The organism is Thiomonas islandica, from assembly GCF_055383445.1.
Genome location: NZ_AP042391.1, coordinates 1,465,307 through 1,518,855 on the forward strand (window position 1 = coordinate 1,465,307; position 53,549 = coordinate 1,518,855).

General features: G+C 65.3%; 62 protein-coding genes (2 of these 62 running past the window's edge). 42 read left to right on the forward strand and 20 right to left on the reverse strand.

Features of this window, described 5'->3' with window-relative positions; all coding sequences use genetic code 11:
• Both ACZ47F_RS07090 and ACZ47F_RS07095 read right to left on the reverse strand, forming a co-directional pair.
• Positions 1 to 1,275: the 5' portion of a THUMP domain-containing class I SAM-dependent RNA methyltransferase gene (locus ACZ47F_RS07090; RefSeq protein ID WP_464924050.1), read on the reverse strand. Its footprint begins 24 nt before the window's first position; the window shows 1,275 of its 1,299 coding nt (coding positions 1-1,275); the start codon lies at positions 1,273 to 1,275; its stop codon lies beyond the left edge, outside the window.
• A 65-nt stretch (positions 1,276 to 1,340) separates the two neighbouring features.
• Positions 1,341 to 1,511, reverse strand: a complete 171-nt coding sequence (locus tag ACZ47F_RS07095; protein ID WP_464924051.1) for a hypothetical protein — start codon at positions 1,509 to 1,511, stop codon at positions 1,341 to 1,343.
• 274 nt (positions 1,512 to 1,785) lie between these two features.
• Here ACZ47F_RS07095 and ACZ47F_RS07100 point away from each other — a divergent pair, with 274 nt between their 5' ends.
• A complete protein-coding gene (locus ACZ47F_RS07100; RefSeq protein WP_464924052.1) occupies positions 1,786 to 3,060 on the forward strand; it encodes a M20 aminoacylase family protein in 1,275 nt (424 codons plus the stop codon).
• Positions 3,061 to 3,106: 46 nt separating this feature from the next.
• Here ACZ47F_RS07100 and ACZ47F_RS07105 read toward each other — a convergent pair whose 3' ends face one another.
• Genes ACZ47F_RS07105 through ACZ47F_RS07115 form a run of 3 tightly spaced genes read right to left on the reverse strand, consistent with a single transcriptional unit; the run spans position 3,107 to position 5,351 of the window.
• Entirely contained in the window at positions 3,107 to 3,871 is a 765-nt protein-coding gene (locus ACZ47F_RS07105) for an SPOR domain-containing protein (RefSeq protein WP_464924053.1), read from the reverse strand.
• A 29-nt stretch (positions 3,872 to 3,900) separates the two neighbouring features.
• Positions 3,901 to 4,860, reverse strand: coding sequence for a biotin--[acetyl-CoA-carboxylase] ligase (locus ACZ47F_RS07110; protein ID WP_464924054.1), 960 nt, complete (start codon positions 4,858 to 4,860; stop codon positions 3,901 to 3,903).
• Positions 4,857 to 5,351 (reverse strand): SET domain-containing protein, encoded by a 495-nt coding sequence (locus ACZ47F_RS07115; RefSeq protein ID WP_464924055.1) that lies wholly within the window; start codon positions 5,349 to 5,351, stop codon positions 4,857 to 4,859. The genes ACZ47F_RS07110 and ACZ47F_RS07115 overlap by 4 nt, the downstream gene beginning before the upstream one ends.
• Positions 5,352 to 5,496: 145 nt before the next feature.
• On the opposite strand from ACZ47F_RS07115, the gene ACZ47F_RS07120 reads away from it, so the two are divergent.
• The 4 genes from ACZ47F_RS07120 to ACZ47F_RS07135 all read left to right on the forward strand — a co-directional run bounded on the left by ACZ47F_RS07120 (position 5,497) and on the right by ACZ47F_RS07135 (position 9,356).
• Positions 5,497 to 5,649 carry a hypothetical protein gene (locus tag ACZ47F_RS07120; protein ID WP_464924056.1) on the forward strand — a complete coding sequence of 51 codons (153 nt, stop codon included), beginning with the start codon at positions 5,497 to 5,499 and terminating at the stop codon, positions 5,647 to 5,649.
• A gap of 12 nt (positions 5,650 to 5,661) precedes the next feature.
• Positions 5,662 to 8,211 carry a DNA topoisomerase III gene (locus tag ACZ47F_RS07125; protein WP_464924057.1) on the forward strand — a complete coding sequence of 850 codons (2,550 nt, stop codon included), beginning with the start codon at positions 5,662 to 5,664 and terminating at the stop codon, positions 8,209 to 8,211.
• A 64-nt stretch (positions 8,212 to 8,275) separates the two neighbouring features.
• Positions 8,276 to 9,034, forward strand: coding sequence for a glycerophosphodiester phosphodiesterase family protein (locus ACZ47F_RS07130; RefSeq protein ID WP_464924058.1), 759 nt, complete (start codon positions 8,276 to 8,278; stop codon positions 9,032 to 9,034).
• Positions 9,035 to 9,161: 127 nt separating this feature from the next.
• A complete protein-coding gene (locus ACZ47F_RS07135; RefSeq protein WP_464924059.1) occupies positions 9,162 to 9,356 on the forward strand; it encodes a DUF3149 domain-containing protein in 195 nt (64 codons plus the stop codon).
• A 389-nt stretch (positions 9,357 to 9,745) separates the two neighbouring features.
• Here ACZ47F_RS07135 and ACZ47F_RS07140 read toward each other — a convergent pair whose 3' ends face one another.
• From ACZ47F_RS07140 to ACZ47F_RS07165, 6 genes are all read right to left on the reverse strand, one after another.
• On the reverse strand, positions 9,746 to 10,840 hold the full coding sequence (locus ACZ47F_RS07140; protein ID WP_464924060.1) for a HAMP domain-containing sensor histidine kinase: 1,095 nt from the start codon (positions 10,838 to 10,840) through the stop codon (positions 9,746 to 9,748).
• Complete coding sequence (locus tag ACZ47F_RS07145; protein ID WP_464924061.1) at positions 10,809 to 11,555, reverse strand: response regulator; 747 nt, start codon at positions 11,553 to 11,555, stop codon at positions 10,809 to 10,811. The genes ACZ47F_RS07140 and ACZ47F_RS07145 overlap by 32 nt, the downstream gene beginning before the upstream one ends.
• 65 nt (positions 11,556 to 11,620) lie before the next feature.
• Entirely contained in the window at positions 11,621 to 12,190 is a 570-nt protein-coding gene (locus tag ACZ47F_RS07150; protein ID WP_464924062.1) for a Spy/CpxP family protein refolding chaperone, read from the reverse strand.
• A 105-nt stretch (positions 12,191 to 12,295) separates the two neighbouring features.
• Positions 12,296 to 12,565 (reverse strand): HPr family phosphocarrier protein, encoded by a 270-nt coding sequence (locus ACZ47F_RS07155; RefSeq protein ID WP_464924063.1) that lies wholly within the window; start codon positions 12,563 to 12,565, stop codon positions 12,296 to 12,298.
• Complete coding sequence (locus ACZ47F_RS07160; RefSeq protein ID WP_464924064.1) at positions 12,534 to 12,995, reverse strand: PTS sugar transporter subunit IIA; 462 nt, start codon at positions 12,993 to 12,995, stop codon at positions 12,534 to 12,536. Before ACZ47F_RS07160 ends, ACZ47F_RS07155 begins: the two co-directional genes overlap by 32 nt.
• A 50-nt stretch (positions 12,996 to 13,045) precedes the next feature.
• Entirely contained in the window at positions 13,046 to 13,618 is a 573-nt protein-coding gene (locus ACZ47F_RS07165) for a hypothetical protein (RefSeq protein ID WP_464924065.1), read from the reverse strand.
• 39 nt (positions 13,619 to 13,657) lie between these two features.
• On the opposite strand from ACZ47F_RS07165, the gene ACZ47F_RS07170 reads away from it, so the two are divergent.
• The 7 genes from ACZ47F_RS07170 to ACZ47F_RS07200 all read left to right on the forward strand — a co-directional run bounded on the left by ACZ47F_RS07170 (position 13,658) and on the right by ACZ47F_RS07200 (position 22,146).
• Entirely contained in the window at positions 13,658 to 14,197 is a 540-nt protein-coding gene (locus ACZ47F_RS07170; protein WP_464924066.1) for a thioredoxin family protein, read from the forward strand.
• Positions 14,198 to 14,454: 257 nt separating this feature from the next.
• Positions 14,455 to 15,924 (forward strand): TolC family protein, encoded by a 1,470-nt coding sequence (locus ACZ47F_RS07175; RefSeq protein ID WP_464924067.1) that lies wholly within the window; start codon positions 14,455 to 14,457, stop codon positions 15,922 to 15,924.
• 82 nt (positions 15,925 to 16,006) lie between these two features.
• Entirely contained in the window at positions 16,007 to 17,098 is a 1,092-nt protein-coding gene (locus tag ACZ47F_RS07180) for an efflux RND transporter periplasmic adaptor subunit (protein WP_464924068.1), read from the forward strand.
• Positions 17,099 to 17,111: 13 nt separating this feature from the next.
• Entirely contained in the window at positions 17,112 to 20,405 is a 3,294-nt protein-coding gene (locus ACZ47F_RS07185) for an efflux RND transporter permease subunit (protein ID WP_464924069.1), read from the forward strand.
• Between the two features lie 98 nt (positions 20,406 to 20,503).
• The gene (locus tag ACZ47F_RS07190) at positions 20,504 to 20,728 is read left to right on the forward strand and encodes a YgaP family membrane protein (protein WP_464924070.1); all 225 of its coding nucleotides are present in this window, start codon (positions 20,504 to 20,506) and stop codon (positions 20,726 to 20,728) included.
• Positions 20,729 to 20,741: 13 nt separating this feature from the next.
• Positions 20,742 to 21,749: an SLAC1 anion channel family protein gene (locus tag ACZ47F_RS07195; RefSeq protein WP_464924071.1), complete on the forward strand. Its 1,008-nt coding sequence runs from the start codon at positions 20,742 to 20,744 to the stop codon at positions 21,747 to 21,749.
• A 103-nt stretch (positions 21,750 to 21,852) separates the two neighbouring features.
• Positions 21,853 to 22,146, forward strand: coding sequence for a metal-sensing transcriptional repressor (locus ACZ47F_RS07200; protein WP_464924072.1), 294 nt, complete (start codon positions 21,853 to 21,855; stop codon positions 22,144 to 22,146).
• Positions 22,147 to 22,192: 46 nt separating this feature from the next.
• Here the strand turns inward: ACZ47F_RS07200 and mnmA are convergent, their stop codons facing one another.
• Together mnmA and ACZ47F_RS07210 are read right to left on the reverse strand one after the other, a co-directional pair.
• Positions 22,193 to 23,290: a tRNA 2-thiouridine(34) synthase MnmA gene (gene mnmA / locus ACZ47F_RS07205; RefSeq protein WP_464924073.1), complete on the reverse strand. Its 1,098-nt coding sequence runs from the start codon at positions 23,288 to 23,290 to the stop codon at positions 22,193 to 22,195.
• A 22-nt stretch (positions 23,291 to 23,312) separates the two neighbouring features.
• Positions 23,313 to 23,837, reverse strand: coding sequence for an NUDIX hydrolase (locus tag ACZ47F_RS07210; protein ID WP_464924074.1), 525 nt, complete (start codon positions 23,835 to 23,837; stop codon positions 23,313 to 23,315).
• A 186-nt stretch (positions 23,838 to 24,023) separates the two neighbouring features.
• Between ACZ47F_RS07210 and ACZ47F_RS07215 the strand changes: the two genes are divergently transcribed.
• The 5 genes from ACZ47F_RS07215 to ACZ47F_RS07235 all read left to right on the forward strand — a co-directional run bounded on the left by ACZ47F_RS07215 (position 24,024) and on the right by ACZ47F_RS07235 (position 28,447).
• Positions 24,024 to 25,145 carry a Re/Si-specific NAD(P)(+) transhydrogenase subunit alpha gene (locus tag ACZ47F_RS07215; protein ID WP_464924075.1) on the forward strand — a complete coding sequence of 374 codons (1,122 nt, stop codon included), beginning with the start codon at positions 24,024 to 24,026 and terminating at the stop codon, positions 25,143 to 25,145.
• 35 nt (positions 25,146 to 25,180) lie between these two features.
• On the forward strand, positions 25,181 to 25,483 hold the full coding sequence (locus ACZ47F_RS07220) for an NAD(P) transhydrogenase subunit alpha part 2 (protein WP_464924076.1): 303 nt from the start codon (positions 25,181 to 25,183) through the stop codon (positions 25,481 to 25,483).
• Between the two features lie 96 nt (positions 25,484 to 25,579).
• The gene (locus tag ACZ47F_RS07225; protein ID WP_464924077.1) at positions 25,580 to 27,016 is read left to right on the forward strand and encodes an NAD(P)(+) transhydrogenase (Re/Si-specific) subunit beta; all 1,437 of its coding nucleotides are present in this window, start codon (positions 25,580 to 25,582) and stop codon (positions 27,014 to 27,016) included.
• A gap of 107 nt (positions 27,017 to 27,123) precedes the next feature.
• Positions 27,124 to 27,426, forward strand: a complete 303-nt coding sequence (locus ACZ47F_RS07230; protein WP_464926599.1) for an H-NS histone family protein — start codon at positions 27,124 to 27,126, stop codon at positions 27,424 to 27,426.
• A gap of 592 nt (positions 27,427 to 28,018) precedes the next feature.
• Positions 28,019 to 28,447 carry a Crp/Fnr family transcriptional regulator gene (locus ACZ47F_RS07235; protein ID WP_464926600.1) on the forward strand — a complete coding sequence of 143 codons (429 nt, stop codon included), beginning with the start codon at positions 28,019 to 28,021 and terminating at the stop codon, positions 28,445 to 28,447.
• Here the strand turns inward: ACZ47F_RS07235 and ACZ47F_RS07240 are convergent.
• Entirely contained in the window at positions 28,366 to 28,992 is a 627-nt protein-coding gene (locus ACZ47F_RS07240; protein WP_464924078.1) for a methyltransferase domain-containing protein, read from the reverse strand. The genes ACZ47F_RS07235 and ACZ47F_RS07240 overlap by 82 nt on opposite strands.
• A gap of 174 nt (positions 28,993 to 29,166) precedes the next feature.
• Between ACZ47F_RS07240 and ACZ47F_RS07245 the strand changes: the two genes are divergently transcribed.
• The 23 genes from ACZ47F_RS07245 to tatC all read left to right on the forward strand — a co-directional run bounded on the left by ACZ47F_RS07245 (position 29,167) and on the right by tatC (position 45,921).
• On the forward strand, positions 29,167 to 29,988 hold the full coding sequence (locus ACZ47F_RS07245; protein WP_464924079.1) for an ABC transporter ATP-binding protein: 822 nt from the start codon (positions 29,167 to 29,169) through the stop codon (positions 29,986 to 29,988).
• Positions 29,985 to 30,770, forward strand: coding sequence for a lipid asymmetry maintenance ABC transporter permease subunit MlaE (gene mlaE / locus ACZ47F_RS07250; RefSeq protein WP_464924080.1), 786 nt, complete (start codon positions 29,985 to 29,987; stop codon positions 30,768 to 30,770). Before ACZ47F_RS07245 ends, mlaE begins: the two co-directional genes overlap by 4 nt.
• 27 nt (positions 30,771 to 30,797) lie before the next feature.
• On the forward strand, positions 30,798 to 31,274 hold the full coding sequence (mlaD, locus tag ACZ47F_RS07255; protein WP_464924081.1) for an outer membrane lipid asymmetry maintenance protein MlaD: 477 nt from the start codon (positions 30,798 to 30,800) through the stop codon (positions 31,272 to 31,274).
• Positions 31,271 to 32,080, forward strand: a complete 810-nt coding sequence (locus tag ACZ47F_RS07260; RefSeq protein WP_464924082.1) for an MlaA family lipoprotein — start codon at positions 31,271 to 31,273, stop codon at positions 32,078 to 32,080. The genes mlaD and ACZ47F_RS07260 overlap by 4 nt, the downstream gene beginning before the upstream one ends.
• 216 nt (positions 32,081 to 32,296) lie before the next feature.
• A complete protein-coding gene (locus tag ACZ47F_RS07265; RefSeq protein ID WP_464924083.1) occupies positions 32,297 to 32,953 on the forward strand; it encodes an MlaC/ttg2D family ABC transporter substrate-binding protein in 657 nt (218 codons plus the stop codon).
• Between the two features lie 11 nt (positions 32,954 to 32,964).
• Positions 32,965 to 33,243 (forward strand): STAS domain-containing protein, encoded by a 279-nt coding sequence (locus ACZ47F_RS07270; protein ID WP_464924084.1) that lies wholly within the window; start codon positions 32,965 to 32,967, stop codon positions 33,241 to 33,243.
• A 65-nt stretch (positions 33,244 to 33,308) separates the two neighbouring features.
• Positions 33,309 to 34,205, forward strand: coding sequence for an ABC transporter ATP-binding protein (locus ACZ47F_RS07275; protein ID WP_464924085.1), 897 nt, complete (start codon positions 33,309 to 33,311; stop codon positions 34,203 to 34,205).
• Complete coding sequence (locus ACZ47F_RS07280) at positions 34,202 to 34,957, forward strand: ABC transporter permease (RefSeq protein ID WP_464924086.1); 756 nt, start codon at positions 34,202 to 34,204, stop codon at positions 34,955 to 34,957. The genes ACZ47F_RS07275 and ACZ47F_RS07280 overlap by 4 nt, the downstream gene beginning before the upstream one ends.
• A 2-nt stretch (positions 34,958 to 34,959) precedes the next feature.
• The gene (locus ACZ47F_RS07285) at positions 34,960 to 35,211 is read left to right on the forward strand and encodes a BolA family protein (protein ID WP_464924087.1); all 252 of its coding nucleotides are present in this window, start codon (positions 34,960 to 34,962) and stop codon (positions 35,209 to 35,211) included.
• A 72-nt stretch (positions 35,212 to 35,283) separates the two neighbouring features.
• Positions 35,284 to 36,573 (forward strand): UDP-N-acetylglucosamine 1-carboxyvinyltransferase, encoded by a 1,290-nt coding sequence (gene murA / locus ACZ47F_RS07290; protein ID WP_464924088.1) that lies wholly within the window; start codon positions 35,284 to 35,286, stop codon positions 36,571 to 36,573.
• 4 nt (positions 36,574 to 36,577) lie between these two features.
• Positions 36,578 to 37,246 carry an ATP phosphoribosyltransferase gene (gene hisG, locus ACZ47F_RS07295; RefSeq protein ID WP_464924089.1) on the forward strand — a complete coding sequence of 223 codons (669 nt, stop codon included), beginning with the start codon at positions 36,578 to 36,580 and terminating at the stop codon, positions 37,244 to 37,246.
• On the forward strand, positions 37,243 to 38,577 hold the full coding sequence (gene hisD, locus ACZ47F_RS07300; RefSeq protein ID WP_464924090.1) for a histidinol dehydrogenase: 1,335 nt from the start codon (positions 37,243 to 37,245) through the stop codon (positions 38,575 to 38,577). Before hisG ends, hisD begins: the two co-directional genes overlap by 4 nt.
• Complete coding sequence (gene hisC / locus ACZ47F_RS07305; protein ID WP_464924091.1) at positions 38,574 to 39,662, forward strand: histidinol-phosphate transaminase; 1,089 nt, start codon at positions 38,574 to 38,576, stop codon at positions 39,660 to 39,662. Before hisD ends, hisC begins: the two co-directional genes overlap by 4 nt.
• A 46-nt stretch (positions 39,663 to 39,708) precedes the next feature.
• Positions 39,709 to 40,296: an imidazoleglycerol-phosphate dehydratase HisB gene (gene hisB / locus ACZ47F_RS07310; protein ID WP_464924092.1), complete on the forward strand. Its 588-nt coding sequence runs from the start codon at positions 39,709 to 39,711 to the stop codon at positions 40,294 to 40,296.
• A gap of 27 nt (positions 40,297 to 40,323) precedes the next feature.
• Entirely contained in the window at positions 40,324 to 40,983 is a 660-nt protein-coding gene (hisH, locus tag ACZ47F_RS07315; RefSeq protein WP_464924093.1) for an imidazole glycerol phosphate synthase subunit HisH, read from the forward strand.
• A 48-nt stretch (positions 40,984 to 41,031) separates the two neighbouring features.
• Positions 41,032 to 41,766 carry a 1-(5-phosphoribosyl)-5-[(5-phosphoribosylamino)methylideneamino]imidazole-4-carboxamide isomerase gene (gene hisA / locus ACZ47F_RS07320; RefSeq protein ID WP_464924094.1) on the forward strand — a complete coding sequence of 245 codons (735 nt, stop codon included), beginning with the start codon at positions 41,032 to 41,034 and terminating at the stop codon, positions 41,764 to 41,766.
• A 7-nt stretch (positions 41,767 to 41,773) separates the two neighbouring features.
• Positions 41,774 to 42,547, forward strand: coding sequence for an imidazole glycerol phosphate synthase subunit HisF (gene hisF / locus ACZ47F_RS07325; RefSeq protein WP_464924095.1), 774 nt, complete (start codon positions 41,774 to 41,776; stop codon positions 42,545 to 42,547).
• Between the two features lie 172 nt (positions 42,548 to 42,719).
• The gene (gene hisIE / locus ACZ47F_RS07330) at positions 42,720 to 43,472 is read left to right on the forward strand and encodes a bifunctional phosphoribosyl-AMP cyclohydrolase/phosphoribosyl-ATP diphosphatase HisIE (RefSeq protein ID WP_464924096.1); all 753 of its coding nucleotides are present in this window, start codon (positions 42,720 to 42,722) and stop codon (positions 43,470 to 43,472) included.
• Complete coding sequence (locus tag ACZ47F_RS07335) at positions 43,469 to 43,852, forward strand: hypothetical protein (RefSeq protein WP_464924097.1); 384 nt, start codon at positions 43,469 to 43,471, stop codon at positions 43,850 to 43,852. Before hisIE ends, ACZ47F_RS07335 begins: the two co-directional genes overlap by 4 nt.
• Positions 43,849 to 44,199: a histidine triad nucleotide-binding protein gene (locus tag ACZ47F_RS07340; RefSeq protein ID WP_464924098.1), complete on the forward strand. Its 351-nt coding sequence runs from the start codon at positions 43,849 to 43,851 to the stop codon at positions 44,197 to 44,199. The genes ACZ47F_RS07335 and ACZ47F_RS07340 overlap by 4 nt, the downstream gene beginning before the upstream one ends.
• Positions 44,200 to 44,222: 23 nt before the next feature.
• Entirely contained in the window at positions 44,223 to 44,465 is a 243-nt protein-coding gene (gene tatA, locus ACZ47F_RS07345) for a Sec-independent protein translocase subunit TatA (protein ID WP_464924099.1), read from the forward strand.
• Between the two features lie 97 nt (positions 44,466 to 44,562).
• Positions 44,563 to 45,051 carry a Sec-independent protein translocase protein TatB gene (tatB, locus tag ACZ47F_RS07350; protein WP_464924100.1) on the forward strand — a complete coding sequence of 163 codons (489 nt, stop codon included), beginning with the start codon at positions 44,563 to 44,565 and terminating at the stop codon, positions 45,049 to 45,051.
• A 66-nt stretch (positions 45,052 to 45,117) separates the two neighbouring features.
• A complete protein-coding gene (tatC, locus tag ACZ47F_RS07355; protein WP_464924101.1) occupies positions 45,118 to 45,921 on the forward strand; it encodes a twin-arginine translocase subunit TatC in 804 nt (267 codons plus the stop codon).
• A gap of 225 nt (positions 45,922 to 46,146) precedes the next feature.
• Here tatC and ACZ47F_RS07360 read toward each other — a convergent pair whose 3' ends face one another.
• Positions 46,147 to 47,328, reverse strand: a complete 1,182-nt coding sequence (locus ACZ47F_RS07360) for a S1C family serine protease (RefSeq protein WP_464926601.1) — start codon at positions 47,326 to 47,328, stop codon at positions 46,147 to 46,149.
• Positions 47,329 to 47,390: 62 nt separating this feature from the next.
• On the opposite strand from ACZ47F_RS07360, the gene ACZ47F_RS07365 reads away from it, so the two are divergent.
• Positions 47,391 to 48,134: a Nif3-like dinuclear metal center hexameric protein gene (locus ACZ47F_RS07365; RefSeq protein ID WP_464924102.1), complete on the forward strand. Its 744-nt coding sequence runs from the start codon at positions 47,391 to 47,393 to the stop codon at positions 48,132 to 48,134.
• A 25-nt stretch (positions 48,135 to 48,159) separates the two neighbouring features.
• Positions 48,160 to 49,191, forward strand: coding sequence for a 4-hydroxythreonine-4-phosphate dehydrogenase PdxA (gene pdxA, locus ACZ47F_RS07370; protein ID WP_464924103.1), 1,032 nt, complete (start codon positions 48,160 to 48,162; stop codon positions 49,189 to 49,191).
• On the opposite strand, the gene ACZ47F_RS07375 is transcribed toward pdxA, so the two are convergent.
• The 5 genes from ACZ47F_RS07375 to ubiE all read right to left on the reverse strand — a co-directional run.
• A complete protein-coding gene (locus ACZ47F_RS07375; RefSeq protein ID WP_464924104.1) occupies positions 49,168 to 49,443 on the reverse strand; it encodes a DUF4404 family protein in 276 nt (91 codons plus the stop codon). The two genes, pdxA and ACZ47F_RS07375, sit on opposite strands and share 24 nt — an antisense overlap.
• A 122-nt stretch (positions 49,444 to 49,565) precedes the next feature.
• Positions 49,566 to 51,137, reverse strand: coding sequence for a ubiquinone biosynthesis regulatory protein kinase UbiB (gene ubiB / locus ACZ47F_RS07380; protein WP_464924105.1), 1,572 nt, complete (start codon positions 51,135 to 51,137; stop codon positions 49,566 to 49,568).
• 8 nt (positions 51,138 to 51,145) lie between these two features.
• Positions 51,146 to 51,805, reverse strand: a complete 660-nt coding sequence (locus ACZ47F_RS07385) for a ubiquinone biosynthesis accessory factor UbiJ (protein WP_464924106.1) — start codon at positions 51,803 to 51,805, stop codon at positions 51,146 to 51,148.
• A gap of 232 nt (positions 51,806 to 52,037) precedes the next feature.
• Complete coding sequence (locus ACZ47F_RS07390) at positions 52,038 to 52,925, reverse strand: Tim44 domain-containing protein (protein WP_464924107.1); 888 nt, start codon at positions 52,923 to 52,925, stop codon at positions 52,038 to 52,040.
• 102 nt (positions 52,926 to 53,027) lie between these two features.
• Positions 53,028 to 53,549, reverse strand: partial view of a bifunctional demethylmenaquinone methyltransferase/2-methoxy-6-polyprenyl-1,4-benzoquinol methylase UbiE gene (ubiE, locus tag ACZ47F_RS07395; RefSeq protein ID WP_464924108.1) — the 3' portion only. 228 nt of this gene lie beyond the right edge of the window; the window shows 522 of its 750 coding nt (coding positions 229-750); its start codon lies beyond the right edge, outside the window — the gene reads right to left on this strand; the stop codon is at positions 53,028 to 53,030.

Consider the following 53,549-nt stretch of genomic DNA (forward strand, 5'->3'; position numbering starts at 1 on the left):
GGGCGTGCTGCCAGGCTGGACCTGCGCCCGCGCGCTGCCCGCTACCATCTCGAACAGCATCAGCCGGCACTCGATCGGGCCGTTGAACACGACCAGCCGCCGTCGAGGCTTGAGTCGCAGCGCGCGATCCCAGTGCAGATCGGCGGTCAGCAGCGCCACCTGCCAGCCGGCAAAGCGCTGTTTGAGCACACGCGCGAACTGCGGCGCGAAGTCGTCTGCGGCCTGGCCTTGCGGCGCGATGCGCGCGGCGTACGGTGGGTTGCTGATCAGCCAGGCGCTGCGCCCCGCCGACAGTGCCCCGAGGTCGAGCGGCGGGGTTGTGTCGATGACGTCGCCTTGGCGCACGTCGATCGCCGCCTCGACCCCGGCGCGGCGGGCATTGTCGTGCGTCATGCGCACGCTTGCTGCGTCGAGATCGGCGCCGAAGAACTGCCCTGCGGCAAGCGGCCGCAGCTGCTGCTGCGCCGCCTCGCGCAGCGCCGCCCAGTCGCCCGGGTCGAAGCCGCGCAGCGCCTCGAAGCCAAAGCGTCGATCGAGCCCCGGCGCGCGCTGCGCGGCGATCTGCGCCGCCTCGATCAGCAGCGTGCCCGCGCCGCACATGGGATCGAACAACACGTCGCCCGGCTGCCAGCCGGCCAGCCGTAGCAGCCCCGCGGCCAGATGCTCTTTCAGCGGTGCTGCGCCGTGGTCGCTGCGCCAGCCCCGCTTGAACAGCGGCTCGCCGCTCGTGTCGAAGTAAAGCAGCGCGTCAACCTCACGCAGATGCAGGTGCACGCGCACGTCCGGCTGCGCGGTGTCGACATCCGGGCGTTGGCCGGCAAGTGCGCGAAATCGGTCGCAGATGCCATCCTTCACCCGCAGCGCGGCAAACTTGATGCTCGCCAGCGGCGAGTGTTCCGCGGTCACGTCCACGCGCAGCGACTGCCGAGCGACGAACCAGCACTCCCACGGCAGCGCGCGCGCCAGGCGGTAGACCTCGTCCGCGTCGGTGGAGCGCCCGGCGCCTGCGAGCAGCAGCACGCGGCTGGGCAGCCGGGCGTGCAGATTGAGCCGCATCACGTCTGCTAGCGTGCCGTGCGCGCTCACTCCGCCGGGGGTTGGAGTGGCCGCGCTGAGCGTGTCGCTGCCCAGGCGCGCGGCAAGCTCGCGCACCTCGTCGCAGAGCGCCTGCTCCAGCCCGCGCGGGCAGGGCAGGAACAGATCGAAGTGCTCGCTGGAGGGCGTGGCGTGCCGTGTCGGCGTGGCGCGGGGACGGGATTTGTACGGTGACTGCATGTGGTGTTGGGGTCAGGTTGCGCTTTGTTGTATGTGCTGCACGCATCGACCCGACCCGATGCCTTTCATTTCTCGGCTTCGACCCCGCGCGCCTGCAGCGCCCGGCGCAGCGCCTTGTTGCTCTTGCGGTGCGCCCCCGCCTTGCGCTTGTGTGCCGCAGCGACCAGCGGATTGCGCGGCGTGGAGGCGGGAAGTTTGATGGTCTGCGCGCGGGCGCGCTTGCGGGAGAGCTTCATCGTGGCCAGGCGCGTGGTCTATGCTTGCGGCAAAAATGTTAAGCATAGTGCCAGACCGTCCCATGCCTGTATTGCGCTCGAGCTCCTCCATTCTTGTCGGTGTGAGCTGGTTCACGGTTTTGGCTGTGCGGCCCGCGTGGGGCTGAGGGTTTGCAGCGGATGGTGGGTGTTTTTTGTCAGGCAACCCTGCTGGGGTGACGTTTTTTCTCCGATTGCGCCAGCGGCCTGGGTCTGGGGCACAATCGCCTTGTCGATCATCTGGAGGAACACGGCGATGCAACTCATCGACTCCATCGTCACCGAGGCCGCTGCGCTAACCGCGCTGCGGCGTGATCTGCATGCGCATCCCGAGCTGTGCTTTGAGGAGCAGCGCACCTCCGACCTGGTGGCCGCGCGGCTGGCGGCCTGGGGGGTGGAGGTGCACCGGGGACTCGCCAAGACCGGGGTGGTGGGGGTGATCAAGGGCCGCGACAGTGGCGCCAGCGGTCGAATGATCGGCCTGCGCGCCGACTTCGACGCCCTGCCGGTGACTGAATTCAACACCTTTGCCCACGCCAGCCGGCATCCCGGCAAGATGCACGCCTGCGGCCACGACGGCCACACCGCGATGCTGCTGGCTGCAGCGCAATACCTGGCGCGCACGCGCGATTTCGATGGCACGGTGGTGTGCATTTTCCAGCCGGCAGAAGAGGGCGGCGGCGGCGCGCGCGAGATGATCAAGGACGGGCTGTTTGCGCGCTTTCCGGTGCAGGCGGTGTTTGGCATGCACAACTGGCCGGGCATTCCGGCAGGGCATTTTGCTGTGAAGGCCGGACCGGTGATGGCGTCGAGCAACGAGTTTCACATTCGACTGACCGGCCGCGGCGCGCATGCGGCCATGCCGCATCTGGGCATCGACCCGGTGCCCGCTGCCTGCCAGATGGTGCAGGCGTTTCAGACGATCATCACTCGCAACCGCGCGCCGCTGGAGCCCGCAGTGATCTCGGTGACCATGATCCACACTGGTGAGGCGACCAATGTGGTTCCCGAGCGGGCCGAGATCCAGGGCACGGTGCGCACTTTCAGCACCGAAATGCTCGACCTGATCGAATCCCGCATGCGCAAGATCGCCACCCACACCGCGGCGGGCTTCGGCCTGGGCTGCGACTTTGCGTTCAGGCGCAACTACCCGCCGACCATCAACCACCCCGCCGAGACCGCGTTCGCTAAGGCCGTGATGGTGGACATGGTGGGCGCGGACGCGGTGCAGGAGTTCGTGCCATCGATGGGCGCTGAGGACTTTTCCTTCATGCTCCAGGAAAAGCCCGGTGCCTATCTGATCATCGGCAACGGCGACGGCGACCACCGTGCCCCCGGCCACGGCGCCGGGCCATGCACCCTGCACAACCCGAACTACGACTTCAACGATGACCTCATTCCGCTGGGCGGCAGCTTCTGGGTGCGACTGGCGCAGGCTTGGCTGGCGCAGCGCGGCGAGGCGGGCGAGTCGCCGTCTCCTCCACCCAGCCTCTCCCACGCTGAGGGGGAGGTGCAAACCGCGCCCCGCTGACGATTTCGCTCCTCCCCGCCGACGGGGAGGGAGCCGCTCTTTCCCGTTACTGCTCAGCCTGTGCGCAGGTCTTGACCATCTGGCCGCCGAGCTGGCCCGACACGCCGGCCAGCGCCTTGACCTGCTGCGGGGTGAGGGCGGGCAGGCGAAGGGTGGTGCGGTTCAGGCCGGCGTTGCGTTGCACGATGCGTGCGCCCTGCACGCCTTGTTTCTTGACGATCTGCAGCTGCTCCTGCGCCGCGGCCTCGGTGCTGAACACGCCCAGCGAAATGCCCGGTTCATACCGTGGCCGGTCGGCCACAGGAGCGAACACCTTGACGTTGCCCTGCTGGGCGATCTGGTCGAGCGCGGCGCGCATCGCGCTCTGGCTGGGAAAGGGACCGAGCAGCACCATCCACTGCGGAGGGACCGGGCTGGTGTGCACTTGGGGCTGCAGCCCGGCGCTGGCGAGGGCGGCCTGTGCCTGGGCGAGTGCATCTGCCTGCATCGCGCCAAACGGGCCGATCTGGCGGCAGACCGTGGGCACCTGGGCGGCGGTCTGCAAGGCCGGTGCGGAAGGTGCCGAAGGCGCGGCCTGTGGCGCGGATGCGTCGTTCGCCGGGGCAGTGGGCACGGGTGCCGGGGCACTGGCGGGGGTGGCCGGGGCACTGGCGATCGGCGTGACCCGGACCTGCTCCGGATGGATCTGCAGCGCCAGGCGCTGCGGTTCGCGCTGCGTCACCGGCCCGATCCCGGCAGCGGCCAGCCAGCCTCGAGACCAGGCGAAGAACGCGAGGTTGGCCAGCAGCAGGGCGAGGAGCAGGGCACGCATGCGGTGGAGTGCAGGAGGAGCGGGCGGCGTTATTTTGCCGTGTCTGGCGCCGGGGCAGCTGCCAGCCGCAGCGACAGGTCGGCGCTGAGCACACGGCGTTCGCCGCCTGCCGTGCGCACGCGCAGCGCGCCGTCGGGATCGATGCCCAGCGCGGTGCCGCTGCACAGTGTCTGCCCGCGCTCCTGCACCGAGACTTCCAGCCCCGCCCAAGCGTGCAGCGTATTCCATCGCGTCAGCGCCGCGTCGCGCTGCCGCGTGCCCCCCCACAACCCGTCGAGCAGCGCCGGCGCCAGGGCGGCGAGCACCGCGTCGCGGGGAAGGCGCAGTCCCGCGGCGTCGAGCCCGGCGGCCTGCGGCTGATCCGGCGGGGTGCGTAAGTTCAGGCCGAAGCCGATCACGGCCCAGCGCGCCCGTGCGGTGTCGGCCACTTCCACCAGCACGCCGCCGAGTTTGCGCCAGTTGTCTTGTACCGGCAGCAGCAGGTCGTTGGGCCATTTGAGGCGGACTGCGGTGGCGCCTAGGGCATGCAGCGCCTGTGCCAGCCACACGCCCACGGCGAGGCTGAGCGCGCGGATGTCGTGCTGCGGCGCAAAAGGCCAGGCCAGCGAACACAGCACGCTGCTCTGCGCATCATCGATCCACACTCGACCCTGCCGGCCGCGTCCGGCGGTCTGCTTCGCGGTGGCGAGCAGGGTGGGACTGTCGAGCTGGCCGGCGCGCGCGGCGGCCAGCAGGTCGGCATTGGTCGAGCCGGTGCTCTCGACCCAGCGCACCGCGCAGGCAGGGTGAGTGCAGGCAAGCTGCGCGCGCAGCGGGGTGAGGGGAGCGGGTTCTCGCGGCTGCCCACCCCAACCCTGCCCATGCGTGGGCAGGGAGCAGGCCGTGCTCTCCCGCCCGTAGGCGAGGTCGGGAGGGGCATCCGAAGGATTCGCGCTGCCCTGTTCGCTCCTCCCCCACCGCGTGGGGGGGGTTTGGTGGGGGGCGGTCATACCTTGGTGCTGCGCTTGCGCGGTTTGGGGGAGAGCAGGGTGCCGCGGCAGTTGGGGGCGCCGCAGCGGCAGGCGTAGTCGCGCTTGACCTTGGCGGTGTGGCGGGCGTCGAGTTCGAGGGCGTAGTCGAAGAACAGCTCCTCGCCGGGCGCGATGTCGCGCAGGGCGTAGATGAACACGCGACGGCCGATCTGCTGCGCCTCGCAGTTGGGGTTGCACGAATGGTTGATCCAGCGGGCGTTGTTGCCGTGCACGCCGCCGTCGATCACGGTGCCGTCGTCCAGCGAAAAATAGAACGTGTGGTTGGGCTGGGCGGGGTCGTGCGGATGACGGCGCAGGGCTTCGGGCCAGTCGATGCGCTCACCCTTGTATTCCAGCAGGCGCTGCCCGGCGCGGATGGGCCGGCGGGCAAACACACCCCGGCCGTGGATCGGGGAATCCTGCACCCGGGTGTAAGGGCCGCTGGTGGGAATGGGGTTGCGGGCGGGCATGGGCGGACAGTGCAGGAGCGAGGGAATCGAGAAACTGGGTAAAGTAGAAAAAAGAAGGCGGCGGGCGGGGTGGCTGCTTTGCGGCCCGATCACATCACATTCTAGGGAGGCGCATCATGGATCCAGGGCGTCGTGAGCATCTGCAGTGGCCTGGCTGTCGCTCGCGCTGGCAAAGGCGTTGGCCAAGCCGGCAGGACTGCCGGTGACTATCGTGATCGGGCGCGATGGCCGGGTGAAGATGGCCGACTCGGGCGAACCGTTCGCCAAGGACACTGCCGGCATCGCCAAATTTCTCTGAATTGTGTTTTCCATGACGACAAGCGACGTTCACACCAAGACCTTAATCATTGCCGAGAAGCCCAGCGTGGCGCAGGACATCGTGCGCGCGCTGACGCCGCAGACCGGCAAGTTCGACAAGCACGACGACCATTTCGAGAACGCGCAGTATGTGGTGACCTCGGCGGTGGGCCACCTGGTGGAGATCAAGGCGCCGGAGGATTTCGAGGTCAAGCGGGGCAAGTGGAGCTTTGCGCACCTGCCGGTGATTCCGCCGCATTTCGATCTCAACCCGATCGAAAAGACCAAGGGCCGGTTGGCCGCGGTGGTCAAGCAGATCCGGCGCAAGGATGTGGGCATGATCGTCAACGCCTGCGACGCCGGGCGCGAGGGTGAGCTGATCTTCCGCCTGATCCTGCAGTACGCCGAGGGAAGCAAGCCGTTGGGCAAGCCGGTGCGGCGGCTGTGGCTGCAGTCGATGACGCCGCAGGCGATCCGCGAGGGGTTCGAGCGGCTGCGCACCGATGCCGATATGCGCCCGCTGGCCGATGCCGCGCGCAGCAGGAGTGAGGCCGACTGGCTGGTGGGTATCAACGGCACGCGGGCGATGACCGCGTTCAACTCCAAGGACGGCGGCTTTTTCCTCACTCCGGTGGGGCGTGTGCAGACGCCCACGCTGTCCATCGTGGTGGCGCGCGAGGAGCAGATCCGCCGCCATGTGGCGCGCGACTATTTCGAGGTACATGCGCAGTTCGCTGCGCCGGCGGGCGGCTATGCCGGCAAGTGGTTCGACCCGGCGTTCAAGAAAAGCGACGACCCAGACGCCCGCGCCGACCGGCTGTGGGACCGCGCGCGGGCGCAGGCCATCGTCGAGGCCTGCGCCGGAAAGCCCGCCGAGGTCCGCGACGAGTCCAAGCCGTCCACCCAGTTGTCGCCGGCGCTATTCGACCTGACCTCGCTGCAGCGCGAGGCCAACGGACGCTTTGGCTTTTCCGCCAAGACCACGCTGGCGCTGGCACAGGCGCTGTACGAAAAACACAAGGTGCTGACCTACCCGCGGACCGACTCGCGCCATCTGCCGCAGGACTACCTGCCGGTGGCACGGCAGACCGCGCAGGCGCTGGCCGAGGCCGGCGGGCCGGTCGCGCTGCATGCCCGTCGCGCGCTCGAGGCCGACTACATCCGCCCGAACAAGCGGGTGTTCGACAACGCCAAGGTGTCGGACCACTTTGCCATCATCCCCACCACCCAGACGCCCGGGGCGCTGTCGGAGGCCGAGGCCAAGATCTACGACCTGGTGGTGCGGCGCTTCCTGGCGGTGTTCTTCCCGGCGGCGGAGTATTTGCTGACCACCCGCATCAGCACCGTGGCGCAGCACCAGTTCAAGACCGAGGGGAAGATTCTGGTCAAGCCCGGCTGGCTCGAAATCTACGGCAGGCAGGAGCAGGGCGACGACGCCAACCTGCCGCCGGTGGCCGCGGGCGACGCGGTCACCACCGAGGCGGTGGAACTCAAGACGCTGAAAACCCGCCCGCCGGCGCGCTACACCGAAGCCACGCTGCTGGGCGCGATGGAAAACGCCGGCAAGCTGGTCGAGGACGAGGAACTGGCCGAGGCCATGTCGGGCAAGGGTCTGGGCACGCCGGCCACGCGTGCGGCCATCATCGAAGGTCTGCTGGCCGAGAACTACATGGTGCGCGAGGGCCGTGAGCTGATCCCCACGGCCAAGGCCTTCCAGCTCATGACTCTGCTGCGCGGGCTGCAGGTGGAGGAGCTGACCAAACCCGAGCTGACCGGCGGCTGGGAACACAAGCTGGCGCAGATGGAACGCGGCCAGCTCTCGCGCGAGCAGTTCATGCGCGAGATCGCGGCGATGACCGAGACCATCGTGCGCCGCGCCAAGGAATTCGACCGCGACACCGTGCCCGGCGACTATGCCACGCTGCGCACGCCCTGCCCGAACTGCGGCGGTGTGGTCAAGGAAAACTACCACCGCTTTGCCTGCACGCAGTGCGACTTTTCCATCGGCAAGCATCCGGGCGGCAGGAGCTTCGAGCTGGACGAGGTCGAGCAGCTGCTGCGTGACAAGCATCTGGGGCCGCTCACTGGGTTTCGCAGCAAGATGGGCCGACCGTTCGCCGCCGAGCTCAAGCTGGTGCGCGAAGGCGGCCAGGGCCAGTGGAAGCTCGAATTCGACTTTGGCGACAGCGCCGCTGGCGGCGACGGCGGCGAGGCGCCGGACTTCAGCGCGCAGCAGCCGCTGGGCGCCTGCCCCAAGTGCGGCTGCGCGGTGTTCGATGCGGGTAGCAGCTATGTCTGCGAAAAAAGCGTCGGTCCATCGCCGAGCTGCGATTTTCGCAGCAGCAAGATCATCCTGCAGCAGCCGATCGAGCCGCAGCAGATGCGCAAGCTGCTGGAAACCGGCCGCACCGATCTGCTCGACGGCTTCGTCTCCGCGCGCACCAAGCGCAAGTTCAAGGCCTTTCTCGTGAAGCAGCCCGGCGGCAAGATCGGCTTCGAGTTCGAGCCGCGCACGGCCAAGCCCGCAGCGAAAAAAGCTGCGGCCAAAAAGGCAGTGGCGTGACAACGCGGCGTCATGCAGGCGGTGCATGATGGCGCGCCAGGTGCCTTCTGCCCCCAAACAGACCATGACGCCCCACCCTGCTTTCGACCTGCGCTGGATCGCCCACCGCGGCGGCGGTGATGCCGCCCCCGAAAACACCCTGGCGGCGTTCGAGGTCGGTTTTCGCGCGGGCTTTCGCGCCTTCGAATGCGATGTGAAGCGCAGCGCCGACGGCGTGCTCTGGCTGCTGCACGACGACACGCTGGACCGCACCACCGACGCCCGCGGCCCGGCTGCACCGTGGCGCTGGGAGAATCTGCAGTGCGTGGACGCGGGAAGCTCGCACAGTGCGCGGTTCAAGGGCGAGCCGCCGGCCGCGCTCGATCAGGTGCTGGCGTTTGCCGCGCGCCGTCGTGTCTGGCTCAATCTGGAAATCAAGCCCAGCCCCGGCGACGACGCCGCCACCGCTGACGCGCTGGTGCGCGCGGTGGCGCCATGGAGCGCCGCGCATCCCCGCGTGCCCAAGCCGCTGCTGTTCTCGTTTTCGCCCACCGCGTTGCAGACCGCGCGCGCCACGCTCGACGCGCTGCAGGCCGATCTGCCGCTGGCGGTGCTGGCCGAGCGCTTCGACGACGACCTGCCCGCACAGGCGCAGGCGCTGCGCGCCGAAGGCCTGCATCTTGATTGGCAGGCCGTCACCCCGGCGGCGGTGGGTGCGGTGCACGCGGCTGGGATGCGGTTGCGCGCCTACACGGTCAACACCGCGCAGAGCGCCAGGGCGTTGCTCGCCGCCGGCGTGGATGGGCTGTTCACCGATCGGCTCGATCTTCCTGCGCGGCTGTGAGCCTCTGCGCGCACTGAACCCGCCACCGCGGTGCATAAAGTGACTGCGGTTTGTGATGTATCAAAAGGTAAGCAGATTGTGCAATTATTCTGCGGCATTGTCATTGCACATCGAGGAGATCGAGATCATGGGGTCTGTCTGGCAAGGTTTGTTCGGCACGGATTACGGGCTGCTCAGCCTGATCGTCATCCTGTTCCTCATCGGCATGGGGGTGTTCTTCGTCTGGTTTTTCACCCGCAAGATCCAGCAAAGCGCCGATGAACACGCGCGCGAACTGCGCGCCGGCGGCGCCCGCCCGCCAGCGGGCAACGGCCACGCCTGAAGTCGTGAAGATATCGCCGCGAGAGGCCTGCTGGCGATTTCGCGTAGCAGAAAAATTCACAACTTCTGATGGACAACGTCGTGGTTACCGGCAGATACCAGATGCTGGCCGCTAGCAGCAGCGGGATGGTGCGGTAGCTCACAGCGTCGGCCAGCTGCACCGAATACAGCAGGTTGCTGACCCCGCCCCCATCACGCCGGAGAGTTGATCAACCCAGGGGGTCAATTCCAGATGTCGTCAGGGGGTCAAATCTTCGTGTCGCTTGACAGATGCGGTAAGAGTGCCACGCCGCCGGGGATGCGATCCATGCGTTGCGCGGCCGATCCACGCGCCATTTCGCGACGATATGCAAAGTCGACAGTGCGCAGGAGAGCGCCTTGCGCGGCGCATCACGGCTGGCGCCCCAACCAGAGCTCGAAGCAGGTGCCCCCGCTGCTTCGCGGTAGGCAGCGGGCGTCACCGCCGTGCTGGCGGGCGATGCGCCGCACCAGTGGCAGGCCCAGCCCGGTGCCCTCTGCTCGTGCGGACAGGCGCACGAAAGGCTCGAAAATGCGCTGTGTATCGGCGGCGGGCACGCCCGGGCCGCGGTCGCACACCCGCACGACCGCGCCACCGTCGATCGCACTCAGGCTGACCTGCGGCGGGCTGCCCGGGGCGTGCCGCCGCGCGTTGTCCAGCAGGTTGCGTACCGCGCGGCGCAGCAACCGGTCATCGCCCTGCAGGGTGATCCAGTCGCCCTGCACCTCCACATCGAACCGTGCCGCTTCCTCGGCCACCAGCGCGAGCAGATCGACCTCCTCGCGCTGCAGCGACTGTCCCGGCGCCGCATCCAGACGGCTAGCCAGCAGGATGTCGTCGATGAGTGCGTCGAGTTCGGCGAGATCGTTCTTGGCCGCACGCACCGCCCTGTCGCGGGCTGCGGCGGGCACCGGCGCGGCCAGGGTTTCCAGGCTCAGGCGCAGCCGGGTCAACGGGGTGCGCAGTTCGTGCGAGGTGTAGGCCAGCAGCGATTTGTGGCTTTGCATCAGCGATTCGATGCGTGCCGCAGCGGTGTTGAAGCTCTGCGCGAGCTGCGCCACCTCGTCGCTGCCCTGCACTGCCACGCGCGCGGACAGGTCTCCCTCGCCCAGCGCCTGCACGCCTTGCTGCAAGGCTTCCAGCCGGCGCGTGAGATGGCGCATCAGCGGCAGGGTTACGGCGCTGACCACCAGCGCGGTCAGCAGCGTGCCGGTAAAGGGCGACAGCAGCAAATGCCGCCAAGGCGAGGGCTGGATGCCCCGCGCTGCCATCATGGCGCGGAACATGGCGCGGCGGATCTCGGCCTGCTGCGGATCGGAGAAGAACAGCCAGTGAAACAGCAGCGCCGACACCAGCGCCTGCACCAGCAGCGCGAGGATCAGCGCCAGCCACAGCCGCTGCCACAGCCGGGGGGCGCACCGGGGGCGGTCACGGTCAAACCCCGTCCTGCGACTTGGTGAACACATAGCCTGCACCGCGAAGGGTGAGGATGCGGCGCGGGTGGCGCGGGTCGTCCTCGATCGCGGCGCGGATGCGGCTGATGTGCACGTCGATCGAGCGGTCGAAGGCTTCGAGCGATTCGCCCTTGACCGCGCTGTGCAGAAATTCACGGGTCAGCACGCGGCCCGGATGGCGCGCCAGCACCTGCAACAGATCGAACTGATAGGCGGTCATCGGGCGCTCCTCGCCCTCGATACGCACCTGCCGCGCTGCAGGGTCGATTTCCAAGCGGCCAAAGCGCAGCACCTGCGCCGCCTGCGGATCGTGCGGCGACAGGCTGCCGGCACGCCGTCGGGTGATGGCGCGCAGCCGGGCGAGCAATTCGCGCGGCTCGAACGGTTTGGTGAGATAGTCGTCGGCGCCGATTTCCAGTCCGACTACGCGGTCGAACGGATCGCCGCGCGCAGTGAGCATCAGCACAGGCAGATCGCTGTGTGTCCGCAGGCGACGGCAGATGTCCAGGCCGTCGCCATCGGGCAGCATCAGGTCGAGCACCAGCGCATCGAAACCCGGGCCTTCGCCGCGGTGCGGGTGGAGTTCGGCCTCGGCCTGCGCGGTGTTGGCCGCGTGGGTGACCTGCCATCCGGCGCCGCGCAGAAAGTCGCTGATCTGCTGCGCCAGGCGAAGATCGTCCTCGACCAGTAGAAGCTGGCTCGGGGTGGTGCGGGTGTGCGGGGGCATGACGCGGCGCAGTCTGCAATGGCACACAGGCCGCCGAGGCGGCCTGCTTGGATCGGAGACGGGGCTTATTGCATCATGCCCGGGCCACCCATCAGGCCCATGCCGTGCTCATGTCCGTCCTTGCCGCGGTGGTGCTGCATGCGCTCCATGCGCTGCTGCATCATGGTGTAGAGCTTGGCGCGCTGCTCGGGAGTGAGGATCTGCGCCATGTCGTACTGTGTCTGGGTGCGCACTCGAGAAATCTGGTTGACCAGCGCCATTTGTTTGTCGCGCAGCGCTTCGAGCGCGCCGCGGTCGATGGTGGGCGCGGCAAGCAGCTTCATGCGCTGCAGCATCAGCTCGCGCATCTGCTCCATGTCCGGGCGGAGTTTTTCCCTGGATTGCTTGCGCAGCGCGCGCAGCTGTTCCTGCTGCGCCGCAGTCACGCCGGCCTGAATCAGCAGGCGCTGCATGTCCGGGCCGTGGTCGGCCATCTGGCCGTGCATGGCCGGGCCACCCTGCGGCATGGGCGCGGTCTGCGCGCTGGCCAGCGCAGCGTGACTGGCAACGGTGACGACTAGAACGGCGCCCGCAGCACCCAGAAGGCGACGCAGACGCGCAGTGTCTTTGCTTGAGGTGGAGGTCTGAGGATTCATGGCGTTTCCCTTTGGGAAGTTGACGATGAATCCATTTTGCGGGAGAACAGTTGCCCGCAGTTCTTGCCGGGGTGAAGATTTGTAAAGATGGCGGCGACAGCCGGCCTATTCGCCTTCACCGAACTTATCGTCGAACAGCGCCTGGAGCGCGTCGAGCGCGGCCTCGGCCTGTTCGCCCTCGGCATCGAGGGTGACGGTGGAGCCGATGCCCGCAGCCAGCATCATCACACCCATGATGCTCTTGGCGTTGACCCGGCGCTGGCCCTTGGAAATGTAGATGTCGCAGGGAAATTGCCCCGCGAGCTTGGTGAGCTTGGCCGACGCGCGAGCGTGCAGGCCCAGCTTATTGCTGACTTGAATGATGCGTTGCGGCATGGGCAGAGCTGCGAAGGGACTGTTGCTGCGGGGGGCTCGTTGCGACCTGGATAACCCCCTGAATCGCTCCGGCCGTGGCACGCGCCGCCAACGCCTCCAGGTTTTCGTCTTGGTAGCACACCGAGCGCAGCAGCATCGGCAGGTTGACCCCGGCGACGATCTTGAGCGCCAGGTCGCTGGCAAGCTCCGTCAGGCGGGTGGCCACGTTGCTCGGCGTGGCACCGAACACGTCGACCAGGATCAGCGCACTGCCGTCGCTGGCCGCTTCGCGCAGCAGGGGCAGGGCCGCCGCAGCTGCCGATTCGATCGAGGCGTCGGGCGCCACGTCAAGCACCAGCAGCTTTTGCGGACAGCCTGCATACACATGGCTGGCACACTCTTTCAGCGCGCTGGCCAGCGGTGCGTGGGCGATGAGAAACAAACCGGGCATGCGGATGTCAGCGACGGGCGATATTGCGCTGCATGATAGGTCGGCCTGATTCAGCGCGCCGGGGACAAATTCACGGAATCGGCGAAAGTTTGTGCCGCGTCGTCCTTGAACACCTCGGTCGGGGCAAAGGCGGTGAGCTGGTACACATCGCTACCCTGACTGAACAGCAGTACCCGCTCGCGCACCGGCTTGCCATCGGGCATCTGGCCGTCGATCTTCAGATCAAGGCTGTCGGGCAGGCCTGGCGTGGCGTTTTTCAGCGCCGCCGCGGACGATGCCGTGACCCGGCCACGCACATTGCTCACCGCCGCCTGATGCAGTTGCGCCAGCGCCGGCGCCGCCAACGCCGGGTTGGGCAGGCGTGCATGTGCCAGCGCGAAGGTCATCTTGTCGGCCACACAGCCGGTCATGCTCATTTTGACCTGTTGACCGGCCAGCACGACCTCCTGCGCAATCTGCTCGGGCTTGCACGGATAGGTCAGCAGGATGTTGACATCCTTGGGCCGCACGTCGCGCCAGTCCAGCGCCGGCGAACAGGCACAGAGCAGCACGGCGGCCGCAAGCAGACCGGCACCCAGGCGCAAAGCCGCCGAAGCCGTCGGATATCGTTCTGTGAATAACATGGGTACATTATCCTGTCAGTTCGAATGCGAGGTGGGTGTATGTTGATTGCCGAGCGGTTTTCCCCTGTGCGCCTGCCAGGGCTGTGCGTTGCCTGCACGCAACGACTGCTGCTGGGCCTGTTCGCATTGCTGCTGGCGCTCGCCGCAGCCGCCGAGGCCCGGGCGGAAACCCCGCTGCCGCCGGTGAAAAACCTGGAGCGCAGCGTGCAGCAGGCCGTGGCCAAGGGGCAGCCGTTGATCGTGATGTTCAGCCTGCCCAGCTGTCCATACTGTGAAAAGCTGCGTCGCACCGAATACCAGTACCTCGTGCGTGACGGGTATCTGGTGCAGCAGATCGAGATCACCGACCGCAATCCGGTGATCGGCTTCGACGGCAAGCCGACCAACGGTGTGCAACTGGCGCGGCAATACGGCATCAAGATTGCGCCGACCGTGCTGTTTTTCGGCCCCGGCGGCAAGGAAATCGGCGAGCGCATCACAGGCGCGCCGACCGCCGACTTCTATGGCGCCTTCGTCGATCGGGCGCTCAAGGAAAGCGCCAAGGCGATCAAGGATCAGCGGGCTACTGCTGCGGCGTGATCTGCAGCCGGCCTGTCGCTCTGCGGAGACAGGCAAGCTGAGAAGAAAGAAGAACATGGGGGGGCGCATACCCCCATGAGTATTGATATACTCCGCCCTGTATATATCTCGTGACCTGTTCCCGCAGCCCGGCTATGCTCACTCGGTCGGTTTGCGGTGAGCTGCGCGATCGGCGTGAAATCTAGTGTTTTGAGCAGGGTTTCGCGCTTTCCCTGGTGAGATTTCTTTTCAGGCGGAGTTGGATAATGACGGATTCCTTGCCCCGACGTGTTCGCATCGGGCTGTTGACCGCGGCTTGTCTGTCGCTGCTCGGCGGCATGGCCCCGGCGTTGGCGGAAACCCTGGATTTTCGCCAGGCGGTGGATGTTGCGCTCAAGCAGAACCCTGATCTGATGAGCGTGCAGGCGCAAATTGCGCAGGCCCGCGCCGGCATCAACCAGGCTGAGGGCGCTAGGCTGCCCAAGATCACGGTGTCTGCAGGAGTCACCCGCACCAATGACGCGCTCAACGCCTTCGGGCTCAAGCTGTCGCAGCGGCAGGCGACGTTCAATGACTTCGGCGCGGGGGACTTTCTCGGCGCGCTGCAAAACGGCACCAACCCGTTGCCCGTGGCGCCGAGCAATCTCAACTATCCCGGCGCGGTCAACAACTTCAACACCCGCATCCAGGCCGAAGTGCCGCTGTACACCGGCGGCAAGCTCCAGGGCTATCTGCAGCAGGCGCGATCGATGCTGATGGCAGCGCAGGCCGGCGACCAGGCTGCGCGGCAGCAGATCATCTATCACGCGCTGCAGGCCTATGACGGGGTTTACACCGCGCGTGCATTCAAGGGCGTGGCAGCCAAGGCGATCGAGGCGGCACAAAGCCAGGTGAAGACCGTCGAAAACCTGCTCAAGCAGGGCGTGGTGATCAAGAGCGACCTGCTGTCGGCACAGGTGCATCTCGAGGAGATGAAATTGCAGGCCGATCAGGCCGCTAGCATGGAAGCGCAGGCCATGGACGCGCTGCATGTGGTGCTGGGTGTACCGTTGAACCAGCCCATCACCCTGGGGCCGCAAGTCATGGTGACCATGCCCGAGGGGGATCCCAATGCCTGGGTCGTGCAGGCGATGCAGCGCAACCCGCAGGTGCAGGCGCTGCAGCATCAGATCGCCGCGGCCAACGGGCAGGTCGAAGTGGCGCGCGCCGACCGCTATCCGCAGATCGGAGCGATGGCGCGGTTCGACACCAACGATCCCCGTCTCGGCTTCGAGTCGCGCAGTTACACCGTGGGCGCCCAGCTCAACTGGACCGTGTTCGACGGCGGGGTGACGCGCAATGCGGTCGATCAGGCCGTGGCCAAGCGCATGGAGCTGCAAGCCAAGCTGCAAAGCCTGCAAAACCAGCTCGGTATGCAGGTGCAGGACAGTTATCGCAAGGCGCTGGACGCCGCCAATCAGGTCAAGACCCGTGAGCTGGCCGTGCAGCAAGCCGGGGAGGCCGCGCGCATCATCAACAAGCGTTATGCCGACGGCGTGGGCACGCTGGTCGAAGTGCAGGGCGCGCAGGCGCAGCTCGACAAGGCGCGCGCCGATCTGGTGCTTGCCCGGCAGCAGGTCAACCTGCAGCGCGCCGCGCTGCGGCTGGCCATTGGCGACCTGACGCTCGACGCCACCCGGCCGGTCGTGCCGCAGGCCCAGGCCGACGCGGTGCAGACCGTAGCCACCGGTGCGCCGGCCCAGCCCTGAACCCGTTGCCGTGTGGTCAATCCGCCCGCACCGACTCGCTTTCCCAAGTGCATTTGCCTTCGACCTTTCATTCATGACCGCTATGAACCTTCCCGTCCTGCCCTTGCTGCGTCGTGCACCGCTGGCGCTTGCGTTGTCTGCGGTGCTGCTGTCGGCCTGCGGTCACCAGACCGAGACCGCACAAACTTCTGCACCGCCCCGTGTGGTAGCAGCGCAAACCCTCAAGCTCGCGCCGAGCGATCAGCAAAGCCTCACCCTGTTGCCGGGCACGGTGATGTCGAGCAACCAGGTGCAGGTCGCCTCTAGGCTGATGGGCTATATCCGCACCCTGACGGTCAAGGAAGGGCAGACGGTCAAGGCCGGGCAGCTGCTGTTCGAGGTCGATCCCACCGACATCCAGGGGCAGGTGGCGCAGGCGCGCGCCGGACTGGCGCAGGCACAGGCCAACCTGGCCAATGCCAAGAGCGATTTCGAACGTTTCGGCAACTTGTACAAGGAACAGGCCATCCCGAGGCAGCAGTGGGATCAGGTGCAGCTGCGCTACCAGGTGGCGCAGGAACAGGTGGCCGCAGCGCAGGCCGGCTACAACACCGCTGCGGCGCAGATGCGTTATTCGGCCGTCACCGCGCCCATCTCCGGCATCGTGGTGCAGAAACTGGCCAATCAGGGCGATCTGGCCGCGCCGGGGCGCCCGGTACTGGTGCTCGAAGGGCAGGGCAAGCTGCAGGTCGCCACCCAGGTACCCGGTGAGGTGTTCGACAAGATCAAGATCGGCGACAAGGTACAGGTGTTCGCCGGTGGCAAGACGCTCACTGGCACGATTGCCCAGGCCGTTCCGGTGGCCGATCCGGTGAGCCACACGCACACCGTCAAGATCGATCTGCCGGCCGATGCCGGACTCGACAGCGGCAGCTTCGTGCGTGTGGGCTTTGCCGTGGGCAGCGCGCCGCAGCTGCGCGTGCCGCACAGCGCGGTGGTTGACCGCGCCGGAATGACCGGGGTGTTCGTCGTCGACAAGGACGGCATCGCCCACTTCCGCCTGGTGCGCCTGGGGGCACAGGTGGGCAACGAGGTCGAGATCCAGGCCGGGCTGAACCCGGATGACACCATCGTCACCAGCAACCTGTCCGAAGTGGAAAACGGCGTGAAGATCGGCGGAGGCAACCGTGGCTGAACATGCGGCTCCCATGAACAGCGCGGGCAAGCTGGCCCGCGCCTTCATCGAATCGAAAATTACCGCGCTGATCATGCTCGGCCTGACGCTGGCCGGGGTGCTGGCGCTGCTGATCACGCCGCGCGAATACAACCCGCAGATCGTGGTTCCGGCGGCCAACATCATCGTCGCCAAGCCCGGCGCCGGGCCGCAGGAAATCCAGAACCTTGTGGTCAAGCCGCTTGAAGCCATCATGGCCTCGTTGTCCGGCGTCGATCACACCTATGGCTATGCGACCAACGACTTCGGCGTGGTCACGGTGCAGTTCAAGGTGGGCGAGGACCAGGAAAAGAGCCTGGTCAAGATGTACAACCAGTTGATGCAAAACCTCGACCGCATTCCCCCGGGGGCGATGCAGCCGATCGTCAAGCCGATCAATGTCGATGACGTGCCCATCTTGACGCTGACCCTGTCGTCGGCCACGTTGAACGGCATGCAACTGCGCGACGTGGGCGAGAAGGTGCTGGCGCATCTGCGCAACGTGCCCGGCGTGTCGTTCACCGAGGTGGTCGGTGGTGCGCCGCGCGCGGTCAATGTGGCGATCTCGCCAAGCAAGCTGGCCGCCGCCGGGATTCCGCTGGAGCAGCTCGACAAGATTCTGCAGGGCAGCAACGCCGCGGCGCCGATCGGCAATCTGGTCAACGACAACAAGGTCACCCCGGTGCGCATCGACAGCTTCCTCGGCAACGCGCAGCAAGTGGGCGACATCCTGATTGGCGCGCCGGGCGGCAAGCCGGTCTACCTGAAGGACGTGGCCAAGGTCACCGAAGGGCCGGAACAGGTGGATGACCTCTCGCACTTCGCCTGGGGCCTGGCCGCCAAGGGCAAGCCGCATGGGCAGGAGATGAGCGCGGTCACACTGGCGATCGCCAAGAAGTCGGGCACCAACGCCGTGGTCGTGGTGCATGACGTGCTGAGCAAACTCAAGGAAATCGAGAGCTACGCCTTGCCGCAAGGGGTGCATGTCACCATCACCCGAGACGACGGCAAAAAGGCCAACGAGGCGGTCAACACCCTGGTCGAGCACCTGGGCATCGCCATCGTCAGCGTGTCGCTGCTGCTGTGGTTCTTCCTCGGTTGGCGCGAGGCCGGCATCGTCACCCTCACCGTGCCGCTGACGCTGTTTGCCGTGCTGACGGTCGATCTGATCGTTGGCCAGACCATCAACCGCATCACCCTGTTTGCGCTGATCCTCTCACTCGGTCTGCTGGTCGATGGCGCGATCGTGGTCATCGAGAACATCCACCGTCACCTGCATGGCGGGCCGATCAAGAACTTCAACCGCACCGTGGTGCTGGCGACCAACGAAATCGGCAATCCGACCAACATGGCCACGCTGGCGGTCATTCTTGCCTTCATTCCGATGGCCTTCGTCAGCGGCATGATGGGGCCGTTCATGCGGCCGATTCCGATCAACGTGCCGGTGGCGATGATCGCCTCGCTGGTGCTGGCCTACACAGTGGTGCCCTGGGCGGCGCGGGTCTGGCTGAGCAAGAAGGCCGCGCGCGAGGCGCTGGCACATGCCCAAACCCTGGAAGAGGAGGGCGCGCAAAAGCAGGACAAGCTGCACACCGCCTATCTGAAGCTGATCGAGCCGATGCTGCGCAGCCGCACGCGCCGCAATCTCATGTTCCTCGCGGTGCTGCTGTTGCTGATCGCTGCAATGCTGATGCCGGCCTGGCAATTCATCCGACCGCAGGGCATGAACGGGCCGTTGTCGCCGCTGGGCGTGGAGCTCAAGATGCTGCCGAACGACAACACCAACACCTTCCTGGTGCAGATCGACACGCCTGCTGGTTCGACGCTCGAGCGTACCGACGAGGTGGCTCGCGCGGTCGGCGACGTGCTGGCGACCAATCCGTACGTGCTCGATTACCAGACCTTCGTCGGCCAGGCGGCGCCGATCGACTTCGCCTCGCTGGTGCGTGGCGACATGCTCAAGCGCGGCGACAACTTCGCCCAGATTCGGGTGAACCTAGTCGGTAAGGAGGAACGATCGGTCGATTCGCACCAGATCGTGCAGAGGCTCTACGAACAGCTCGCCCCGGTGCGTGCACGGTTTCCGTCCACATTCATCAAGCTGTATGAAACTCCGCCCGGCCCGCCGGTGCGCGCGCAGGTCATGGCCGAGCTCTATGGGCCTAACTATGACACCCTGCGCGCCGCGGCCAAGGATGTGTTAGGCGCCTTCGACAAGACCTACGGACTGATGAACCAGGACGATTCGGTCACCGCCACCACGACCGAATACCGCATCAAGATCGATCGCCAGAAAGCGGCGATGTCGGGCATCGTTCCCGGGCAGATCATCCAGCTGCTGCACAACTATGTGTCTGGGCTGAAGGTGGGCGCCATTCACGACAGCAGCGCGCTGGAGCCAGTGAACATCATCGTGCGCGTGCCGCGCGCCGATCGCCAAAGTCCGCAACAACTGCTCGACGTGCCAATCCAGAACGCGCAGGGTAAGGTCATTCCGCTGTCGGCGATCGCCACGGTCGAGCGCACCACCCTAGCCAAGCCGATCTACACCCGCGACCAGCATCCGGTGGTCTATGTCGGCGGGGAGATGATCCACTCCAGCCCGGTGTATGCGACGCTGAGCCTGAACACCCGCCTCGACGGCAAGACGCTGGCGCATGGCGCCACGTTCACCACCGGCAACCTGGGCTTTACCGAAACTCCGGCGAGCGACCTCAAGGGGTATCAATTGCTATGGGGTGGCGAGATGCGGCTGACGCTCGACGTGTTCCGCGATCTGGGCGCGGCCTTCATGGTGGCGCTAGTGTTCATCTACCTGTTGCTGGTGGCGTACTACAAGTCCTTCCTGCTGCCGGTGATCGTGATGGGCGCGATTCCGCTGACCCTCATCGGCGTGTTCCCCGGCCACTGGCTCACCCACCAGTCGTTCACCGCCACGTCGATGATCGGCGTGATCGCGCTGGCCGGCGTGGTGGTGCGCAACTCGCTACTGCTGATCGACTTCATCATCGACTACCGCGCTCGCGGCTACAGCCTGCAGGAGTCGGTGGCGCAGGCGGGGGCGGTGCGGCTGCGGCCCATCCTGCTGACTGCGCTGGCCATCATCTTCGGTTCTGCCATCATGGTGTCCGATCCGGTGTTCGGCGGTCTGGCGGTGTCGCTGATCTTCGGCACCCTGCTGTCGACAATCCTGACCCTGATCGTGATTCCTCTGCTCTACTACGTTTGGCAGATCCGGGTCAAGCCGAAGGCGCCTGCCGCTGCGGCCGAACCCGAGGCTGCAAATTGAATCTGAGGCAACACTGAACAAGCCCCTTGTGCGCAGTTTCACAAAGCTTGATGCAGTGTTGCCCTGATGTGCAACTCAACCAACCTGGAGACTTTGTCATGACAGTCGAACGCTACATCCGTGTCATTGCCGGCACGTTCATCCTGATCTCGGTACTGCTGGGCGCTCCGGCCAGCCCACTGTATGTATCGCAGTGGTTCCTGCTGTTCACCGCCTTCGTCGGCGCCAACCTGCTGCAGTTCGGTTTCACCAATCTATGCCCGCTGGGTTTTTTCCTGCGCAAGATGGGCGTGCCTGAGTCCAAGGCCAACTGCTGCGGCTGACAGCGCCTACGGCATGGCACGCCAAGCGTCTGCGCGCCTGAAATTTCTCGCCCCCGGCTGGTTTGCGCTGGTCATGGGCTGGGGTGGACTGGGGGTGGCCTGGCATCAGGCCACCCCGCTGCTCGGTGCGCCTGCCGCAACGATTGCGCAGGCACTGGGCTGGACGGCGGCCGCCGCACTGGGTCTGTTGCTGGTGTTGACTGGCCTGCGGCTGCAGCGCCACTCGCCCGATTTCCTGGCCGACCTGCGCCACCCCGTGCGGCACCCGCTGCTGGCCATGATTCCGATGGCGATGCTGGTGGTTGCGGGTTTTGCGGTGCAGGCGCTTGGTGTGGGCAATGGCTGGATCGCCGGCCTCTGGATGCTGGGCGCGGCCGCACAACTGGCTGTGACAGTGTGGGTCTTCCATCGCTCTTGGCTGCAAGCGGCCACCGACAAGGGGCCGAACTGGGCGGGCGTGACCCCGGCACTATTTCTCGCCGTCGCGGGCAATGTGGTCGTGCCGTTTGCCGGAGTCGCGCTCGGCCATTCCGGCTGGTCGGCGGCGCAGTGGACGATCGGCGCATTCTTTTTCCCGGTGGTGTTGCTGCTGTTCATGGTGCGCGTTGCGGCCTACGGCATGTTGCCGCGGCGGCTGCTGCCGATGCTGTTCATCACCGTTGCGCCGCCGGCGGCAGGCGGGCTTGGGCTGGCGCAGCTGGGCGCGTCGGTCGAACTGCTCGAAGGCGCCTGGGGAATTGCGCTGTTTTTCGTCCTGCTGAGCTTTCTGTGGTTTAAGCCGATGATGCAAGAGGCATTCACCATCGGGCATTGGGCGCTGTCGTTCCCGCTGGCGGCATTCGCTGGGCTGTCGATGCATCTTGCGCTGGTCACGCAAAGCGGGGCATTGCAGACCTTTGCCATTCTCGCGCTGGCGCTGGCTTCGGTGATCGTCGGCTGGCTGTCCCTGGCAACCGCACGCGGACTGCGCGACGGCAGCCTACTGGCCCCCGAGCCGGTGGCGCTGATTCACTCGGCCTGATGCCGTGCTCCAGGCGCAGCACGCCCGCGGCAGACTCGCCTATGATGGAGCGTATTGGATGAAGCGCAGCAGCAAGCCCACCCCGATTCCCGGAGCATTCCCCATGTCCGTCCTGACCAATGAGGCCTCTCGCACCGATATTCTCAACCGGCTCAAGCGCGCCGAAGGGCAGATGCGCGGCGTGCAGCGCATGATCGAGGAAGGCGAGCCTTGCCTGAAGGTCGCGCAGCAGCTCTCGGCAGTGCGCAAAGCGCTCGACAGTACCTTTGTGCGTATGACCGTGTGTTACCTTGAGCAGGAACTCGATGGTCGCCTAGAAAACGCCCATGGCGGCGAGCAGCCGCGTCTGGCGGCGATGCTCGAAGAAGTGGAAACCCTGCTGGCGCGAATGTCCTGAGCGGCCGGCACGCGCGGCAGTTTCCCGCCCGCAATTTTTCACGCCTTCAGTCTTCCGCGGCCTCGATGAGGCCGCCCCCCAGGCACACCTCCCCTGCGTACAGCACTGCCGACTGGCCTGGGGTGACAGCCCATTGCGGTGCGTCAAAGCGCAGCGTGAAGGCATCATGCCCTGTGGCAGCGTAGCGGCAGAGGGCGTCGGCCTGACGGTAGCGCGTTTTTGCGCCGTAGGTCAGGTTTTCATCGGGCGGTCGTCCAGCTACCCAGCTGGCCGAGCCGGCGCGCAGACCGCGGGTGTGCAGCAGCGGGTGATCATGCCCTTGCGCGACGATCAGGATATTGCGCTGTGGATCTTTGCCGGCGACGAACCAAGGCGCGCCGCTGCCGGACTTGCTGCCGCCCAGGCCGATGCCCTTGCGCTGTCCCAAGGTGTAGAACGCCAATCCCACATGCTCGCCGACGGTCTGCCCGTCCGGGGTCTGCATCGGCCCAGGCTGAGTCGGCAGGTAGCGCCCGAGAAACTCGCGAAACGGGCGCTCGCCAATGAAACAGATGCCGGTCGAGTCTTTCTTGCGCGCATTGTGCAGGCCGATGTCTGTCGCGATGCGGCGCACCGTGGTCTTTTCCAGCTCGCCCACTGGAAACAGGGTGCGCGCGAGCTGTGATTGGGTCAGCCGGTGCAGGAAATAGCTCTGATCCTTGGCGGGATCGAGCCCGCGCAGCAACTCGAAGCCTTGGTCGGTTTGCCGCACCCGCGCGTAATGTCCGGTGGCGATGCGATCCGCGCCCAGGCGCATGGCGTGGTCGAGAAACGCCTTGAACTTGATCTCGGCGTTGCACAGCACATCGGGATTGGGCGTGCGACCCGCGGCGTATTCGCGCAGGAATTCGGCAAAGACGCGCTCCTTGTATTCCGCGGCGAAATTCACCGCCTCAAGATCGATGCCGATGCGGTCGGCCACGCTGGCGGCGTCGAGCCAATCCTGGCGGGACGAGCAGTATTCACTGTCGTCATCGTCCTCCCAGTTTTTCATGAACAGGCCGATCACCTCATAGCCCTGCTGCTTGAGCAGCCAGGCCGACACGGAGGAATCGACACCGCCGGAGAGTCCGACCACGACCGTGCCGCGAGTGGAAGTCATCATGCGCGAATTGTAGGAAGCCGTCTCAAGCGCCTTCATTTGCGGGCGGACAAAACACGCCGGGGTCGGTGGAAATGAGGTCCAGCGCAAAGCGACGCCCGCGCAGGTAGTCCTCGACGCAGCGCAGCACGACAGGACTGCGATGCCGCGGCGCACTGGCGCGGATCGCATCGACATCCATCCACACTGTGCGCACGATGCCTGCATCCAGCGTGCGCATCGGGTCGGCCTGCCCGACGGTGCCGTAAAACGCCAGCCGCAGATAGCTCACATCGGTACTGCCTGTGGGACTGCGGTGCCAGGTGCGCGCCAGGTAAACGCCGAGCAGCCCTTGCGGGGTGAATGTGCGACCGGTTTCTTCCAGCGTTTCGCGCACCGCAGCCTGCAGCGGGCTTTCGCCAGCCTCCAGGTGGCCAGCGGGCTGGTTCAGCCGCAATCCTTGCGGCGTGTGCTCTTCGACCAGCAGAAACCGCCCCTGCCGTTCGATGACGGCGGCAACGGTCACGCGCGGACGTGTGGCGGGGTCGGGGCAGGGGATGTCTTGCGGCATGGCGAATGGACGAGAGGAAAAATGCAACGGTCTTTTGCGGCGGTGCGGGGCACGCGTTTGCGCAATGCTAGGGAAAACGCGGGATAATGCACCATTTTGAGCAGTCTGGCCCATCCATGCGGTTTGCCGCAGACGGTGCGCGGCCCGGGCCAGCGCCGACCCAAAAGCATTTCACAGGAGAAACCCATGCGTATTGGCATTCCGGCAGAAACCGTGGCCGGCGAAGCCCGTGTTGCAGCAACGCCGGAAACAGTCAAGAAATTGGTTGCCCAGGGCCATGCCGTGGTGCTGCAGTCCGGTGCCGGGCAACGGGCGGATGCGCCGGATGCGGACTATGCCGCGGCGGGTGCCACCGTGGGCGACCGCGCGCAGGCGTTTGGCGCCGAGATGGTGCTCAAGGTGCGCGCTCCCGCAGCCGAGGAACTGGCGTTGATGAAACCGGGAGCCGTGCTGGTGGGCATGCTCGACCCGTTCAACATCGACGGCCTGAACGCCATGGCGGCCGCAGGGCTGACCGCGTTTGCGCTGGAGGCCGCGCCGCGAACCTCGCGGGCGCAGAGCATGGACGTGCTGTCCAGCCAGGCCAACATCGCCGGCTACAAGGCAGTGATTCTCGCGGCCAACCTCTACCAGCGCTTCATGCCCATGCTGATGACCGCCGCCGGCACGGTCAAGGCGGCGCGTGTGGTGGTGCTGGGCGCCGGCGTGGCCGGTTTGCAGGCCATAGCCACGGCCAAGCGCCTGGGCGCGGTGATCGAGGCCTCTGACGTGCGGCCCGCGGTGAAGGAGCAGGTGGAGTCTCTCGGGGCCAAATTCATCGATGTGCCGTTCGAAACCGACGAGGAGCGCGAGATTGCGCAGGGCGTGGGCGGTTATGCCCGGCCCATGCCGGCGAGTTGGATGCAGCGGCAGGCGGTCCTGGTGGCCGAGCGGGTCAAACAAGCCAATGTGGTGATTTCCACCGCGCTCATTCCGGGTCGCCGCGCGCCGTTGCTGATCACCGAGGAGATGGTTCGGTCGATGAAACCCGGCTCGGTGATCATCGACATGGCCGCGGCGCAGGGCGGGAATTGCCCGCTGACCGAAGCCGGGAAAACCGTGGTCAAGCATGGTGTCACGCTGGTGGGTGAAACCAACCTGCCCGCACTGGTCGCAGCCGATGCGTCTGCGCTATATGCGCGCAATGTGCTCGATTTTCTCAAGCTGTTGTTCGACAAGGACAAGCAGTTTGTCGTCAATATGGAGGACGACATCGTCGCCGCCTGCCTGATGTGTCGCGATGGCCAGCTGCTGCGCAAGACCGTCTGAGCCGTTGCATTTTGCCTTTGTTCGAGGAACGCACCATGCATGAAATCTCTCCCCTGGTGATCAACTTCACCATTTTCGTCCTGGCGGTCTACGTCGGTTATCACGTGGTGTGGAATGTCACCCCGGCATTGCATACCCCGCTGATGGCCGTGACCAACGCGATTTCCGCCATCATCATCGTCGGCGCCATGCTCGCTGCGGCGCTGACCGTCACACCGCTGGGCAAGATCATGGGAACCCTGGCCGTGGCACTTGCCGCGGTAAATGTCTTCGGGGGGTTTCTCGTGACCCGGCGCATGCTGGCGATGTTCAAGAAAAAAACCGGCGACAAGAAATAACGCATCACCCAAAGGCCATCACGCGGTCGCAACGACGGCCCGGCCTGCAGCCGGCCGATGCGGCGCAACCGTCGTGCAGCACCAAGGAACCTCGGTATGACTCTCAGCATGAATCTGGTCACTCTGCTCTATCTGCTGGCAGCGGTGTTTTTCATCCAGGCACTCAAGGGCCTGTCGCACCCGACCACCAGCCGTCGCGGCAATGTGTTCGGCATGGTTGGCATGGCAATCGCGGTTATGACTACTGTGGCGCTGATTCTCAAGATCGGCGGTGATTCCGGCGCGCTCGGCCTGGGGTATGTGCTCGTGGGCCTGGTGGTTGGCGGTGGCATCGGCACCGTGATGGCCAATCGGGTGGAAATGACCAAAATGCCCGAGCTCGTGGCCTTCATGCACAGCATGATCGGTCTAGCCGCTGTGTTCATCGCGGTCGCTGCAGTGGCCGAGCCGCATGCGTTTGGCATCGTTGCGGCGGCCGGCGATCCACTGCCGCCCGGAAACCGCATCGAGCTATTCGTCGGCACCATCATCGGTGCGATCACGTTCAGCGGGTCGGTCATCGCCTTTGGCAAATTGTCCGGGCGGTACAAATTCCGCCTGTTCCAGGGCGCACCGGTGCGGTTTGCCGGGCAGCACTGGGTCAATCTCGTTATCGGTTTGGCGGCGATCGGTTTCGGGCTGTGGTTTTTCGCCACCCAGGCGTGGACTCCGTTTCTCATCATGATGGCGCTGGCCTTCGCCCTGGGGGTGCTCATCATCATCCCCATTGGCGGTGCGGACATGCCGGTGGTGGTGTCGATGCTCAACAGCTATTCCGGCTGGGCTGCGGCGGGCATCGGCTTTTCGCTCGAAAACAATATGCTCATCATCGCGGGGTCGCTGGTCGGTTCGTCGGGCGCGATTCTGAGTTACATCATGTGCAAGGCGATGAACCGCTCGTTCATCAGCGTGATTCTGGGCGGCTTTGGTGCAGAGGCGTCAGGTGCCGGGGCGCAGACGCAGCAGCGCACGGTCAAAACCGGCAGCGCCGACGATGCGGCTTTCCTACTGGCAAATGCCGAAACCGTGATCATCGTCCCGGGTTATGGCCTGGCCGTGGCGCGCGCTCAGCATGCTGTCAAGGAACTCGCGCAGAAACTCACCGAGCGCGGTGTGCAGGTGAAATACGCCATTCATCCGGTGGCTGGTCGCATGCCAGGCCACATGAATGTGCTGCTGGCCGAAGCCGAAGTGCCGTATGACCAGGTTTTCGAGATGGACGATATCAATCCCGAATTCGGCCAGACCGATGTCGCGGTGATCCTTGGTGCCAACGACGTGGTCAACCCTGCAGCCAAAACCGATCCGAAGTCACCGATTTTCGGGATGCCGATTCTCGAAGCCTACAAGGCGAAAACCGTGATCGTGAACAAACGCTCGATGGCCGCCGGATATGCTGGTCTGGATAATGAACTATTTTACATGGACAAGACCATGATGGTGTTTGGCGATGCCAAAAAGGTAGTCGAAGACATCACCAAGGCGATCGAATAATTCCAAAACGAATTCGCCGTCAATCGAAACGCCCGCGTGATGCGGGCGTTTTCATGGGCTTGTCGTTGTATCATTGCGCCTGTTTTTTCACTCAGGAGCAGATGCACATGGCAACATACAAAGAATTGCAGGCTCAGATCGAAGCGCTCAAGCAACAGGCCGAGGCGCAGCGCAAGGCGGAGGTTGCAGCTGTCGTCGCCGAGATTCGCGCAAAAATGGACGAATACGGCATTACCCTGGCTGATCTGGGTTCCCGTCGCGCTGGCGGCACATCGTCCAAGGGATCGCGGATAGCGCCCAAATACCGCAATGCACAGACCGGAGAGACCTGGACCGGGCGTGGCAAGATGCCCCGCTGGCTGCAAAACGCGGTCGACAGCGGCATGAGCAAGGAATCCTTCCGGATCTGATTGCGGCTCGCACCAGCTGCAGCCACCAGGCTGCGGCGCCAGACACAAAAGACCGGGATCTCTCCCGGTCTTTTGTTTTGTACTGACGTTCTGTTATCAAACTCACAAACCGCCGCGCCGCCGCCGTCGGAAAATGACGACCCTGAAACCCCATGTCGTCGAACCACGCGATGAGCGACTGCAAAATTCCAAATTGGACTGCACGCTGCGGTTGGTGGGCCTGCCTTCAGGCCGGCGAGAAGGCGCGCGTGGCGTCCGAGGTGGGGTGGTGGGGTATCAGACCGTGCACCGCGGCGAACCGTTGCAGCGCATCGGCGCCCCGGTTTTGCACTGGATCGGCTAGATCTCCGGTCTGGCCCGGTTCAACACGACCACCGTCAGCGGAAAATCGCTGGCTTACTCCAGCGTTGGGACGGGGGTTGGTTCGGCGAGGGGAGCCTTGATGCGTCAGAGGGTTTGGCGTGACGAGGCCGTGGCCGTGCGCGATTGCGAACTGGCCTTGGTGCTGCGGCAAACCTTTTTCTGGCTGTTCGAGCGCAACATCGGCTTCAACCACTATTTGTTGCAACAACTCAACGACCGTCTGGAACTCATGACTCTGCATGCGCTGGATGATTGTCCAGGTGGAGCGGAGTCGGCGGTGGCGCGCACGCTGCGGCATCTGTTTCATCCTCTGGCTGGCGCCCGCGCAGGCGCGCTGCGTGTCACCCAGGCCGAAATCGGCCAACTGTGCAATCTGTCGCGCCAGCGGGTGAATCAGGCGTTCGGCCGGTTGCAAGCCAACGGTGCGCTGCGGCTGCGGTATGGTGGCGTGGAAATCCTCGATCCGGAACGCTTGCGCGCCTGGGAGCTGGACTGCCCTGGCAGGCAAACCGGGCGGGCGAGACACGAACGCCAGCCGAGGCCATCAACGCACACCGCGCAGCCGCGGCGGCGGGCTCAAGTGACCGAGCCGCACTCACGCGGGTGCAGGATGAGCGCTAGCTCGGCTGAGCCACTGGGGTGTGAGATTCGCGGGTAGGGTGGCTTGGGCCAATCCCACAGCGACGCCGGAAACATCGCGCGCATCGCCAGAATGTCGCAGTGGTAGGGCGGCCCCTCAATCGCGCCCTGCTGGGCGCCCGGTTTGGGCGACTGCATGAACAGCGCGAACAGTTGGCCCTGCGGGTGCAGCCAGCGGTGTAGTTGCTGCGCATAGCGAGTCCAGTCGTCCGGATAGAGGGCGCACAGGCAGGTCTGCTCCCAGATCGCATCGAACGGCTGCGGCGCTTGCCATTGCCGCACGTCCGCCTGCAACACCGTGGCCCGGAGTCCATTTGCCTGCAGGCGTCGCATCAGCAGGTCAATCGCCTGGTCGGCGTAGTCGAGCGCGGTGACCTCGAATCCGGCTGCGGCCAGACGGACCACCTCATGCCCAGCGCCGCATCCCGGCACCAGAATGCGGCAGGGCTGCAACGCGCCAGAGTCCAGGCTGTGCAGCAGGAAGGGATGGGGCGCACCGCGATCCCAGCCGGTGGTGCGGGTGCAGAAGCGTTCGTTCCAGAAATCGACGGTCGGGCCGGGCATCGGAGTAAAGGCAAAGCGACGAGCATGCCATGCTATCGTGCGGGCCCTTCGCCGGGCTCGGCAAGCCGATCGGGAAATCCCTAGAATGCCACGCTGATTCGCAGGCAGCCCGTCCGACCGAGGCCTGGCCCGCCGGCTGCAACAAGACCTTTGAACCCTGCCATCACACCTCTCATGCCCCGTGCGACTGCTCTGGTCCAGGTCGATGCGCTCGATTTCGGCTACGGCGACCGGCTGGTGCTGCGCCAGATCGACATGGCCATCCACACCGGTCAGGTGGTTGCAGTGATGGGGGCGTCGGGTGGCGGCAAGACCACGCTGCTGCGCCTGATCAGCGGTCAGGTCAAGCCGCAGCGCGGATCAGTGCGATTCGAGGGCCATGACCTGGCCGCGGCCAGCCAGAAGCAAATCTTTGCCATGCGGCGGCGCATGGGCATGCTGTTCCAGTTCGGGGCGCTGTTCACCGACATGACCGTGTTCGACAACGTGGCGTTTCCGCTGCGCGAGCACACTGATCTGCCGGATTCGATGATCCGCGATCTGGTGCTGATGAAGCTCAACGCGGTCGGCTTGCGCGGCGCGCGCGACCTCTATCCGGCCGAGCTGTCTGGCGGCATGGCGCGGCGCGTGGCCATGGCCCGTGCGATCGCGCTCGATCCGACGCTGGTCATGTATGACGAGCCGTTTGCCGGGCTCGACCCGATCTCGCTGGGCATCTCGGCGCGGCTGATCCGCAGCCTCAATGATGCGCTGGAGCTGACCAGCATCGTGGTGTCGCACGATGTCGAGATCACCTTCGAGATCGCCGACCATGTCTACATCCTGGGTAACGGCAGCCTAATCGCGCACGGCACGCCGCAGGAGATGCGCGCCAGCACCGATCCGCTGGTGCGCCAGTTCGTCCGGGGAGAGCCCGACGGTCCGGTGCATTTCCACTATCCCGCCGCTGCCATCGAAGCGGACTTCCTGCGTTCGACGCAGGGTGAGCACGCATGATGGTCACAGACCGGCTGATCGCCATCGGCGCGGGTACGCGCAGACTACTGGCCGACCTCGGCTTTGCCGCGCGCCTGTTCGTGCGGCTGATGCTGCTGCTCGGACGTGTGCTGGTTCGGCCCCGTCTGTTGATCCAGCAGATGTATTTTCTTGGCAATCTGTCGCTGGTCATCATTGCCGTGTCCGGGCTGTTCGTCGGCTTCGTGCTCGGGCTGCAGGGCTACTACACCCTGTCGCGCTACGGTTCGTCGAGCGCGCTGGGGGTACTGGTGGCGCTGGCGCTGGTGCGAGAGCTCGGCCCGGTAGTCACCGCACTGCTGTTCGCCGGGCGGGCGGGTACCTCGCTCACCGCGGAAATCGGCCTGATGAAGGCCGGCGAGCAGATCGCCGCGATGGAAATGATGGCGGTCGATCCGGTGGTGCGGGTGCTGGCGCCGCGGTTCTGGGCCGGGGTGGCCGTCATGCCGCTGCTGGCCGCGGTGTTTAGCGCGGTAGGCATCCTGGGCGGCTATGTGGTCGGAGTAGTGATGATCGGGGTCGACGCCGGCCAGTTCTGGTCGCAGATGCAAAGCGGTGTCGATGTGTTCAAGGACGTCGGCAATGGCGTGATCAAGAGCGTGGTGTTTGGCCTGGCGGTCACGTTTGTCGCGCTACTGCAGGGTTGGCGCAGTCAGCCCACGCCGGAAGGCGTCTCGCGAGCGACGACCCGCACCGTAGTGATCGCTTCGCTGGCCGTGCTGGCGCTGGATTTCGTGTTGACCGCCATGATGTTCAGCACCTAAGGACATGAGGCACTGGAGTTGTCGCAAATGAATCAACGAACCATCGATCTCTGGGTCGGCGTACTGGTCGTGCTGGGCGCAGCCGCGCTGCTGTTTCTGGCGCTCAAGGCCGGAAACCTGTTGCAGATCAACTGGGGACCCACTTATGAAGTGACTGCGCGCTTCGACAACATCGGCGGGCTCAAGCCCGACGCACCGGTCAAGAGTGCCGGGGTGGTGGTCGGTCGTGTGACCTCGATCACCTTCGACAATCAGACCTTCCAGGCGGATGTGCACATGGCGATCGACCAGCGTTACAAATTTCCGGTCGACACCTCGGCCAAGATCCTCACCGCGGGACTGCTCGGCGATCAGTACATCGACCTCAGCCCTGGCGGCAGCGAAAAAAATCTGACCAATGGCTCGGTGATCCGCAACACCCAGTCGGCCGTGGTGCTGGAAAACCTGATTGGTCAGTTCCTCTACAACAAGGCCGCCTCCAGCGGGGCAGGAGACGGCAAATGAAACAGGCAGCCCGATCCGGAGCCCTGCTGGTGCTGGCGGCGCTTGGGGGTTGTGCGACGCACAACCCCCAAGACCCGCTCGAGCCTTACAACCGGGCGATGTTCACCATCAACGACAAGGTGGACAGGGCCGTGGTCAAGCCTGCGGCCACGGCGTACAAGGCGGTCACACCCACGCCGATCCGCCACGGCGTGACCAACTTTTTTGGCAATTTCGGTGACATCTGGTCGATGACCAATGACTTCCTGCAAGGCAATGTCAAAGACGGGTTGAGCAGCTTCATGCGGGTCGGCGTGAACACCGTGTTCGGCTTGTTCGGCACCCTGGACATCGCTACCGAAATGGGCATCTACAAGCACCCCAACGATTTCGGCCTGACCCTGGCGCGTTGGGGCGTGGGCTCGGGGCCCTATCTGGTGCTGCCGTTCTACGGGCCGAGCACGGTGCGCGATGGCGTTGGCACCGGCATGTACTTGGCCTACGGGCCGAGTGCGCAGATCAGTCCGTCGAGCGCGAATTACGGCGCGCTGGCACTGAACCTGGTCAACACCCGCGCCAACCTGCTTGACGCCTCCAATTTGTTCGACCAAATTTCGCTCGATCCGTATGTATTCGCCCGTAGCGCATATGAGCAGCGGCGCAAGGCGCAGGTGCAGGACGTGCGCGATCGTCCGATCATCGATCTGGGCGAGCCCGACCCGCTGGCTAGGTACAGCTACGGCCCGAGCGAGGGGAGCATGCTCAACCCCGCGCCGATGCCGCCGCAGCAAGCCGCCAGCGCGGCTAAGTCTGGCGAGGGGCGCTGAGAAGTTGTGAAGACGTCGTCGCGATTGGTCCGCTGCCCATGCGCACGGCGCGCAGGGCCCAGACAGATCGACCAGATCGGCCAGACCCGAGCACCGCGCTTTATGGCCAGCGGGCCGCGCACCAGAAAGATTCACAACTTCTGAATGGATGCCAGTGTCATCGCCTTGCGAACCGATCCGTTAACCGTACAACCCCCAAGAACCGGAGAACATCCCATGCTTCGACGCGCATTCCTGGCCTTATCCCTGACTTGCACGGCGCTGGCCGCGGGCCTGCCCGCTGCCGCCCAGGCGGCTCAGGCGGCTCAGGCGGCTCAGGCGCTGACGCCGCCGCAGCTGATCGAGACCATGTCCAACGAGATCATCCGCGACGTGCAACAGGACCCAAAGCTGCGCAGCGGCAATCCCGAAGTGGTGATGCAGTTCGTCGAGAAAAAAATCCTGCCGAACGTGGATTTCCAAAAAATCACCCAAAGCGCAGTCGGCCGCTACTGGCGCGAGGCCACGCCGGCGCAGCGCGCCGAACTGGAGCAGCAGTTCAAGCAGTTGCTGGTTTATACCTATGCTGGTGCGGTGCGGCAGATCAAGGACCAGAAGGTCAAACTGCTGCCCTACCGTGAGCCGGCCAATGCGCAGGAGGTCACGGTGCGCACCCGGGTGATCAACAACGGCGAGCCGCTGCAACTCGACTATCGCCTGGAGAACACCCCGGCGGGCTGGAAAATTACCGACGTCAATGTCATGGGCATCTGGCTGGTCGACAACTATCGCAGCGTGTTCGCGCAGGAAATCGGGCAAAAAGGCATCGACGGCCTGATCGCCACGCTCAAGGAAAAGAATCAGAGCCTGGCGCAGGCCAAGGCAGCGGGCTGACTCGTTGCACCATGCCTGCGTTTTCCTTACCCACTGAACTCACGCTGAACACGGCCTCTGCGGTGCGCCGCCAGGCGCTGGCCGCGCTGTCGGCGCAGCCCGCGCCGTGGGAGATCGATGCCAGCGGGTTGCAGACCTTCGATTCCTCTGGGCTGGCGCTGCTGCTCGAATTGCGCCGCGCCGCGCCGCAGCAGACGTTGCAGGTGCGTGGCGTGCCGCAGCGTCTGCATGATCTGGCCATAGCCTACGGGCTGGATTTTTTGCTCACCCAGGCTGCGCCGCAGCCCTGAACGTCTTTCCGGCTGCCTGCACTGCTGCGCACAGCGCGGTCGTGCAGGGTGGCCGTCGTTGCCCGATGACCTCCGTCGCTGCAGTCTCGTTTGATCATGTCGTGAAGCGCTACAGCCGGCACACCGCGGTTGACGGCATTGCGCTGGAGATCGCTGAAGGTGAGTTTTTCGGCCTGCTTGGCCCCAACGGCGCGGGCAAGACCACGCTGATCAGCATGCTCGCCGGACTGACACGGCCGACCTCTGGGCGGGTGTTGGTGCACGGCCATGATGTTCAGCAGGATGCCGCGACCGCCCGCCGGCTGCTGGGTGTGGTGCCGCAGGAACTGGTGTTCGATCCGTTTTTCACCGTGCGACAGGTGCTACGCATCCAGTCGGGTTATTTTGGCTTTCGCCGCAACGACGCGTGGATTGACGAGCTGCTGCACAACCTCGGGCTCACCGCGCAGGCGGACAAGAACATGCGTGCGTTGTCTGGCGGCATGAAGCGCCGGGTGATGGTGGCGCAGGCGCTGGTGCACCGACCGCAGGTCATCGTGCTCGACGAGCCGACCGCCGGAGTGGACGTGGAGCTGCGTCAGTCGCTGTGGGAATTCATCGCCCGGCTCAACACCGAGGGCCACACCGTGCTGCTGACCACGCACTACCTCGAGGAGGCCGAAGCGCTGTGCAAGCGCATCGCGGTGATCAAGACCGGTCAGGTGGTCGCGCTCGACCGCACCGAGGCGCTGCTGCAACGGTTTGCCGCGTCGGTGCTGTATTTCCGCGTGGTCAGGGGGAATCTACCGCCAGAGCTGGGCACCGCGCAGGGCGGACGGGTAGCGGTTGCGGTGCGCGACGCGCTGGATGTGGAACGCAAGCTGGTCGCGCTGCGCCAGGCGGGCTGCGAAATCGACGAGCTGGAGCTGCGTCGCGCCGATCTGGAAGACGTGTTTCTCGAACTCATCGGAGCCGCCAAGTGACCGGCCTGATCACCCTGCTGCAAAAGGAGCTGCAGCGTTTCCTCAAAGTGGGTTTCCAGACCGTGGCCGCGCCGGTGGTCACTGCGCTGCTATATCTGCTGATTTTCTCGCACGCGTTCACCGCGCATGTGCTGGTGTTCGGTCATGTGCCGTACACCGCCTTCCTCATCCCGGGGCTGATGATGATGAGCGTGCTGCAGAACGCGTTTGCCAACACTTCGTCATCATTGATCCAGTCCAAGATCACCGGCAATCTGGTGTTCGTGCTGTTGTCGCCGCTTAAGCCGTGGGAACTGTTCGTGGCCTACGTGGGCGCGTCGGTGCTGCGCGGGCTGGTCGTCGGTGCCGGGGTATTGCTGGTGACCGTGTGGTTCGTGCCGCTGAGCTTCGCCCATCCGCTGTGGATCGCGGTGTTCGCCGTTCTGGGGGCGAGCATGCTGGGCGCGCTCGGGTTGATCGCAGGCATCTGGGCAGACAAGTTCGACCAGATGGCCGCGTTCCAGAATTTCATCATCACCCCGGCGACCTTTCTGTCCGGCGTGTTCTACTCTGTGCACAGTCTGCCGGCATTCTGGAAGTTGGCCTCGCACCTGAATCCGTTTTTCTACCTGATCGACGGCTTTCGCTATGGCTTTTTCGGCGTGGGCGATGTCTCGCCCTGGATCAGCCTGCTCGCGGCATTGCTGGGCAATCTGCTGTGCGGCAGCATCGCGATGCTGATGCTGATGCGCGGCACCAAACTGCGCAACTGACCATGTCCTTACCCACCCCGCAAGATCTCCATCGCTTCATCGCCGCCGCTCTGGACTGCACGCATCTGCAGGTCGAGGGCGACGGCCAGCATTTCCACGCCTTGATCGTCAGTCCGATGTTCGAGGGACGTACCCGGGTGCAGCGACACCAGTTGGTTTATGCCGCACTGGGCGAGCGCATGCGCGCCGAAATCCACGCCCTGTCGATGAAGACTCTCACCCCGCAGGAATTCGCGGCATTGCCAAGCGCCTAAAATTGCGCTTTTGTCGCAGGCGCCGATGCCTGCCTGCCGCGCAGCGCATCGCTGCCGGTTCTCGATGCGTTCATGGACAAACTCAAAATCACTGGGCAGCGCCCATTGCAAGGCGTGGTGCAGGCCAGCGGCGCGAAAAACGCTGCGCTGCCGCTGATGGCCGCCGCGCTGCTCACCTCGGACGTGGTGCAACTGCACAATGCGCCGCAACTCATGGACGTGCGCACCCTAGCCAAGCTGCTGCGCAGCCTGGGCGCGCAGGTCGAGCAGGAAGGCGCAGAGATCCGCCTGGAAGCCTCGGCGGTGAACCACTTCGAGGCGTCGTACGACCTGGTCAAGACCATGCGCGCGTCGGTGCTGGTGCTCGGGCCGTTGCTAGCGCGGTTCGGCCAGGCGCGGGTGAGCCTGCCAGGCGGCTGCGCCATTGGCGCGCGCCCGGTCGATCAGCACATCAAGGGCCTGCAGGCGCTGGGGGCGCAGATCGTGGTGGAACACGGCTACATCGTCGCCCGCGTGAATACGCCGACCGGGCGCCTGCGCGGTGCGCGCATCACCACCGACATGGTGACCGTCACCGGCACCGAGAATCTGATGATGGCCGCCGTGCTGGCTGAGGGCGAGACTCTGATCGACAACGCCGCGCGCGAGCCCGAGATCGTCGATCTGGCCAATCTGCTGCGCGCCATGGGGGCGCAGATCAGCGGCGACGGCAGCTCGCAGATCCGCATCCAGGGGGTGCAGGCCCTGCACGGCGCGCAGCACCGCATCATCCCTGACCGTATCGAGGTCGGCACCTTTCTGTGCGCAGCGCTGGCGGCGCGTGGTGACGTCACGGTGCAGGGCGCCGAGCCGGCGCATCAAGACGCATTGCTCGACAAGTTGCGCGAGGCCGGTGCACAGATCGACACCGGCGCAAACTGGATTCGCCTGCGCGCCGACGCTCTGCCGGGCGGCCGCCCGCGTGCGGTGTCGGTACGCACCAGCGAGTATCCGGGCTTTGCCACCGACATGCAGGCGCAGTTCATGGCGGTGAACTGTCTGGCCGACGGTGTGGCGCGCATGACCGAGACCATTTTCGAGAACCGCTTCATGCATGTGCAGGAACTGGTGCGGCTGGGCGCTCAGATCGACATCGACGGCCACACCTGCGTGGTGCGTGGCGTGCCGCAGCTCTCTGGCGCCAATGTGATGGCCACCGATCTGCGGGCCTCGGCCGGTCTGGTGGTGGCGGCCCTTGCAGCGCATGGGCAGACCCTGATCGATCGTATCTACCACCTCGACCGCGGTTACGACGCGATCGAGGTGAAGCTGCGCAGTCTGGGCGCGGACATCGAGCGTATCAAGACTTCTCCCGGAGCCTGACCCCATGCTGACCCTCGCCCTGTCCAAGGGACGCATTTTCGACGACACCCTGCCGATGCTCGCACGCGCAGGCATCACGGTGTCGGGCGATCCCGAGTCCACCCGCAAGCTCATCCTGCCGACCAACCGGCCCGATGTGCGCGTGGTGCTGGTGCGCGCCAGCGATGTGCCCACCTATGTTCGCTACGGCGGCGCCGACATCGGTGTGGCCGGGCTGGACGTGCTGCGCGAATACTTTGCCGGCAACGGCGCCGACGGCCTGTATCTGCCGGTCGATCTGGGCATTGCCCGCTGTCGGCTGAGCGTGGCGGTGCGGCACGATTTCGACTATGCCGCACAGGTAAAACAGGGCGCGCGGCTGCGCGTGGCCACCAAGTATGTGCACATGGCGCGCGAACACTTTGCCACCAAGGGGGTGCATGTCGATCTGGTCAAGCTCTATGGCTCGATGGAACTTGCCCCGCTCACCGGACTTGCCGATGCGATTGTCGATTTGGTGTCCACCGGCGGTACGCTCAAGGCCAACGGCCTGGTCGAGGTCGAGCACATCATGGACATTTCCGCACGGCTGATCGTCAACCAGGCGGCGCTCAAGACCCGCACCGCGCAGATCAAGCCGCTGATCGACCAATTGCGCGAGGCCGTACGGCCCGCCGAGGAGACCGCCGCATGAACGCCCCGCTCCAAGCCTTGCAACTGCGTCGGCTCGACGCCACACGCAGCGATTTCGAGGCGCAGTACCACGCGCTGTTTTCGCGCATGGCCGAGGAGAACGCCGAGATCGACCTGCGTGCGGCCGACATCCTGCGCGATGTGCAGAGCAGGGGCGATGCCGCTGTGCTGGAGTACACCCGCCGTTTCGACCGCCTGGACGCGACCGACATGGCGGCGCTGGAGATCAGCCAGGACGCGCTGTATGCCGCGCTCGCCGCGATCACACCCGAGCAGCGCAACGCACTCGAGGCTGCGGCAGACCGCGTGCGCCGCTATCACGCGCGGCAATTGCAGCAGGTCGGTCAGAGTTGGGAGTATCGCGACGAGGAGGGTAACCTGCTCGGGCAAAAGGTCACGCCGCTCGATCGCGTGGGCATCTATGTGCCCGGAGGAAAGGCGGCGTATCCGTCCTCGGTGCTGATGAACGCGATTCCTGCGCATGTCGCCGGGGTGACCGAGATCATCATGGTCGTGCCCACGCCGGGCGGCGAGCGCAGCTCGCTGGTGCTGGCTGCGGCCGCCGTGGCCGGGGTCAGCCGCGCGTTTGCCATCGGCGGCGCGCAGGCGGTGGGTGCACTCGCCTATGGCACGGCCACCGTGCCCGCGGTAGACAAAATCGTCGGCCCCGGTAATGCCTATGTCGCTGCGGCCAAGCGCCGGGTATTCGGCGTGTGCGGCATCGACATGATCGCGGGCCCCTCCGAAATTCTGGTGCTGGCAGACGGCAGCACGCCGCCAGACTGGGTGGCGATGGACCTGTTCAGCCAGGCCGAGCACGACGAACTGGCGCAGAGCATTCTGTTGTGTCCCGATGCAGCCTATCTCGACGCGGTGGACGCAGCGATCCATCGCCTGCTGCCCGACATGCCGCGCCGGGACATCATCCTTGCTTCGTTTGCCGGCCGCGGTGCACTCATCCGCGTACGCGACATGGCGCAGGCTTGCGAGCTGGCCAACCGCATCGCGCCCGAGCACCTCGAAATCTCTGCGCAAGAGCCGCACCAGTACCTGCCCGCGCTCAAGCACGCCGGGGCGCTGTTCCTCGGCGCCTACACCTCCGAATCACTGGGTGACTATTGCGCCGGGCCCAACCATGTGCTGCCCACCTCGGGCACGGCGCGGTTTTCGTCGCCGCTTGGGGTATACGACTTCATCAAGCGTTCGAGCATCATCGAGGTCAGCCGCCAGGGCGCGCAGACCCTGGGGCGCATCGCCAGCGTGCTGGCTCACGGCGAGCGCCTGACCGCGCACGCCCGCGCCGCGGAACTGCGGCTGGATGTACAGCCATGAGCCGATACTGGAGCGCGGTCGTCCACGACCTGACGCCGTATGTGCCGGGCGAACAGCCCAGGATCGACGGCCTGATCAAGCTCAACACCAACGAATGCCCCTACGCCCCGAGTGATCGGGTGCTGCAGGCCATTGCCGCGCAAGCCTCGGCCGATCTGCGGCTTTACCCCGATCCGCAGGCCACCCGGCTTAAAGCGGCGATCGCCCGCTTCCACGGCCTGCGGCCTGAGCAGGTGTTCGTCGGCAACGGTTCCGACGAAGTGCTGGCGCATGTCTTCATGGCGCTGCTGCAGCATGAGGCGCCGCTGCTGTATCCGGACATCTCATACAGCTTCTATCCGGTCTATGCCCGGCTGTACCGCATCGCTACCCGCGAAATCCCGCTGCGCGCGGATTTTTCCATCGCGGTCGACGACTATCTCCAGGCGGGCGACAACGGCGGCATCATCTTCCCCAACCCCAACGCGCCTACCGGCATGGCGCTGCCGCTGGCCGAGGTGCAGCGCCTGCTCGAGGCCAATTCGCAGTCTGTCGTCGTGGTCGACGAGGCCTATGTCGACTTCGGCGCGCAGACCGCAGCTGGCCTGATCGACCGCTACCCCCAGCTCCTGGTGATCCGCACCCTGTCCAAGGCCTGGGCGCTGGCCGGGCTGCGCGTGGGCTATGCGCTGGGCCATCCCGACCTCATCGAAGCACTGTCCCGCGTGAAGGACAGCTTCAACTCCTACCCCCTCGACCGTCTGGCACTCGCTGGTGCCGAGGCCGCGTTCCGCGACACCGAGTGGCTCGCGCAGACTTGTGCACGCATCATCGACAGCCGCGCGCACCTGACCGCGGGGCTGCAGGCACGCGGCTTCGAGGTGCTGCCGTCGAAGGCCAATTTCGTGTTCGCACGCCACCCGGCATATGGCGGCGCGGAGCTGGCCGCGCAGCTGCGCGCGCAGCGTATTCTGGTGCGGCAGTTTGCCCGGCCGCAGCGTATCGCCGACTTTCTGCGCATCACCATCGGTACGACCGCACAGTGCGACGCGCTGCTTGTCGCGCTCGACACCCTGATCGCGGCGCAGCCCTGCGCGGCGCGTTGACGTTACGATTGCTCCATTCCCCGCGGTTTTCTCTGCCTTTCACCTCATGCGCACTGCCCAGGTTTCCCGCAACACCGCCGAGACGCAAGTCTGCGTGGCCATTAATCTCGATGGCACCGGAGTGTCCAGGCTGTCCACCGGGGTTGGTTTCTTCGATCATATGCTCGACCAGATTGCCCGGCATGGCCTGATCGACCTAGACATCCAGGCCCAGGGCGATCTGCACATCGACGCGCACCACACGGTCGAAGACGTGGGCATTACCCTGGGCCAGGCGCTGGCCCGCGCGGTCGGAGACAAGAAAGGCATCCGTCGTTATGGTCATGCCTATGTGCCGCTGGACGAGGCGCTCAGCCGCGTGGTCATCGACTTTTCCGGCCGCCCCGGGCTGATCTGGCATGTGCCGTTCACCCGCGCGATGATCGGCGAGTTCGACGTCGACCTGGCGCACGAATTCTTCCAGGGGCTGGTCAACCACGCTGCGATCACCGTGCATGTGGACAATCTGCGCGGCGACAACGCGCACCACCAGTGCGAAACCGTGTTCAAGGCTTTCGGCCGCGCGTTGCGCGCTGCCGCCGAGCGCGACCCGCGCATGGGCGAGGCGGTGCCGTCGACCAAGGGAACGCTGTAAATCCTCCTTGCCGTCTGATCTGAACCGATGAAGCGCGTGGCCGTCGTGGACTATGGCATGGGCAATCTGCGCTCGGTGTCGCAGGCCGTGGCGCATGTGGCCACGGGGACCGATTTCGAGGTGGTCGTCACTGCCGATCCCGATGTAGTGCGCGCTGCCGATCGCGTGGTGCTGCCGGGGCAGGGCGCCATGCCCGACTGCATGCGTGAACTGCGCGCATCCGGCCTGCAGCAGGCCGTGCTCGAAGCCGCAGCCAACAAGCCGCTGTTCGGGGTCTGTGTCGGCATGCAGATGCTGCTCGATCACAGCGCCGAGGGGCATGTGGACGGCCTGGGGCTCATTCCGGGGCAGGTGCAGCGATTCGAGCTGCAAGGCCAGACGCAGCCCGACGGCAGCCGCTACAAAGTGCCGCACATGGGCTGGAACACGGTGTGGCAGCGGCGCAGTGCCTCGGGCGCGGTTCACCCGATCTGGTCGCAGGTGCCCGATGGCGCGGCGTTCTACTTCGTCCACAGCTACTACGCCGTGCCGCTACATGCCAGCCACAGCGCCGGCGAGACCGAATACGGCGTGCGCTTTGCCAGCGCAGTGGCGCGCGACAATCTGTTTGCCACCCAGTTTCACCCGGAAAAAAGCGCCGACGCCGGGCTGATGCTGTACCGAAACTTTCTGCACTGGTCGCCGTGAACGCGCCGTGCGCTTGCTCCACTTCCGATCTCTGTTTGCCCTGACACCATGCTGCTCATTCCGGCAATCGACCTCAAGGACGGCCAGTGCGTTCGCCTCGAACAAGGCGAGATGCAGGGCGCGACCGTTTTTTCCGATGACCCCGCCGCGATGGCGCGGCACTGGATCGATCAGGGCGCCGAGCGCCTGCATCTGGTTGATCTCAACGGCGCTTTCGCCGGCAAACCGCGCAATGCCGAGGCCATTGCCGCCATCCTCGAGGAGGTGGGCGAGGAAATCCCGGTGCAGCTCGGCGGCGGCATTCGCGATCTCGATACCATCGAACGCTATCTCGACGAAGGCTTGAGCTTTGTGATCATCGGCACTGCAGCGGTGAAAAGCCCCGGCTTCCTGCGCGATGCCTGCAGCGCTTTCGGCGGACACATCCTCGTCGGCCTCGACGCGCGCGACGGCAAGGTCGCCACCGACGGCTGGAGCAAGCTCACCGGCCACGAAGTCGTCGATTTGGCGCGCAAATTCCAGGACTACGGCATCGAGGGCGTGATCTACACCGACATCGGCCGCGACGGCATGCTCTCGGGCATCAACATCGAAGCCACGGTGCGGCTGGCCGAGGCGATCGACGTGCCGGTGATCGCCTCGGGTGGCCTGTCTGGCATGGCCGACATCGAAAAGCTCTGCGCCGTGCAGGACAGCGGCATCGAAGGCGTGATCTGCGGCCGCTCGATCTACACCGGCGCGCTCGATTTCGCCGCGGCGCAGCGTTTTGTCAGCAGTCGCTAGGGCCGACATGCTGTTCAAGCGCATCATTCCCTGCCTCGACGTCAGCGGCGGGCGGGTGGTCAAGGGCGTCAACTTCGTCGGCCTGCGCGATGCAGGCGATCCGGTGGAAATCGCCGCGCGCTACAACGCCCAGGGTGCCGACGAACTGACCTTCCTCGACATCACTGCCACCAGCGACGGCCGCGATCTGCTGCTGCACCAAATCGAGGCGGTGGCCTCGCAGGTGTTCATTCCGTTGACCGTCGGCGGTGGTGTGCGCACCGTGGATGATGTGCGCCGGCTACTCAACGCCGGGGCAGACAAGGTCAGCTTCAACTCCGCCGCAGTCGCCAACCCGCAGGTCATCGCCGACGCCTCGGCCAGGTACGGCGCGCAGTGCATCGTGGTGGCGATCGACGCCAAGCGCCGCGATGGCAGCAGCGGCTGGGAGGTCTACACCCACGGTGGTCGCAAGGCCACCGGCCTGGACGCGGTGCAGTGGGCGATCGATATGGAGCGCGCCGGCGCTGGGGAAATCCTGCTGACCAGCATGGACCGCGACGGCACCAAGGCCGGTTTCGATCTGGCGCTCACCCGCGTGGTATCCGACGCAGTGAGTGTGCCAGTGATCGCCTCGGGCGGGGTCGGCAATCTCGATCATCTCGCTGCAGGGTTTCTCGAAGGTCATGCCGACGCGGTGCTCGCCGCCAGCATCTTCCACTACGGCGAATACACCGTGGGGCAGGCCAAGCGGCATCTGGCCGCACGCGGCATCGCCATGCGCCTGGATCTGTCGCCTTGACCGCCGACTCACAGTCCTTGTGATGCGGCGTGCGGGCTGCGGGATGGGATGCAAGGCGTACACCGAGACAATAACCGAAGCTATGGCGAGCGAGGACTACGCCGTAGACCGCCCGCAGCCCGGATGCGCAGTGCGCAGGGGGCTTGTTCAGTGTTGCCCTAAACTGCACCCCATGGACTGGCTCGATCAAGTGAAGTGGGATGCACGCGGACTCGTCCCGGCGATTGCGCAGGATGCGCACACCGGCCGCGTGCTGATGTTTGCCTGGATGAACCGCGAGGCGCTCGAGCAGACGCACCGGCGCGGCGAGGCGGTGTACTGGTCGCGCTCGCGCCACCGGCTGTGGCACAAGGGCGAGGAATCCGGCCATGTGCAAGTCGTGCGCGAGATTCGTCTCGATTGCGACGGCGACGTGGTGCTACTGCAGGTCGAGCAGACCGGCGGCATCGCCTGCCACACTGGGCGTGCCTCGTGTTTCTACAGTCGCCTCGAAAACGGCCGGTGGATCGCTGCCGACCCAGTGCTCAAGGATCCAGCGCAGATCTATGACCATGCCCTTGCGCATGCTGAGCCGCAGGCCCCGGACGATTGCGGCGCGGCGCTGCAGCGGATTCACACCACCATCCTCAGCCGCCGCGGGGCAGATCCGAATGCCTCGTATGTGGCGCGGCTGTTCCACAAGGGGGAAGATGCCATTCTGAAAAAGATCGGCGAAGAGGCTACCGAACTGGTGATGGCCGCCAAGGACGGCAATGCGGAAAAAATTCTGTACGAAACTGCAGACCTGTGGTTTCACAGCCTGGTTGCTCTGGCGCAGCACGGCCTGACTCCGCAGCAGGTCCTGGCCGAACTCGAGCGCCGCGAGGGCCGCTCCGGCCTGGCCGAATTCGCTGCCCGCCCCGGAAATACCGAGCAAACGCGATGATCGAACCGCAAATCATCACCCAATCGCCCAGCCCGCAGGACCTCGACAGCCTGAAAACCGTTGCCCTGGCGGTGTATGTGCTGCAGGCGCTGAGCTTTTTCTGGGGCATGACCGCGGTTCGGCGTGCTCATCGACTATGTCAAGCTCGACGACGCCCGCAGCACCTGGGTGGAAAACCATTTGCGCTGGGAAATTCGTACCTTTTGCTGGGCGCTGTTCTGGTCCGTGTTAGGAATCGCCCTGATCTGGATCTTCGGGCTGGGCTGCTGGTGCTTGCCGTGGTGTATTTCTGGACCATTTACCGCGCGGTCAAGGGCTGGCCCAAGCCACCGAGCGCAAACCTGTCCATCCCGCAGCACTCTGAGGCCGTTCTGCGATGACTGATTCCAACTGCATTTTCTGCAAGATCGCCGCCGGTCAGCTGCCGGCCCGCCTGATCTACCAGGACGACGAGCTGATCGCTTTTCACGACATTCGCCCGGCGGCCCCGGTGCATTTCCTGATCATTCCCCGACTGCACCTATCGTCTTTGTTCGATGTGGGTGCTGAACATACCGCCTTGCTCGGTAAAATGTTGTTCTTGGCACCGCGTCTGGCGCGCGAGCAAGGTTGCGAAGACGGTTTTCGCACTGTGATCAATACCGGCCAGAATGGCGGACAGGAAGTGTTTCACCTGCACTTGCACGTCCTGGGCGGACCGCGCCCTTGGCAAAGACAGGCCCCTTAAATTTTGCGGCGAAGGAGTAGATCATGGGTTCATTCAGCATTTGGCATTGGCTGATCGTGCTGGTCATCGTGATGATGGTGTTTGGCACCAAAAAACTGAAGAACATGGGCTCCGATCTCGGCGCTGCGGTCAAGGGCTTCAAGGACGGCATGCGCGATGCCAGTGCAGACGACAAGCCGGCTGAAGCCGACAAGCAACTCACCGCCGAGGCTGTAGCCAAGAAGGAGGCCATTGACGTCCAGGCCAAGGAAAAGTCGTCCTCCTGAGGTTCGGCGCACCAGGCTGGGCTGGCCGGCAGCGATGCCGGTTTTTTGTTCTCCCGCCCGGCTTGTGCGCCTGACACCTTCCCAGCCCTGACCGTCTATGTTTGATATCGGAATGTCCGAAATCGGCCTAATCGGCGTGGTGGCGCTGATCGTGCTTGGGCCGGAAAAGCTGCCGCGCGTGGCGCGCACTGCGGGCAATCTGCTTGGGCGAGCGCAGCGCTACCTGGCCGAGGTCAAAGCCGAGGTCAACCGGCAGATCGATCTCGAAGAACTGCGCAACGTCAAGTCGTCGCTGGAGACCGCGGCGCTCGACATGAAAAAAACCGTGACCGAGAACGTGGCCGAACTGCACGACAGTTTCGACGAGGCCTGGAAAGAGGCCACCAGTGGCCTGCACGGTGCGGCTAATCCGTCGATCGCCGACGGGCTGCATGCGCCTACGCTGCCCAGTCCGGCCTATCCGACCAAAAAGCGCAAGCGACTCTCGGGCAATGCCGTGCCGCAGTGGTACCGGCGGCAGGCGCGCGTGCGCACGCAGGCCCTGTCCGGTGCGGCGCGCATGGCGCGTTACCGCGTCAAACGCTGATGCGGCGCGGTCGCCGCAGCGTGTCTGGCGCGTTTTTCCCTCTCCTTGCAAGCGAGTGCATCGCCCGTGTCTGACCCCAAGAAAACGATACCACCGGACAGCCCCGAGGCCGAACAGCCGTTCATTTCGCACCTGATCGAACTGCGCAATCGGCTCATCCGCGCGCTTGCCGCGGTCGCCGTGGTGTTTCTGGCGCTGTCGATCTACCCGGGCCCTTCCGGGCTGTTCGATCTGCTGTCGCAGCCGCTGATCGCGCACCTGCCCAAGGGATCGACCATGATTGCCATCGGGGTGATTTCACCGTTCGTCGTGCCGATCAAGGTCACTTTGCTGGTCGCCTTCATGATCGCCCTGCCGGCGGTGCTCTACCAAATCTGGGCCTTCGTTGCCCCTGGCCTGTACACCCATGAAAAGCGTCTGGTTCTGCCGCTGATCGTCAGCAGCACGTTGCTGTTCTACCTGGGCGTGGCGTTCTGCTATTTCTTCGTGTTCGGCCGGCTGTTCACCTTCATCCAGAGCTTTGCGCCCAAGGTGATTACCGCGGCGCCGGACATCGAGGCGTACCTGAGCTTCATGCTGACCATGTTCATGGCCTTCGGCACGGCGTTCGAGGTGCCGGTGGTGCTGATGGTGCTGGTGCGCTTCGGGCTTGTGTCGGTGCAGCAGCTCAAGTCCTGGCGCAGCTATTTCATCGTCATCGCATTCATCATCGCGGCCATCGTCACGCCGCCGGATGTGGTGTCGCAGACCTCGCTGGCGGTGTCGATGATTCTGCTGTTCGAGGTGGGCATCCTCGCGTCGCAGTATCTGGTGAAGTATTCGGCGCCTCCCGCCGAGGAAGAGGAAAACGCCCCGTCCTCCTCGACCTAACAGGCCGTTGAAAAACGTCGCGAGGATGGCCAGATGCAAGGCGCACGGCGCGCAGCGACCGAGACATATCAAATAGATAGGCGAGGCAGCAAGCACCGCGCAACGCCGCAGATGGCCCACCGCAGTAGTTTTTCAACGGCCTGCTAAGGCAACACTGAGTCAGTCCGTGTGATGCGCAGCGCCGCGCAAGGGCCTTGTTTTGTGTTGCCCTAAATCGCCTGCCGATCAGGGCACCAGCCCCTCGCTGTCTTCGGCGGGTGGCATCTGGCTGAGGTTCTGTGGCCGCGTGCCGATGCGCACATGCAGGGTGAGTGGCTTGCCGTCGCGCAGCACCTGGATGGTCGCGTCGCTGCCGGGCTTGAGCGCGGCAACTGCATTGAGCAGCTGGCCGGTGTTGGCCACTGGACGGCCTGCCACATCGAGCACCACATCCCCGGGCTGCATGCCGGCGCGGTCGGCGGGGCCCTGGCGCAGCAGGCCAATGATGACTACGCCTTCCGGCCGCGGCAGGTTCAGACTGTGGGCGATTTGATCGGTCACGTCCTGCGGCTCCACCCCGATCCACCCACGCACCACCCGTCCCGTGGTGATGAGCTGCTGCATCACGTCGCGCGCGGTGGACACCGGCACGGCAAAACCGATGCCCAGCGAACCGCCACTGCGCGAGAAGATCGCGGTATTGATGCCGATGAGATTGCCGTTGGCATCGACCAGCGCGCCTCCGGAGTTGCCCGGGTTAATCGCCGCATCGGTCTGGATGAAATTCTCGAAGGTGTTGATGCCCAGTTGAGTGCGGCCCAACGCGCTGATGATGCCCTGGGTGACTGTCTGGCCGACGCCGAAGGGATAACCGATCGCCAGCACCACATCGCCGACCTGCGCGGTCTCGTCATTGCCGAACGCGATGACCGGCAGCTTGTCCAGCCGGATGCGCAGCACCGCCAGATCGGTGTCCGGGTCGCGGCCCACGAGGGTGGCCTTGGCCTGGCGCCCATCGGCCAGCGTGACCTCGATCTGGTCCGCGCCGTCGACCACATGGTTGTTGGTCAGGATGTAACCGTCGGGGCTGACGATCACGCCCGACCCCAGCCCGTAGGTGGGTTGGCGGCTGCCATGAAACTGGCGCAACCACGGATCCAGCCCCGGCATGCGGCGCGGCATTTTGGCTGTGGTGATTGATACCACCGCGGGCATGGCCTTGAGCGCCGCGGCGCTGTAGCTGCCCGGTGCGGGCTGCGTGGGCACTGCGGTTGGCGCGTCGCGCACGGTCACGACAGCGGGTGGGCGCGCAGGCAGCGACACGGGCGCGCCGAATTGCACCCATTGCGGTTTGAGGGTGGAGACGACGAACAGCGCCGCCAGCGCAATCGTCACAGTCTGGGAAAATAGCAGCCAGAGGCGTCGCATCATTGTCGTAAGCAAGTGGGAGTTCCCCAGATGGCGGCGTGTCTTCATGCTTCAAGGCCACCATGCACAGAGAACAATTGCTGTGTGCAATCGACCTACTGCTCGATTGCGCACGCTTTACCGATTATTGCCCAAACGGGTTGCAGGTCGAAGGTCGCGAGCAGATCCAGCGCATCGTCACCGGAGTGACCGCGAGTCTGGCGCTGATCGAGCGCGCCATTGCGCTGCGGGCAGATGCCATTCTGGTGCACCACGGCTATTTCTGGCGGGGCGAGGATCCGCGGGTGATCCGCCACAAGCGCAAGCGCCTGGGCCTGCTGCTGGCTGCAGATATCAATCTGCTGGCCTATCACCTGCCGCTCGATGCGCACAGCGAGATCGGCAACAACGTGATGTTCGCCAAGCGCCTGGGCTGGACGGTGCAGGGGCGGTTTGGCAAACAGCAGCTGGGCTGTCTGGGCAGTGCGCCGCAGACCACCATCGGCGCGCTGGCGGCGGCGGTGGCGCGGGGGCTGGGGCGCGCGCCGCTGGTCATCGGCGAGGCCGATGCCCCGGTCGGGCCGCTCGCCTGGTGCACCGGCGCTGCACAGGACTGGATCGAGGAGGCCTGGGCGGCCGGCGCACACACCTTCGTCAGTGGCGAGATTTCCGAGCCCACGGTGCACTTTGCGCGCGAGATGGGCATCAACTACCTGTCATGCGGCCATCACGCCACCGAGCGCGACGGCATTCGCGCGCTGGGCGATCATCTGGCTGCACACCATGGTCTAGACCATGTCTTCGTCGATATCGACAACCCGGCCTGAGCGCGGCTGCGCGGCTCCTCTGGCCATGACTTTGGGAGATGCCTGCGGCATCGGCCCGGAGACCATCGTGCGGGCGTTTTCGCTCGGGCAGGCGCAGGGTTGCGTGGTCTACGGAGATGCCGCCTGGCTGGCGCGCATCGCGCAGGCCATGCACTTTACGCCGCAGGCCAGTCGCCCGGTGATCGTGCAGCTCGACAGCCTGACCGAATGGTGCGCAGCGCCCGAGCTGAGCATTCCGGTGCTGCCGGTCGTGCAACTCCCGACCGATCTGGTTCCGGGGCGGGTGGACGCACGCGCCGGCGCGGCGGCTTACGCCTGCATCGAGGCCGCTGCCAGGGACGCGCTGGCCGGTCGGGTGACGGCCGTGGTGACCGCGCCGATCCACAAGGCCGCACTGCATGCCGCCGGCGTGCGGTTCCCCGGGCATACTGAAATCCTGCAGCATCTCGCCGGGGGCGTGCCGGTGCGCATGATGCTGGCAAATCCCCAGCTCAAGACCGTGCTGGTGACGGTGCACATGGCACTGCGCGCAGCGATCGACGCGGTGACCACCGACGCCGTACTGCAGACCGTGCGCATCGCGCATCAGGCGGCTGCAGGCTGGGGTGTGCCGCGCCCGCGGATTGCCGTCGCCGGGCTCAACCCGCATGCGGGAGAGGGCGGCTTGTTCGGCGATGAGGAGGAACGCTTCATCGCGCCGGCCATCGCCCAGGCGCGGCGCGAGGGCATTGACGCCAGCGGCCCACATCCGCCGGACACGGTGTTCATGCGTGCCCGCCACGATCCGCCGGTACATCCGGGTGAATTCGACATCGTGGTGGCGATGTATCACGATCAGGGACTGATTCCGGTGAAGTATCTGGGGGTGGAGCAGGGCGTGAATGTGACTCTGGGGCTGCCCTTCATGCGCACCAGCCCCGACCACGGCACCGCGTTCGACATCGCCGGTCAAGACCGCGCCGACCCGAGCAGCCTGATCGCCGCAATCCGCATGGCACGGCAACTAACCGCGCCGGGGGTGCGAGCCGCGCGGTCAGATGCCGATCCCGAGCAGTAACGTGCGCAACTCGCGCAGCATCAGATCGATGTTGGGATGCTCGGCGGCAAAGCGCGTGGCCAGGGTCTGCGCCTGCTCGGCCAGATCGCCTTTTTCCTGCGCTGCGGTCTGGTCGGGTTTGTTTTCCAGCGCGGCGTGGATGTCCCGGTCGAGTGTCTGCAGCAAGGACTTGAGCTCGGGGTCGAGCTCGGGCTGAGACTGCAGCACGGTGTGCAGGCGCTGCAGGGTCTGGCGGATTTGGGTGTCTGACATGATGTGGTGCAGGGCAGAAGATCGCCGCATTGTGCCCATGCGCATCAGGCGCGGCAAGTCCCGCGGTCGCCGAGCCGCCGCGCGGCGCGCAAGCGGGTTGTTCAGCGTTGCCTTGTCAGGCCCTAGAACAGCGCATGCAGCCAGCGGCTATCCAGCGCACCCAGCAGCAGTACCGCAGCGACGAAACCGAGGACGAAGGCGAGCAGCACCTGCAGTAGATGATTGGTGCGTCGCTGCTCCTGCAGCAAGGCGCGTAACGCTGGGTCGTCACGCCGCTGCTGCGCCTGCAGCGCTTGATGCAGCAAGCGGGGGATTTCCGGCAGATACTGCGCGTAGCGGGTCGACTCGTTCCTGAGCTTGTCGCGGAACGCCGGCCAGCCCACCTGGCTTTTCATCCATTTTTCGAGAAACGGCTGAGCCGTGGTCCACAGATCGAGGTCGGGGTCGAGCTCGCGGCCCAGGCCCTCGATGTTGAGTAGGGTTTTTTGCAACAGCACGAGCTGCGGCTGGATTTCCACCTTGAAGCGCCGCGAGACCTGGAACAGGCGCATCAGCACCTGGCCGAGCGAAATGTCTTTCAGTGGCCGCGCGAACTGCGGCTCGCACACACTACGCACCGCAGCTTCGAGTTCGTCGATGCGCACATCCGCCGGTACCCAACCCGACTCCACGTGCAGTTCAGCCACGCGTTTGTAGTCGCGACGGAAGAAAGCGATGAAGTTCTGCGCCAGGTAGTCCTTGTCGAAATCCGACAGCGTGCCGACGATGCCGAAATCCAGCGCGATGTAGCGGCCGAAGGTCTCGGGCTGCAGGCTGACCATGATGTTGCCCGGATGCATGTCGGCGTGGAAAAACCCGTCGCGGAACACTTGGGTGAAAAAAATGTCCACGCCGGCACGCGCCAGTTTTTTAAAGTCCACACCGGCGGCGCGTAGGACATCGATGCGGCCGATCGGCACACCGTTCATGCGCTGCATTACGATCACCTCGCTGCGGCACAGGTCCCAGTACATCTCGGGAATCAGCACCAGATCGAGCGAGGCCATGTTGCGGCGCAATTGCGCGCCATTGGCGGCTTCGCGCACCAGATCGAGCTCGTCGTGCAGGTATTTGTCGAATTCGGCGACGACCTCGCGTGGCTTGAGCCGCTTGCCCTCCTTCCACAGTCGATCTACCAGCGCGGCCATGGTGTGCATCAGCGCGAGATCTTCCTCGATGACCTTGTGCATGCCGGGGCGCAGCACCTTGACTGCGACCTCCGCACCGCCTTGCGCCGCGGGCAGTGTGGCAAAGTGCACCTGCGCGATCGATGCACTAGCCACCGGTTGGCGCTCGAAGGTGGCGAACAGCGCCTCGATCGGTTTGCCAAAGGCGCGCTCGATGATGGTCACCGCCAGGTCGGAATCGAACGGTGGCACCTTGTCCTGCAGCTTGGCGAGCTCGTCGGCAATGTCCATCGGCAGCAGGTCGCGCCGGGTGGACAGCACCTGACCGAATTTGACGAAGATCGGCCCGAGGTCCTCAAGCGCCAGACGCAGGCGCTGTCCGCGTGGTGCATTTAGCGTGCGGCCGAAGGTGAGCACACGGCTGAGGCGGCGCAGCCACGGGTGACGGAAGCCGGAGAGGACGATTTCATCCAGCCCGTAGCGCAGGATGACCGAAAAAATCTTGAACAGACGCTGCAGACGTCGCATCGAGCCGTTCAGCGCCGGTTGGCGTCCATGTGCTGTTGCAACTGGGCAATGCGTTTTTGCAGCCGGGCGGCGCGGTCGCGCAGGTCGCGCACCGCATCCTGCTGCTGCGCGAACTCATCGCGGCTGACCAAAGCCCGTGGGCCCTCGGCAAACCAGGCGCGGGTTCTTGCCTGTCCGCGCTCCCAGGCCTGCCTGCCTTTGGCCAGCGCGGCTTGCCCTACCCGCGCCAGGCGGTGCGCCGGGATGTCGCCGATGATCTGCGCCAGATCGTCCTCCGCATCCCAGCGCACATGGGCCAGCAGCCAGGACAAGGTTTGCGCCAGATCCGCGTCGCCGCGCACCTGCGCCGCGCTCAGGCTGAGCGGCGCGCCCCTGGCGATGGCCTGGCGCAGCGCGTCGAGGTCCACAGTGATGTGCAGATCGGCATCGTCTGCAACAGGCGCCCCGGATTGCGGAACATGAAGCAGGCCGTCTGGGCCGATCTGCCATGACAGGTTGATTCCTGGCGCGGTGAACACCAGCGTCTTTCCCGCATGCGCGCGTAGCCTGTCCTGCGCCTGAGGGTCGGCAGCAAGCAAATGGTTGATCGCCGGCTGCATGAGCGATTGCAGCTTCGGGACGGCACGCGTGCCGTCTGGGATCTGGTGGGTGGGATCGGAAATAGACATGTGCCTGAGCAGAGCTCAGCGCATTCTAGGAGGGCCCATGCCGGGCGCTGCGACGTGGCGCAAAAAAGGCCCGCAAAAGTTACCGGTGCTGCAGCGCCCATAAAAAACGCCACAGCGCTGGCGCAGCTGCGGCGTGGGACAGTCGAGGGGACATCCGGCCGAAGGCTCAAAAGTTGTGAATTTTTCTGCTGCGCGGCCCGCTGGCCGCTCGCAACGAAATGTTCACAACTTCTCAGTTGAGCTGCTGGATGCCGGCAAGCCGCCAGCCGCTGGAGCCATCGCGCGGCTTGACCAGGTTCCATACCTCACGCACCGGGCTGGCACCGCCCCAGGTCTCCTCGCGCACCAGACCGGAGAACTCCACGCTGGCCACATACTCGGTGGATGTTTGCTCCAGGTCGAGCAAGGTGGCCTTCAGCGTGACCACATCGGTCTTGTTCGGCGCCATGCCGCGTTGCTTCAGCTGTGCTGACAGGGCCTCGAACATCTCGTCGGTGGTGAAGGTCTTGAGACTGCCGAGGTCGGCCGCGTCCCAAGCCTGCTGCAGGCGGATGTAGTGCTGCTTGGCGCTGGCCAGAAAACCCTCCTGGTCGAAATCCGCGGGAATGCGCGAGGCACCGGCAGCCTGCGGCATGGTGTTGGAGGACCACTGTGGCGGCATGTGTGCCTCGGCGCCCAGCGGCGTCTGCGCATCACCCTGCAGCGGCCCCCCGGCATACTGCAACTGGGTGGTTTGCTCAGCGGCGGATCTGCGACGCAGCAGGCTGAAAATCCAAAATGCAGCCAGCGCGATCAGACCGATCATCAGCGCCGATCCGAGGAAGGAGGCCAGCGCGCCGCCAAGACCTAGCGCATGGAACAGCGCCGCCAGTCCAAGGCCGGCAGCCAGGCCACCCAGAATGCCGCCCCAGCGGCTAGGCTGCTTGGCTGGCGGCGTGGCCGCTGCCTGCTGGCGCGCGGCCGTGGGCGCGGCCTGCTGTGGCGGTGCGGCCTCGCGCTGTGCCACGGCGTTGCTCTGTCGGCCCAGACTCTTGCCGCCCCCGAGGCGCTTGGCGTGCGCGTCGATTGCGCCCAACGCCAAGACGAGCATCAGACCGAAGGTGAGGACAGTGCGGAGCAAACCGGTTGTTTTCATATGTAGCCTGAGCTGATGGAAAGATGGTGACATTTTGTTACGAATGAGCCGGGAAAGTTCTGCCCGCAGGACGCACATTGTGTGAGGTCAATATTTTTGTCCGATGTGCAAGGCGACGATGCCGGCAGAGAGGTTGTGCCAGTCGACATGGCCGAATCCGGCGTCGCGCATCATTTGCGCCAGGGTTTGCTGGTCGGGGTGCATGCGGATCGACTCGGCCAGATACTGATAGCTCTGCGCGTCTCCCGCCACCAGCTTGCCCAGCCGCGGCAGCACCTGGAACGAATACAGATCGTAGGCGCCGCGCAGGGGCTCCCAGGGTCTGGAGAACTCGAGCACCAGCAGCTTGCCGCCGGGCCTGAGCACACGGCGCATTTCCCGCAGCGCGATGTCCTTGTGCGTCATGTTGCGCAGCCCGAAGGCCACGCTGACCAGATCGAAAGTGGCATCGGCAAATGGCAGCTTTTCCGCGTCGCAAAGCACGCTGGGCACCAGCACGCCTGCGTCGATGAGCCGGTCGCGACCCGCGCGCAGCATCGCACCGTTGATGTCACTCATCACCACCACACCGGTCGGGCCGACCCGGCGAGCGAAGGCGCGCGACAGATC

Bases quoted from the DNA above. Each gene is read 5' to 3' on its own strand.
- hisG (WP_464924089.1), top strand. From the start codon at position 36,578: ATGCTGACCCTCGCCCTGTCCAAGGGACGCATTTTCGACGACACCCTG.
- ACZ47F_RS07270 (WP_464924084.1), top strand. From the start codon at position 32,965: ATGCCTGCGTTTTCCTTACCCACTGAACTCACGCTGAACACGGCCTCT.
- tatA (WP_464924099.1), top strand. From the start codon at position 44,223: ATGGGTTCATTCAGCATTTGGCATTGGCTGATCGTGCTGGTCATCGTG.
- ACZ47F_RS07240 (WP_464924078.1), bottom strand. From the start codon at position 28,992: ATGCCCGGCCCGACCGTCGATTTCTGGAACGAACGCTTCTGCACCCGC.
- ACZ47F_RS07155 (WP_464924063.1), bottom strand. From the start codon at position 12,565: ATGCCGCAACGCATCATTCAAGTCAGCAATAAGCTGGGCCTGCACGCT.
- ACZ47F_RS07365 (WP_464924102.1), top strand. From the start codon at position 47,391: ATGCACAGAGAACAATTGCTGTGTGCAATCGACCTACTGCTCGATTGC.
- ACZ47F_RS07180 (WP_464924068.1), top strand. From the start codon at position 16,007: ATGAACCTTCCCGTCCTGCCCTTGCTGCGTCGTGCACCGCTGGCGCTT.
- hisF (WP_464924095.1), top strand. From the start codon at position 41,774: ATGCTGTTCAAGCGCATCATTCCCTGCCTCGACGTCAGCGGCGGGCGG.
- ubiB (WP_464924105.1), bottom strand. From the start codon at position 51,137: ATGCGACGTCTGCAGCGTCTGTTCAAGATTTTTTCGGTCATCCTGCGC.
- ACZ47F_RS07210 (WP_464924074.1), bottom strand. From the start codon at position 23,837: ATGCCGCAAGACATCCCCTGCCCCGACCCCGCCACACGTCCGCGCGTG.
- ACZ47F_RS07150 (WP_464924062.1), bottom strand. From the start codon at position 12,190: ATGAATCCTCAGACCTCCACCTCAAGCAAAGACACTGCGCGTCTGCGT.
- ACZ47F_RS07145 (WP_464924061.1), bottom strand. From the start codon at position 11,555: ATGCCCCCGCACACCCGCACCACCCCGAGCCAGCTTCTACTGGTCGAG.
- ACZ47F_RS07125 (WP_464924057.1), top strand. From the start codon at position 5,662: ATGACGACAAGCGACGTTCACACCAAGACCTTAATCATTGCCGAGAAG.
- ACZ47F_RS07100 (WP_464924052.1), top strand. From the start codon at position 1,786: ATGCAACTCATCGACTCCATCGTCACCGAGGCCGCTGCGCTAACCGCG.
- ACZ47F_RS07135 (WP_464924059.1), top strand. From the start codon at position 9,162: ATGGGGTCTGTCTGGCAAGGTTTGTTCGGCACGGATTACGGGCTGCTC.
- murA (WP_464924088.1), top strand. From the start codon at position 35,284: ATGGACAAACTCAAAATCACTGGGCAGCGCCCATTGCAAGGCGTGGTG.
- ACZ47F_RS07095 (WP_464924051.1), bottom strand. From the start codon at position 1,511: ATGAAGCTCTCCCGCAAGCGCGCCCGCGCGCAGACCATCAAACTTCCC.
- hisC (WP_464924091.1), top strand. From the start codon at position 38,574: ATGAGCCGATACTGGAGCGCGGTCGTCCACGACCTGACGCCGTATGTG.
- ACZ47F_RS07140 (WP_464924060.1), bottom strand. From the start codon at position 10,840: ATGTGTTCACCAAGTCGCAGGACGGGGTTTGACCGTGACCGCCCCCGG.
- ACZ47F_RS07170 (WP_464924066.1), top strand. From the start codon at position 13,658: ATGTTGATTGCCGAGCGGTTTTCCCCTGTGCGCCTGCCAGGGCTGTGC.
- mnmA (WP_464924073.1), bottom strand. From the start codon at position 23,290: ATGATGACTTCCACTCGCGGCACGGTCGTGGTCGGACTCTCCGGCGGT.
- ACZ47F_RS07185 (WP_464924069.1), top strand. From the start codon at position 17,112: ATGAACAGCGCGGGCAAGCTGGCCCGCGCCTTCATCGAATCGAAAATT.
- ACZ47F_RS07225 (WP_464924077.1), top strand. From the start codon at position 25,580: ATGACTCTCAGCATGAATCTGGTCACTCTGCTCTATCTGCTGGCAGCG.
- ACZ47F_RS07105 (WP_464924053.1), bottom strand. From the start codon at position 3,871: ATGCGTGCCCTGCTCCTCGCCCTGCTGCTGGCCAACCTCGCGTTCTTC.
- ACZ47F_RS07200 (WP_464924072.1), top strand. From the start codon at position 21,853: ATGTCCGTCCTGACCAATGAGGCCTCTCGCACCGATATTCTCAACCGG.
- ACZ47F_RS07115 (WP_464924055.1), bottom strand. From the start codon at position 5,351: ATGCCCGCCCGCAACCCCATTCCCACCAGCGGCCCTTACACCCGGGTG.
- hisH (WP_464924093.1), top strand. From the start codon at position 40,324: ATGAAGCGCGTGGCCGTCGTGGACTATGGCATGGGCAATCTGCGCTCG.
- mlaE (WP_464924080.1), top strand. From the start codon at position 29,985: ATGATGGTCACAGACCGGCTGATCGCCATCGGCGCGGGTACGCGCAGA.
- ACZ47F_RS07215 (WP_464924075.1), top strand. From the start codon at position 24,024: ATGCGTATTGGCATTCCGGCAGAAACCGTGGCCGGCGAAGCCCGTGTT.
- ACZ47F_RS07190 (WP_464924070.1), top strand. From the start codon at position 20,504: ATGACAGTCGAACGCTACATCCGTGTCATTGCCGGCACGTTCATCCTG.
- ACZ47F_RS07235 (WP_464926600.1), top strand. From the start codon at position 28,019: ATGACTCTGCATGCGCTGGATGATTGTCCAGGTGGAGCGGAGTCGGCG.
- ACZ47F_RS07160 (WP_464924064.1), bottom strand. From the start codon at position 12,995: ATGCCCGGTTTGTTTCTCATCGCCCACGCACCGCTGGCCAGCGCGCTG.
- hisD (WP_464924090.1), top strand. From the start codon at position 37,243: ATGAACGCCCCGCTCCAAGCCTTGCAACTGCGTCGGCTCGACGCCACA.
- ACZ47F_RS07340 (WP_464924098.1), top strand. From the start codon at position 43,849: ATGACTGATTCCAACTGCATTTTCTGCAAGATCGCCGCCGGTCAGCTG.
- mlaD (WP_464924081.1), top strand. From the start codon at position 30,798: ATGAATCAACGAACCATCGATCTCTGGGTCGGCGTACTGGTCGTGCTG.
- ACZ47F_RS07265 (WP_464924083.1), top strand. From the start codon at position 32,297: ATGCTTCGACGCGCATTCCTGGCCTTATCCCTGACTTGCACGGCGCTG.
- ACZ47F_RS07110 (WP_464924054.1), bottom strand. From the start codon at position 4,860: ATGACCGCCCCCCACCAAACCCCCCCCACGCGGTGGGGGAGGAGCGAA.
- ACZ47F_RS07360 (WP_464926601.1), bottom strand. From the start codon at position 47,328: ATGCGACGCCTCTGGCTGCTATTTTCCCAGACTGTGACGATTGCGCTG.
- ACZ47F_RS07245 (WP_464924079.1), top strand. From the start codon at position 29,167: ATGCCCCGTGCGACTGCTCTGGTCCAGGTCGATGCGCTCGATTTCGGC.
- hisB (WP_464924092.1), top strand. From the start codon at position 39,709: ATGCGCACTGCCCAGGTTTCCCGCAACACCGCCGAGACGCAAGTCTGC.
- ACZ47F_RS07130 (WP_464924058.1), top strand. From the start codon at position 8,276: ATGACGCCCCACCCTGCTTTCGACCTGCGCTGGATCGCCCACCGCGGC.
- ACZ47F_RS07385 (WP_464924106.1), bottom strand. From the start codon at position 51,805: ATGTCTATTTCCGATCCCACCCACCAGATCCCAGACGGCACGCGTGCC.
- hisIE (WP_464924096.1), top strand. From the start codon at position 42,720: ATGGACTGGCTCGATCAAGTGAAGTGGGATGCACGCGGACTCGTCCCG.
- ACZ47F_RS07335 (WP_464924097.1), top strand. From the start codon at position 43,469: ATGATCGAACCGCAAATCATCACCCAATCGCCCAGCCCGCAGGACCTC.
- ACZ47F_RS07220 (WP_464924076.1), top strand. From the start codon at position 25,181: ATGCATGAAATCTCTCCCCTGGTGATCAACTTCACCATTTTCGTCCTG.
- tatB (WP_464924100.1), top strand. From the start codon at position 44,563: ATGTTTGATATCGGAATGTCCGAAATCGGCCTAATCGGCGTGGTGGCG.
- ACZ47F_RS07375 (WP_464924104.1), bottom strand. From the start codon at position 49,443: ATGTCAGACACCCAAATCCGCCAGACCCTGCAGCGCCTGCACACCGTG.
- pdxA (WP_464924103.1), top strand. From the start codon at position 48,160: ATGACTTTGGGAGATGCCTGCGGCATCGGCCCGGAGACCATCGTGCGG.
- ACZ47F_RS07230 (WP_464926599.1), top strand. From the start codon at position 27,124: ATGGCAACATACAAAGAATTGCAGGCTCAGATCGAAGCGCTCAAGCAA.
- ACZ47F_RS07275 (WP_464924085.1), top strand. From the start codon at position 33,309: ATGACCTCCGTCGCTGCAGTCTCGTTTGATCATGTCGTGAAGCGCTAC.
- ACZ47F_RS07195 (WP_464924071.1), top strand. From the start codon at position 20,742: ATGGCACGCCAAGCGTCTGCGCGCCTGAAATTTCTCGCCCCCGGCTGG.
- ACZ47F_RS07165 (WP_464924065.1), bottom strand. From the start codon at position 13,618: ATGTTATTCACAGAACGATATCCGACGGCTTCGGCGGCTTTGCGCCTG.
- hisA (WP_464924094.1), top strand. From the start codon at position 41,032: ATGCTGCTCATTCCGGCAATCGACCTCAAGGACGGCCAGTGCGTTCGC.
- ACZ47F_RS07260 (WP_464924082.1), top strand. From the start codon at position 31,271: ATGAAACAGGCAGCCCGATCCGGAGCCCTGCTGGTGCTGGCGGCGCTT.
- ACZ47F_RS07285 (WP_464924087.1), top strand. From the start codon at position 34,960: ATGTCCTTACCCACCCCGCAAGATCTCCATCGCTTCATCGCCGCCGCT.